This window comes from Kamptonema formosum PCC 10802, from assembly GCF_000332335.1.
Lineage (GTDB): Bacteria > Cyanobacteriota > Cyanobacteriia > Cyanobacteriales > Oscillatoriaceae > Oscillatoria.
In genome coordinates, this window is sequence record NZ_KB235948.1 from 4,944,709 (window position 1) to 5,002,379 (window position 57,671).

The following is a 57,671-nucleotide window of genomic DNA, read 5'->3' on the forward strand; positions in this document are numbered from 1 at the left end:
CCTTCCCCGCGTGCGGGGAGGGGGAGCAAGATTTGGTTCGCTGTTCCTTATAGCAAGTAACTCGTAGCGTTCCCTCGCGCGGGAACGCACCCTACCCCTATAGTCCAGAAACCCGGTTTCTTAAAGAAACCGGGTTTCTCAGTACCTCACTAATATGAGAAAAGCTATACATAAGGATTGCCGGCGCATGCATAAGGATTGCCGGTGCATGCATGAGGATTGCCGGCGCATGCATGAGGATTGCCGGTGCATGCATGAGGATTGCCGGCGCATGCATGAGGATTGCCGGTGCATGCATGAGGATTGCCGGTGCTTGCATGAGGATTGCCGGTGCATGCATGAGGATTGCCGGCGGAATGCCGGTGCTATAGCAGTTCTCAGTGAGGTACTGAGAAACCCGGTTTCTTTAAGAAACCGGGTTTCTAGACCCTAGTTCATCCAACTTATAACCTCTATAAAGTATTTTGCCGGCCCTCTCACATGCCGGCGCTTAATGTATAATTAATATAGGAAATTGCGGCACTCAATTTTGTGGCTTTTGGTGCCGGTTACGAACCGCGCTAACCCACCCTAAAGATAGATAGATAGAGGCTGTGCGTAAGTCCAATAGAGCCAAGCAAAAAGTTACATCCCTACTGGAATGACAAGATTCGTCCATGACCAATTTGCCAAGCAATATCTGAAAGAGCTACTAAGTCCTATGGGGCAAGTAGAAACCAGCCGGGATATGGCGGGATAAGTCCGGCAAATCGACGTGTGGTTTGCCCCCACATCCCGGCAGGCAGGCGTTGCAGAAACCCTGGGATTGCTGGGAAAAATTGCGGCCAAACCGGCAGTGTTTGAGCCTTTCCGCAATGCCGTTGCGCCGGCGCATATTTGCAGCTGCATCAGCAAGCTGTTCCAGTTTCATGCGGAATTAGAGCGCAACCGGGAGAGTGGCCTAATTGACGAGGCTGACTTACCGCAACTGTGGGTCCTGTCTCCTACCGTTTCTGCCTCAATCTTAGAAGACTGTGGCGCTAGACAGTATCCAGATACGTGGGTGAGAAGGGTTTATTTTATGGCCCCCATTTTAAAAACAGCAATTGTCGCCATTCACCAACTGCCGCGCACCCCAGAAACCCTGTGGCTGAGGGTTTTAGGGAAGGGAAACGTGCAAAAACAGGCTATTGCCGAGCTGAAAGCCCTCCCACAGGATAGCCCATTCCGGTTTAATGCGCTAGAATTGCTATATAACCTGCGAACAATTTTAGAAGTCCGTCAAGACTTAGATCAAGAAGACCGGGAGTTAATTATGGAACTGTCACCTCTCTATTTGCAAAGGCTGGAAGATGCCACGCAAGCCGGTGTCCAGCAGGGAATCCAGCAGGGCGTCCAGCAAGGAATCCAGCAGGGCGTCCAGCAAGGTCAGCGCCTGATGGTTGAGAGCATGCTTCAGGTTAAGTTTGGGGTTATCGATGAGGAACTGTCCCAAATTATTGAGCCTTTGATACAGCTTGAACCTCTGGAGCGCACCCAACTCATCATGCTGCTCAACCGGGAAGAACTCCTAGCTCGGTTCCGCCGGCAAAACTAACAACATGCACAGTTTGTAGAGGGGCAAAATGAATTCTGCCGTGCCAGCCGGTGGGGCTAAAGCCCAACTACAAACTTCCAATCGCCGGGATATCCCGCAATAAGCGATTTCATCCTCGCCGGCATATCTTGGCAATCAGTAACCCGCGCAGGCGGGTTTTGTCTGTGTAGCCGCGATTTCCAATCGCCGGGATGTCCGGCAACAAGCGATTGACAATCACCGGCATGTCTTTGCAAGAGTAGGGCAATTTTACCTCACTCAGTTTGCATCTTTTATAGGAGGCGGAGCCTCCTGTGGGGCGTTCCCAGGCTCCGCCTGGGAACGCGGTGTCAACTTCACTAGCCGGTGCAGCCCCTGAGATTAACCCCTACTTCGCACTCCCCCTCCCCGTGCGCGGGGAGCGGGTGGGGTGTCGGGTTCGCAAAGATGTCCCCCCCCTAAATCCCCTTCCAAACCCGAAGTTCAGCGTGACGCGAAGCGCCTCCCTGGCAAATCTAAAAAAACTGTAAAAACCTTGTGCCGGCGCAAGAGCTGTGCTTAAATAGAAAAAAACTGATAAAACAATGTTAGAGTTTAGGACTTAGGGGTCAGGGGCCAGGTCTTAGGTTGGCGGTCGCACTCCAACCCATCCCCCATCGCCGGTTCCCAATCCAAAATCCAAAATCTAAAATCCAAAATCCAAATGCTCGCTATTCCTGGCTACGAGACTCTCGCCCAAATCTATGAAAGTGTCAACTCCCTCGTCTATCGAGCTATCCGCTTGGACGACAGTCTCCCCGTCATCCTGAAAATTCTCAAAGAAGACTATCCCACGCCGGCTGAACTCACCCGATATAAGCTAGAATATGAAATAACCCGGCGGCTGAATATATCTGGGGCTGTCCGAGCCTACGGCTTGGTCAAGCACGAAAACAATCTAGTCATGGTGCTGGAGGATTTTGGCGGCGAATCCCTAAGAAAATGGAGGGAACATGCAAGGTTTGAACTGCCAGAGTTCCTGGCGGTTGCCATCAAGACCGCCGATAATTTGGGCCAAATTCACGCCGCCAATATCGCCCATAAGGACATCAACCCGTCCAATATTGTGCTCAACCGAGACATCGGCGAGGTCAAAATCATCGATTTTGGCATTTCCACCGACCTGAGCACAGAAAATCCGGCCTTTCGCAATCCCAATGTGCTGGAAGGCACCCTCGCCTATATCTCGCCGGAACAGACCGGCAGGATGAACCGCAGTCTGGATTACCGCACGGATTTTTACTCCCTCGGCGCAACTTTTTACGAGCTGCTCACCGGCACCCTGCCCTTTACCGCCACCGACGCAATGGAGCTGGTGCACTGCCACATTGCCAAGATGCCGGTGCCGCCCCATGCTGTTGGGATTCCCAAAGCCGTCTCAGACATTATAATGAAATTGCTCGCCAAAACGGCAGAGGAGCGATACCAGAGCGCTTGGGGGATTAAAGCTGATTTAGAAGAGTGCCAATCACAGCTGCAGGAAACCGGCAGCATTTCAGAGTTCCCACTAGGCCGGCACGACAGTTCAGACAGACTGCAAATCCCGCAAAAACTGTACGGCAGAGAGCGCGAAATAGAAATCTTGCTGGAGGCGTTTGCCCGGGTGAGCTTGGGGACCTCGGAGATGATGCTGGTTGCCGGCTATTCCGGCATCGGCAAATCAGCCCTCGTCCAGGAAATCTACAAACCGATTACCCGACAGCGCGGCTATTTTATTTCCGGCAAATTTGACCAGTACCAGCGGAATATCCCCTACTCCGCAGTCGTCAGCGCCTTTTCTGCCCTGATCCGGCAACTGCTCACGGAGAGCGAAGCCCAATTGAGCCGGTGGAAAGACAAACTCCTCGCTGCCTTTGGCCCAAACGGGCACATTATGATTGACGTGATTCCAGAAGTGGAGCTGATAGTCGGGAGACAGCCGGCTGTCGCAGAATTAGCCGCAGCGGAATCGCAAAACCGCTTCAACCTCGTCTTTCAAAACTTCATCCGCGTCTTCTGCCAAAAAGAGCACCCCTTAGCCATCTTCCTCGACGATTTGCAGTGGGCGGATTCCGCCACCCTGAAACTGATTGAACTGATGATGCGGGATGAAGAACTCGGCTATCTGTTGCTGATAGGAGCCTATCGCGACAACGAAGTCAGCCCGACACACCCCACCGCCACCACCATCGAGAAATTGCGGGAGGGAGGAGTGCCGGTGAGCGAGATTTCCCTAGCGCCCCTGAGCGCCAAACAGATATCGCAACTGATTGCCGAAAGTTTGCGCAGCGACGCGGAAACAGTCAAACCCCTGGCTAAACTGGTGCGGGGCAAAACCCAAGGCAACCCCTTCTTTGTCAGCCAGTTCCTCAAGACGCTAGCTCAGGAAAAACTGCTCGTGCGGGATGCCGGTGCGAGACAGTGGCGGTGGGATGTCGCTCAAATCAAAGCCACCGGCATCACCGACAATGTGGTCGAGCTGATGGTAGGCAAATTGAAAAAACTGCCAGAAGCCACCCAGCAAGTTTTGCGCTTAGCCGCGTGCGCCGGCAACCATTTTGATTTGCGCACCCTTTCTATTATACACGAAAAAACGCCAGCCGACACCTTTCAAGACATCGCGCCGGCCATTCAAGAAGGGCCGGTTGTCCCGCTTTCCGAACTCTCACTCACCGAAAGCGCGGACCCAATTAACTCCCCCCTGACTGTACTCGATTATAAATTCCTGCACGACCGCGTGCAGCAAGCCGCCTACGCCCTGATTGACGAGAACGCCAAACGGGCAGTCCACCTGAAAATTGGGCGGCTGCTGCTGCAGAACATCCCCAGAAGTGAGCTGGGGGCGAGAATCTTTGAAGTCGCCGACCACCTGAATTTGGGCCAGGAATTGATAGAAGAGCGCGGCGAAAGAGTGGAATTAGCCCGCTTGAATTTAGAAGCAGGTAAAAAAGCCAAAGACGCCACCGCTTACGCCGCCTCCCTGGAATATTTAAAAGCCGGCATCGCTTGCGTGCGCGGGGATTTTTGGGCCGAGGATTACTCGCTGGCTTTGGCCTCCTACAGGGAGCTGGCCGAGGTAGAATATTTAAACGGGAATTTCCAGGAGTCCGAAACCTTAATCGAGCTGATTTTGCAAAACCTCAAGTCGGATCTGGAGAGAGCGGAGATTTACAACCTGCTGCTCATGCAGTACACCCTGAGCGCCCGATACGAAGAGGCGATAGAAACCGGGCGAAAGGCGCTGGCGCTGTTAGGCGTTGACTTGCCAGAAAGCAATTTGCAGGAGGCGCTCGCCGCCGAAATCGCCCTAGGCAAAGAAAACTTAGGCGGGAGAGAAATTGCTTCCCTCATCGACTCGCCAGAAATCGCCAGTCCAGAAATGAAGCTGGCTGTACAATTATTAACAAATATAGACCCACCAGCCTTTTTTGGCAAACCAGAGCTGTACCCGATTATCGTCGCCAAAGGAACCAATATTTCTCTGAGATACGGCAATATTGCCGAGTCGGCAAAGGCGTTTGTCACTTACGGGATTGTCCTGGGTTCTATTTTGGGGTATTATCAAGAGGGGTATGAATTTGGCGTGCTGGCGGTGAAGGTGAGTGAAAAATTCCGCCACTTGGGCCAGAAGTGCAGCGCTTATTTGGTTTTGGGAGCCTACTTGAATCAGTGGGTCAAGCATATCAAATACGCCGAGGCGATTTTAAATGACTCCTATCATGCCGGTTTAGAAGTTGGAGAGTATCGCCACTCAGGATACGCCCTGGAATACCAGTTGCGCTACCTCTTCTATCAGGGGAAAAATCTGGAGGATATTGCGGCTAATGTTCCCAAGTTCTTGCATTTCAACCAAAAGATCAAAAATCAGTGGGCTATTGATGGCCTGCTGGGCTTGAAATTTCCCCTGTGGAATTTAACCGGCAGGACTGAGGGAAAATTTGTCTTCAAGACAGAGGAACTGAGCGAGACAGGCTTTTTGCAAAACTGTTTGGCGAAGAAAAGTTTTGCTTGGCTTTGCACCTACAATATTTTCAAATCCCAGATTCTATACCTGTACGGCCAGCTAGAGGATGCCCTAAACTGTTCCTTAGAAGCAGAAAAATACCTAGATTGGATTTTAGGTATTTTCCAGACCTCGGAATATATTTTTCACTCCGCTATCATCCTGGCCGGCCTCTATCCACAAGCCCCCGCAGAGCGGAGACAGGAATACTGGGAGAAATTAGAATCGCATCAAAAGCAGATGAAGATTTGGGCGGAGAATTGCCCCGATAATTTCGCGCACAAATATCTGCTGGTGGCAGCAGAAATGGCCCGCATTTCTGGGAGAGGGGAAGAGGCGATGGACTTGTACGATCGCGCCATTCTCTCGGCTCGCGAAAATGAATTTATCCAGAATGAAGCCTTAGGCAATGAACTGGCGGCGAAGTTCTGGCTGGCGAAAGACAAACCGGAGTTTGCCCAAATTTACCTGAGAAAGGCGCACTACGGCTACCAGCTGTGGGGTGCCAAACGCAAAGTTGAGGATTTGGAAGAACTTTACCCCAACTTGCTCGGCAAAAAGCCGGCGGGTGGCGTGCGAGACGCCGCCATCCCGACGACGATTACCTCCACGGGGCGCAGTGGCAGGGCGCTGGATTTCTCCACCGTCATGAAAGCGGCGCAAGCTATTTCTGGGGAGATCGTGCTGGAGAAGCTGCTGGCGAAATTGCTGGATCTCGCCATCGAGAATGCCGGCGCTCAAAAAGGTTTCCTTATTTTATCACAAAACGGGCAGCTTGTGATAGAAGCGGAAGGGGAAGTGGATGGGGAAGTGCGCGTGTTGCAATCCGTGCCGGTGGGCAGCTGTGCGAATCTGCCAGAAGCGATCGTCAATTATGTCGCCCGCACTCAGGAAAATCTGGTCTTAAATGACGCGGCACGCGAGGGAATTTTCACCACAGACTCTTATATTATCGCAAATCAGCCCAAATCCGTTTTGTGCGCCCCCATCCTCGACCGGGGGCAACTCACCGGCATCTTTTACTTGGAAAATAACCTGACTGCCGGTGCCTTCACCCCCGCCCGGCTGGAAGTGGTGAGAATTCTGTCTTCCCAAGCGGCGATTTCCATTGAAAACGCCCTCCTCTACCGCACTCTGGAGCAAAAAGTAGAGGAGCGCACCGCCCAACTCGCCGACGCCTACCAAGAAATTACGCTGCTCAACGAGCGGCTGAAAGCCGAGAACATGCGGATGGCGGCGGAGCTGGACATCACGCGCCGGTTGCAGCAGATGATTTTGCCGAAAGCCGAAGAACTCCGCGAAATTGCGGATCTGGACATTGCCGGCTTTATGGAGCCTGCTGACGAAGTGGGCGGCGACTACTACGACGTGCTGCAGCGCGACGGGCGGGTTAAAATTGGTATCGGGGACGTTACGGGGCACGGCTTAGAAAGTGGGGTGCTGATGATCATGGTGCAAACCGCAGTGCGCACCCTGCTGGAGGCGAACGAAACCGACCCCAGAAAATTATTGGACGCCGTTAACCGGACAATTTATAATAATGTACAGCGGATGAATTCCGACAAAAACCTCACCCTCACCTTGCTGGACTGCAGTCAGGGAACCCTGCGGTTGAGCGGACAGCACGAAGAGATGATTGTCGTGCGCTCTGGCGGGAAGGTAGAGCGAATTGATACAGTGGATTTAGGGTTCCCCATTGGACTGGAAGCGGATATTGGCGATTTCGTCGCCGGCACAGAGGTGCGGCTAAACCCGGGGGACGTGGCGGTACTCTACACCGATGGGATTACCGAAGCGGAAAATCCCGACGGGGTGCTTTACGGGCTAGACCGGCTCATTGAGGCGGTCAGCCGCAACTGGCAAAAGCCGGCGGAGGAAATTAAGCAGGCGGTTATTGAAGACCTGCGCCGGCACATCGGGGAACAAAAAGTTTTCGACGACATCACTCTGGTGGTGTTAAAACAGAAGTAACGAGGGAGAGCGGCAATGGGTAAATTTCCTGCAGGTCAATTTATCCTTAAATTTTTTTTAAATTTTCTTACCAACCCTTTAGAATTTTGGCACATGGGGAGCGATATGGCCCAGATATTCGGAGAGTTTGATAGCGACCTTCCTGCCACCCAGGAATACCTGATTATTGGATTTTCGCCCAGTTCCATCCCGCTGAAGCAGCGCTGGCGCAACAATGGGCTGTCGGCAGATTTTTTGGCCGACTACTTGACAACCTTCTTTCCGGGGGGTTCAGACAACTCCCCCTCAACCGAAAAGCAAGCGGAAGTCAAGTGTGCTGTCAGCTACATCGCCAACGAGCTGCTGGAGAACGCGATGAAATTTAGCGACGAAACATCGCAGCGCCCGATCAGCATTCAACTGCACTTGAGTCCGGAGAGGATTGTGTTTGTCACCACCAACACCGTCTCCCCGCAAGCCGTCGATAAGTTTCAGGGATATATCCGGGAGCTGACGGCTTCCGACCCGGCGGACCTGTATATCGGCCAGCTGGAAAAAAATGCTGAAGACGACACCAGCTACGCTTCTATGTTAGGCTATTTAACGATGATCAATGATTATCAGGCTAAAATCGGGTGGAAGTTCGAGACAGTCGAAACAGATCCAGAAGTCATCACTGTTACCACAATGGTGCAGCTGAGCGCCTAAACTGCGAGGAACAGCCCAACATCAGGAGCTAATAAAAACGATGGAGATCAAGAGCGAAGATTACAGCATCTGGTACGAGCCGGACAAGGCCACCGTCACCTGCCAGGGGGCACTCCGGCTGAGCGGAATGGACGAGTATGCGCCCATCGTGCAGTTGCTCAATGATGCGATCGACAAACACCCCCCCCAGCTAGTGCTGAACCTACAGGAGCTAGATTTTCTTAACAGTTCCGGCATAAACGTCCTGTCGAAGTTTGTGATCAAGGTGCGCCAGAACGGGAACGTTAATCTGGTGGTGCGGGGGTCTAAGAATATCCCCTGGCAGGGGAAATCCCTGAAAAACTTGCAGCGCCTCCTGCCTGCTTTGCAGCTGGAATTAGAATAGAACTCAGAGCGGTGTGTGGCCCGCACCGGCAGGGCTCTCGTGCGGGAGTGGGGCAAGTAAATATCCTCTGCCGCTCAGAGAGATTCTTTGCGAGCCCGCCCTCGCGAGCGGGAGAGCAAAGACTTTTGCCCTTTGAATCGCCTCGCTCCCCAGGGGCGCAGCCCGCCAGCGCCCCTACCGCCAGGAAATGCGCCACCAACTGCGGCCCGCCAAAGCGGCCCCGCGCTTCTGGCCTTTTGCTTGCCACCGCCAGCGGATGAAAAGCCCAATCGCTGAACACTAAGTAAATTTACCGAAATGCCGAGCTCGTCCGCGTCGCGCTTCCTGGACTTTTGCCGGCGATCTCGGTATATTTACAGAATCGGGACGCACGGCACCGGCCAAACACGCAAATGGGGTTTTCCAAGGGGCAATTGAGAAACAGTATGATGCAGCAAAAAAAACCGTCCACACAACAGCTCTTGCAGGAGATAGAAAGCCTGCGGCGGGAAGTCGAACAGCTGAAGCTGGAAAAAGCAGACTTGCAACTCTTGCTGGGAACTGCCACTGCCGATACCGGTGTTGCTCTCCGCCACCTGTACGAGTCGAACAAGCAGCTGCAAGCCGAACTGGCTGCGGCGATAGCGCTGCGCCAGTGCGAGTCAGCCGCCCTGCAGTCTAAGCTAGCAGAACTGCAGTCGCTGTTGGAAAAGGCCGCTACAGAAAAGGCCGACCTGGAAATCTTGCTGGAAACGACAATAGCGCACGCCGATACCGTCGAGCAGTTGCTGCACAGCCAGAATATTCGCGATCCGCTGACCGGTCTTTTCAACCGGCGCTACATGGACAGGTCCCTGCGGCGGGAGCTGCGCAACGCCGAGCGCCTCTCTCTGCCCCTGGGGCTGATTCTAATCGACATTGACCATTTCAAGCGCTTCAACGACACATTTGGCCATCTGGCGGGCGATGCCGTCCTCCGAGAAATGGGCCGGCTTTTGCAAGCCCTCCAGCGATCCTCAGATATTGCCTGTCGCTACGGAGGCGAGGAGCTGGTGCTAATAATGCCTGCCACTTCCTTGAAAGAAACCGCCGCCAGAGCCGAGCAAGTGCGCCTAGCCGTCAAGCTGCTAAATTTAGAGCATCACCGCCAGCCCCTCGGCAAGATTACCATCTCTCTGGGGGTGGCTTGCTTTCCGGAGCACGGCCAAAGCAGCTCCGCCCTGATCCGAGCTGCGGATGCGGCGCTCTACCGGGCGAAGGCCGAAGGGCGCGACCGTCTGGTGACAGCGGACTCCCTCAAGCCCCTGTAGCGGCAGATGCCCGATGGCCGGTGCTGTGACAATAAAAATTCTCAGAGAGTATATGCTGGATAGAGTCTAGGAGAGCGCGGTACTTTTGTCAAGGCGCACAACCAACGGGCAATGCAGGAAGAACAACCGTCAACAGAACAGCTATTGCTGGAGATAGAAAGGCTGCGCCAGGAAGTGGAACAGTTACAGCAGGAAAAGACTGACCTGGAAATCTTGCTGGAAATGACCGCCGAGCACTCCGATGTGGTAGAAGGTGAGCTGCACAACAAGGCGCTGGAGGCGGTGCGCGAAAGTGAGAAGCGGCTGGCCCAATTCCTGGAAGCGATGCCGGTGGGCGTGTTTGTCGCGGATGCCACCGGCAAGCCCCACTACGCCAATCGCGCCGCGCAGCAGCTGCTGGGCAGCAGTGTCCTGCCTAACGTTCAGCCGGCACAATTGCCAGATATTTATCAAGTCTATATAGCGGGAACCGACCGGCTCTACCCCGAAGAAAAATTGCCGCTGGTGCGGGCGCTGAGCGGCGAAAGTGCGCTCGTTGAAAATATGGAAGTCCGCCAGGGAGACAAAATTATCCCCCTAGAGGCTTGGGCAACCCCAATCTTTGATGAAAAGGGCAGTGTTGCTTATGGAATAGCCGTCTTTCAAGACATCACGCCGCGCAAACAGGCGGAAGCCGAGCGACTTCGCTTCACCTCGGAGCTGGAAGCGAAAAATTCCGCCCTCGAACAGCTCGACAAGCTCAAAGACGAGTTTCTCGCCAACACCTCCCACGAACTGCGCACCCCCCTCAACGGCATTATTGGCATTGCCGAGTCTCTGATCGATGGGGCGACCGGCTCCCTCCCAGAAACAACACTTTCCAACCTGGCAATGATTGTCTCCAGCGGCAAGAGATTGGCCTCTCTCGTCAACGACATCCTGGATTTTGCTAAACTCAAACACCACAATCTCGAACTGAAAAAGATGCCGGTGGGGATGCGAGAAATTGCTGATGTCGTTCTGGCGCTCAGCCGGCCCCTCGCCCGCAATAAACCTTTGCAGCTCGTCAACAGCATTAGCCCCGATTTGCCGCCGGCAGATGCTGATGAAAATCGGGTGCAGCAGATCATGCACAACCTCGTCGGAAATGCCATTAAGTTTAGTGATGCCGGCATTATAGAAGTGTCAGCTGAGGTGGCAGACAAGTGTCCGGGTGCGCGAGTGTGCGGGTGCGACCAGCAGAATAAAGAGTACCTCTGCCCCTCCCCGTGTCCCCCTCTCTCCCCCTCTTACTTATCCATTACCGTTTCCGACACCGGCACCGGCATCCCCACTGACAAGCTAGACCGAATTTTTGAATCGTTTGAGCAAGCAGACGGCTCTACCGCACGCCAGTACGGGGGCACCGGCTTGGGGCTGGCAATTACCAAAAAGCTAGTGGAGTTGCACGGCGGTGAAATTTGGGTGGAGTCAGCCGTGGGGCGAGGTTCGCGGTTTACATTTACCCTGCCGGTGGCAGAGGGAAAGAAGGCGCAAAAAGCAACAAGCAAAAAGCCAGAACAAATTGTCTCTTCTGCCGTCAATTCTCAAGCCCCTCTCACCGGCTCCGAAATTTTAACCCCTTCTGGCGGACAGTTCAAAATCCTGATTGTCGATGACGAGCCGGTGAATCTTCAGGTGCTGGTCAACTATCTCTCCCTGCACAAGTACACCACAGCCCGCGCCTCCAGCGGGCGGGAGGCGCTGAAAATAATACAGCAGGGGTTCCAGCCAGATCTCGTCCTGCTCGATGTGATGATGCCGCGCATGACCGGCTATGAAGCCTGCCGGAAAATCCGCCAGATGTTTTCCGCCTCAGAACTGCCGGTGGTGCTGCTCACCGCCAAAAATCAAGTCTCAGATTTGGTGGAGGGATTCCGCGCCGGTGCCAACGATTACCTGACCAAACCCATCTCCAAAGACGAACTGCTCGCCCGGATAAAAACCCACATCCAGCTGTCGAAAATCAACCAAGCATACGGGCGCTTCGTGCCACACAATTTCCTGCAATTTCTCAATCGAGAGAGCATTTTGGATGTCAAAATCGGCGACCAAGTTCAAAAAGACATGACCGTTCTATTTTCCGATATTCGCTCGTTTACGGCACTGTCGGAAGGGATGAGGCCAGAAGAAAACTTTAATTTTATCAACTCCTACTTGAGCCGGGTGAGCCCGGTGATTCGCACGCACAGCGGCTTTATTGATAAATACATCGGTGACGCCATCATGGCGCTGTTTCCCGAAACCCCCGAAGACGCAGTGAGAGCCGCCATCGAGATGCAAAAACAGGTGTCGGTTTACAACCAGCACCGGCAGAACAGTGGCTACCCTCCCATCGCCATCGGCATTGGGCTGCACACCGGCAGTTTAATGCTCGGCACTGTCGGAGAAGAGCAGCGAATGCAAACCACCGTCATTTCCGATGCCGTCAATCTGGCGTCGCGCCTGGAAGGTTTAACGAAGCTCTACGGTGCCGGCATCGCCCTCAGCGGGCAGACCTTAATCAGTCTCGACGACCTCACCCAATACAGTTACAGATTTTTAGGAAAAATTCAAGTCAAAGGCAAAAAAGAATCTGTTTCTGTCTTTGAAGTTTTCGACGCCGACCCCCCCCATATCCTGGCCCTAAAGCACCAAACACGCAGCCTGTTTGAGCTTGGCATTTTACTGTATCACGAAAAAAATTTACGCCAAGCATTTGAAATATTTCATGAAATTTTACAACTTAATAGCAGCGACAGAGCCGCTGCCTTCTACGTCAAGCGTTGCGAGCAGTTGCTAACTGGCAGCATGCCGGTGGAGTGGGAGGGGATGGAAATTGTGGGTGAAAAATTGTAGAATTCGCATTGGGCATCATCGCACGCTCGCATTGAGCATTGGGCGCTGGGCGCTGGGGATTTTGGATGCCCGGATTTGGGATGGATTGTTTTGCTCAATGCCCTATGCCCTATGCCCTATGCCCCATGCCCCATGCCCCATGCCCCATGCCCCATGCCCCATACCCTATGCCCCATGCCCTATGCCGGTTTTAGCCGCATTAGCCACCTGCTCCACCTCATCTTGCGCCAGCCTCTCCAAAGTCGGGCGGGCGTTTTCTCCGCCGAGGTGCGCTAGGGCTTGCGCCACCCGGTAGCGAATTTGCCAGTCCGCGTGTGCCGCGTGGGGCACCAGCAGCGGGACAGCCCGCAGATCGCCCAATTCCCCGAAAGAACTAATAGCCGCCATCCTAATCAGTTCCTCACCGGCACTCAGGGCATTTTCCAGCAGTTCAAACGAGCGCCGGTCGCCCAGCTCTCCTAGCGCCGCCACGATGCTGAACTTAACCAGCCACTCGGGAGTGGTTTCGTACAGGCGCTGCAAGTCTTCAAAAGCGTCTGTTAACTGCAACCCCCCCAAAGAATCCGCCGCTGCCGCCTGGACATCCGGTTCCGGATCGTTGAGCAAGCGGTCCCGAAGCAGGGTGAAAGTCGTCTGTAAATCTTGACGCCCCAGCGACGCCATTTGCGATACCGCTGCGTAGCGAACGCGGGGGCTGCTGTCAGAAATGGCAGTTTGGGCTAGCTCGAAAGCGCGCGCCGGTTCTAGCTGGCGCAATTGGTTAACCGCTCGGATGCGATCCCCCAAATCCTGCGAACTCAGCAGCTCCCTGACAGATTCAGGAGTAGTGCTCATTGTCTCTATAATTTCACCTAAGTTGCTAGTTCTAAGTATAAGCAATCGAGCTCCCCCTTTCCCCCTGAGAAACCGGGTTTCTGAATAAATCTCTCGGGGGAGATGCAAAAGTTTTTCCAGAAACCCGGTTTCTGGGAGCCTGAGAGCCCGGGTTTCTGAATAAATCTCTCGGGGGAGATGCAAAAGTTTTTCCAGAAACCCGGTTTCTGGGTAGGAGCCTGAGACACCGGGTTTCTGAATAAATCTCTCGGGGGAGATGCAAAAGTTTTTCCAGAAACCCGGTTTCTGGATGGGAGCATTATTCAGCTTCACCAGCCGCCATTGCTCGCACAATATCCCCACGGGTGAGGATACCAATCACATGGCCCGCGCTGTCAAGCACCGGCAAGCGGTTAATCCCGCGATCGTGCATCAGCTTGGCCGCCTCTCGCAGGGGTTTATCCGGTGTCGCTGTGATCGCCCCCGGGCTCATCACTTCCCCAACCGTTTGCCCGAGCGCCTTGTGCAGCTCTCGCTCGTAACGGGCTGGATTTTCCAGAAATATCAGGCTGTCGAGCAACATGATATAGGGCGGGGGAGTCGCCCCAGTTTCCCGCCACATCAAATCAGTCTCAGAAATAATGCCCACCAACTTGCCGCCACTGTCCACCACCGGCAAACCGCCAATGCGGCGTTCTGCCAGAATCTGGATCGCCTCCTGGAGAGGGGTCTCGGGCCGCACCACAATCGGATCGCGGGTCATCACATCGGCAACGGTCTTGGGCATGCTGAAGGCAATTTGCTACAGAAATCCACTGCCATCCCATCATACCTCTGTGCGGGCACCGGCACCGGCACATGGCAGGAGCGCCGGCTGGCAACCGTTACAATCAGAAATGTAAAGATTCATGTAGCCCCCACTCAATGGCACAAGCGGACAGCGACGAACAGCACCCAGAGCCGAAATACCGCTGCGTCACAGTTTGCCAGCACACTTCATGCCAGCGAAACGGATCGGCAGAGGTGCTGCAAGCTTTTCTCGCTCACAGACACCCCGGATTCTCTGTCAGCCCCAGCGGCTGCCTGGGCCAGTGCAGCTCCGGGCCCACGGTGCGGGTGAGTCCAGACGAGATTTGGTACTGCCGGATCGGACCGAGTGACGTGCCGGTGATTGTCCAGCAGCATTTGATTGGAGGAGAGCCGGTGGACGCCAAACTCCACCCCAGAATTCACCCCCGCTTTGACTGAGCCGGCAGAAACCCGGTTTCTGCAAGAAACCGGCTTTCTGGCCAAAGTGCGGGGGCTCCGCCCCTAGCCCCGCACCCCGGGCGTAACAGCTGACAGCACCCAAGAGCGGATCGCGGCATTCACCTGTTCTGGCACTTCGTCATGGGGGCAGTGACCGGCTTTCAGGTAGTATTCCGCCAGCTGCGGGTAATATTGCTTAAACTTAGCGCCCCGCTCTCTGGCATTCATCCACGGGTCCGCCTCGCCCCACAGCATCAAAAGCGGGCAAGTCAGCCGGTTGAGCAAGACATCTATTTTTTCCCCCTGCGGCGACTTGAAGACGGAGGCGAAAACCTTCGCCGCACCGGCATCGCAGGAGGGGCGATAGATGTCCTCCACCAGCTGGTCTGTCACCGCGCTCTTGTCAAGATAGACTTTTTCTAGCGTTTTGCGAATCACCGACCGGCGGCGCGCGTGCTCGAAGAGCAGGAAACTGGCCCACTCTTGCAGCAGTGCCGACTGAATGGCTTTTTTTAAAGCCGTCCGCCAGGGAGAGGGAGAGGCTGCCGGCCTGTCTGAGGTAAATGGGCCCGCACTGTTGAGCAGCACCAGACCGGCAGCATCATCCCGATACTGCGCCGCAACGCACAGCGAGACATAGCCTCCCAGGGAGTTGCCCGCCAGCACCGCCGGCTGGCCTATCGCGCCGGTGATGAAATCGCGCAGCTGCTCTCGCCAGAGCTCGCCACTGTACTGCCAGTCTGGCTTAGCCGAACGCCCAAACCCCAACAGGTCAATCGCCCACACCTCGAAATCGTCCTGCAGGCCGGCGAGATTTTTGCGCCAGTGGTCTGTAGATCCCCCAAAACCGTGAACCAGCAGCAACGGCGGGCGTTGCGGGTGCCGGCTGCCGGCACGCACGTAGTAGATAGACTGCTCGCGCCACGTCCAGTGTGCGCCAGAAATTGCAGCGGCTGTTACCTGCATGGTAAACATTCAATAAATTTTGTTAACTATGATAAAGCCTTGGGTTAGGGCTTAGGGGGTAGGGGTTGGGGGTGAGGTGTTAGGCATGAGGTGAGGTTTTAGGGGTGAGGGGTTAGAGGTCAGGGGTGAGGGTGAGGGCTCAGGGGTGAGGTTTTCGGAGAGAAGTGGATGGGGGTTTTTATATTTAATTTACACTATATCTTCATAGGTTATTCCTCCCATAATATGATTGTAAACGTCGGTATGGGGGAGCTATGTCCTGCCTATAACAAGCAGATTAAAAGCCTAAGCTCTGAATAGACCCCATGTCCCACACCCCATGCCCCCCCAAGCCGCTGCCCCATGCCCCATGCCCCACGCCCATTAATTTCAGGGCGCGAATCTGCCAAAATATTGTCTTAGCCCAAAGACGAGCCAACTCACCAGTCGTTTCCAGGGGAGCCGGTAGAAGCAGATGGCCAACCAGACACCCAAATCAGTTAAGCGCTATATGATCGTTTGTGGGACTTGTGGGAGCTACCCAAAACCGACTGCGGAGTCGGGCGATATTGAGGCTGGAATTCCTTTGGCGGCTGGCAGAGCGCACCGGCACGAGGCAGGTTGCGCTGCTATTCCCAAGAAGCAATTCCCCCTGCAGGGGGCAAACCGCCACCTCTTTCCAGACTGCACGTTTACAGGTGTTCAAGGTTGATATAATGACGCAACATAAAATAATGGAACTTGCTAAGCAAGGGAATCCCCAAGCCATCAAAGCCCTGCTCAACCAATCTCTCCAGCCTGAAGGCATCTCTGTCAGAGTCAGGTTAAAAAACAACTGTTTGACGGTGATTGCCGAATCGAGCGAGCCCCCGGAAAAATCACTCACGGTGAAATTTATCCGCGAGAAGATGGAGGATTTGCGCCCCCAATGGGCACACCGCGTGGTGGTGCATGGACGAGCCGCTGGCAATACCTCTACAGTCTGGCGTGTGGGGTTTGACTTGTATTCGGAGCCAGAGGCTCCCACAGCGGAGCCGCCGTTTGATGTTAGCGCTGACAACCCGTTTGGGCCGGTGGGAAGCGAGACGCTCAGCCCAGCCCCCACCGAGGAAACAGCCGGTCCTCCCAGCAGCCAGCCCCAGAGCGGACTTCGCCCCTTGAATCCCGCTCTGGAGTCGATTAAACTTCCCCTTATCATAGGAGTGTACGCTATCGTTACTGCTAGTTTGGTTGCTCTATCATTCAGTATCAAGTGGGTGGCCATTGAACTGGCAGAACTTTATATTTACAGCATTCAACTCGTGGGAGATATGTTGCGCGCTATTCAAATTGTGGAAGTTTTAAATATAATGGTATTTGCTATTTTTGGGATGGGGTTCGGCGCTGCTACCGCACTCTTGCCGCCGGGCCGCCCCCGCTATGCCAGCACTATTTTATTAATTATTTTAGTCCCCATAATCGCTAGCACTAGCGATATCTACGGGTACTATCATTGGATCGATCAGGTAGCCCTACAAGAAAAAATTTCTTACCAGCAAGCCACAGAAATCACGGACTCTTTTTTGATGAAACGTGCCGGAACTAAAGGATTTTTAGGTTTCTATTTACATACGGCAGATTACCCGCTGATCCCGACCCGTACCTCCCTGATGGAGAGTTCAGTCAATGAAAAAGAAGAAGTCGCATCAAGATTCGCTAGCTTAGCTCGGCTAACCCCAAAGAGAATGGGCGCGATATTTTCCATTGCCGGCTGGTTCGTCCGGGGATTCTATTTATTAGTAGCGGCGGTGGTCACTGCCGCCCATTACCGGGAAGGGATCGGGGAAGTTTCCAGAATAATTAGACAGGGCCGTTTTAACGGCTGAGTGCGCTAACCTCCCGCCAGCCGGTCGTGTCTCTTCAAGAGCGCCTTATTTTCACCGGCACAAAGGGCACCAGCGCCCCCTGCTGAAATCTGTTTCGCCATCCTGTCAGTCCGTTTCATATCCCATTTTTCATCTGGGTCAGGTGCCCAGAACCCGGCTTTCAAGGGAGGTGCCGGTGTTCGGGCACCGGCTGCCTGTGGCCTCTTTGACGAGCGCAAGGGAGCGGTTCGGGGATCGCCTCAGGCGATCGCTTCACTCTTTGCCTGCACCATACGCCACTTTCCCGACCTCTCGCGCCCGCCGAATGTGGGCTGCGAACCGTCAGGCACTGGGCCGACCGGCACGCCCTATACAGCAGTAGCCACTTAGGGAACGGACGTAGGACAGGCGTCCCGCCTGTCCCTATACTTACTATAGCAATATTCACTTAGGTTCGGACACGCTCGTCGAAATGATCGCCTATCCTAGGTGGTTCCGACGTAGGGCCGGCGTCTCGCCTGCCCTAACCAATATGACGGCTGCTATACTAAGTGAGAGGCCCTGCCGATACATTTTTGCTCTCAATTGCTGTCAGCATATGGTGGCAAATCGCTTGCTGCTGCCAGCCCTAAACTGACTGTCTATTGCTAGAATATTCAATCCGTTTAATTGCTCTTATATCCTAAAGAGGGGAGCAGCAGCTAAATCTTCGCGTCTGCCATTTCTCCGTCAGAGGCCCCCAAAAAATAATAAAAAGCAATCAACCGGATTTTCTGGCATAGCTTAACTGGCTGCCGCTGCCGCAGGCATTTCCGAAGCAGGGGGGGCTGCCTCGGAAAAGTGGGGCCTAGCGGAACATGCTGCTGACGGAAGAATCTTCGTGAACGCGCCAGATGGTTTCACCGAGCAAGTTAGCCACCGAGAGTACAGTCAGCTGTTTAAAGCGGTGTTCTTCCGGCACAGGAATGGTATTGGTCACGATGACTTCCTCAAAAACGCCGCTGGAGAGGCGCTCAACTGCCGGTGGGGAAAAAACCGCATGGGTGGCGCAGGCATAAACCTGGCGGGCACCCTCCCGGCGCAAAAGCCGGCCCCCTTCGGTCATGGTGCCCGCCGTGTCGATCATGTCATCCACAAGGACTGCTGTTTTGCCCTTCACGTCGCCAATCACATTCATGACTTCCGCCACATTGTGCGCTTGGCGGCGCTTGTCAATAATCGCCAGAGGCGCATCATTTAACTTTTTGGCAAACGCCCTCGCGCGCGCCACACCGCCCACATCCGGTGAGACCACCACCAAATCTGACAGCTGTTTCCTGTGCAGGTAATCGAGGATCACCGGCGAACCGTAGACGTGGTCGCAGGGAATGTCGAAGTATCCCTGTATCTGGGCGGAGTGCAAATCCATCGCCAGAATGCGATTCGCTCCCGCTTGGGTGATTAAGTTGGCCACCAGCTTGGCCGTAATAGACTCCCGCCCTGCCGTTTTGCGGTCAGCCCGGGCGTAGCCATAATAAGGAATAACTGCCGTAATTTGCCGAGCCGAAGCCCTGCGACAGGCATCGATGAGGATCAGCAACTCCATCAGGTGATCGTTGACCGGGTGGCAAGTCGGCTGGATCAGATAAACGTCACAGCCCCTGATGGATTCCTGAATTTGAACGTATATTTCTCCATCTGCAAACCGCTTTCGCACCATTGGCCCCAGGTCGAGACCCAGGTAACGAGCGATTTCCTGGGCCAGAGGAATATTGGCTGACCCAGAAAACAGCCGCAGCCGGTTCTGATCGGCAACAGATGGCAGAGCACTCTCAAGAGTTAAAGTAGCAGAACGGATCACAGCAGACCCTCGCAGCGCGTTCATTCACCGACATCTTATCATCCTTATTTCCAATTATTGTCTGAGATTTCACGGAAACAGACACCGGCACCGGCTGCAACATTTTTTTATAAAATCGACAATCTTGACTGACCGCACCCGCTCCCGGGCCACCCACTCAAAGGGCGGCTTGCGGGAACCCCGCTCCCCTCCCCGGTTCGCAGGGGCGGGTTTGCAAAGAATCTGGGCTTCCTACAGAGATCAGGGGTGAACCCGCCCCTACAAGGCAGGGGGCTCGCTCGGCGTGTCAGGAGGGAGTTCCTGCTGGTCTCAAGGCAAAAGCCCCCCAAGAGGAGGGAGCGTGTCAAATAAGTCTTGCCACCGGCACCCCTAGTGAGAAGCCAGGTTTCTTTTCGTGGCGAAACTGATACCTAATGGCCCACAGCCTCTGGGGTGCCGAGGCGTGGCCGGTGTCTGGCGGCTTCAGTTTTTCTCTGCAAACACACACCACAAGTCGCGGCGCACCCGCGCTGGGGAAAAATAAAAATAAAATGAAAACATGTCGGGAACGCCCCAGAGGCATTAACTTCTTAATACCTGTAAGGAAACTTTAAGATTTATGAGCTTGAAGGATCGGATTGGCGAAGACATCAAAGCCGCCATGAAATCTAAGGATAAACTCCGCCTGGAAACGGTGCGCAGCATCAAAAAAGTGCTGCTGGAAAAAGAAGTCAGCGTCCGCCCTGCAGGCCAGGAGCAGCTGACCGAAGCCCAAGAACTGGAAGTGCTGGCCGGGCTGGCCAAGCAGAGGCGGGAGTCCATCGAACAATACCGGCAAGCGGGACGGGAGGATCTGGCTTCCAAAGAAGCCCAGGAACTGGCGATCGTCGAGGAGTATCTGCCAAAACAGCTCTCCGATGAAGAACTGAGCGCCGCACTCGACGAGATTATCGCCCGAGTCGGTGCCACCACCGCCAAAGATATGGGCAAAGTCATCGGACCGGCCATGCAAGAATTTAAGGGTAAAGCAGACGGCAAAAAAGTGCGAGAGATCGTAAAAGCCAAGCTGAGCGGCTAGGCAAACCGCCCGGGCCACAACTAGACGCACAGCTGGCTGCTCGCAACCATTTCACCGCCCGCCAGATCCCCCGGTGGCGGGCGGGCGATCCGCCGCAGACCTCGCCACAGGCAAAAAATCCGGTTTCTCTCATCCGGTTGGCGGAACTCTACATTTGCCGCCCCTGCTAAGATTCCTGTTGGGCGAAAATTCCGCTCCGAAAGCTTTCCACCCCATCTCCCCTTTGAGCCTTTGAGCCATGCAACCACCCCTTGCCACCGGCACTGTCCTGCAAAACCGCTACCACCTGATCGATATTTTGGGTCAAGGGGGGTTTGGCCGCACCTATCTGGCAGAAGACCAAGGGCGCTTTAACGAACTGTGCGCCCTCAAAGAACTGATTCCCGCTCAGATGAGCGCCTACGCCCTGGAAAAGTCGCGGGAGATGTTCGGGAGGGAAGCCCAAGTTCTCTATCAAATCCAGCACCCGCAAATCCCCCAGTTTCGGGCCACCTTTGAAGAAAGCGACCGCCTGTTTTTGGTGCAGGACTATGTGGCAGGCAAAACCTACCGCACCCTGCTTTTGGAGCGCAAGGCCGCCGGAGGCACCTTCTCACAAGCCGAAGTGCTGCAATTGCTAAATCAGCTGCTGCCGGTGCTGGAATACATCCACGACCGCAGCATCATCCACCGGGACATCTCCCCGGAAAATATCATTCAGCGGGTGTCCGACCGCTTGCCGGTGCTGATTGACTTCGGCGTGGTCAAAGAACTGGCCACCCGCGTGCTGTCCCCCGACGGGCCACCCCCGGCCACCAGCGTGGGCAAAATGGGCTACGCCCCCAGCGAGCAAATGCTTTCCGGTCGCGCCTACCCCAGCAGCGATTTCTACGCTCTAGCCGCTACAGCGGTGGTGCTGCTCACCGGTCGAGAGCCCCTGGAACTGTTTGATGACGTGCAGCTGACTTGGAACTGGCAGCGGTGGGCCCAGGTTAGCCCCCAACTGGCGGCGGTGATCGATAAAATGCTCAGCTACAGGCCGGGCGATCGCTACCTGTCGGCTGGGGAAATCGCAGGTGCGCTCTCTCCCCTGCTCAACCCAACCCCCGCGCCCTCCCCCTCTCCGCCCCCACCCCCTGCTCCCAACCTCTCGCAAGTGCAAACGGTCGCCGTCGGACGCCCCAGTTACGCCCCCGGCGGCAACCAGCCCCCTTCTCCCACCCCGCCCCCTGATGATGAGGATCAGCCTGAGGGTGCGATCTGGGAAAATCCTGTGGGGGTGATACTGATTGGCACCGGCCTGGCAGTTATAACCGGCTTTGGCTCCTGGGCGCTAGTCAAATCCCTGATGCGCCGCCCGCCGGCACCCGAGCCCCCCCCGCCGGTCGTTTTTGCCACCCCGATACTGACACCGGCACCGTCGCCCACTCGCCCGCTCAGCCCAACCCCCACGCCACAGTCCAGCAAGCGCCTGGATGTGCTGCTCGGCAGCCCCACCACTGTTCGCGGCACCCTGCAAGCTGGCGAAACCGTCAGCTATGTGGTTCAGGCACTGTCAGGAGTGGAGTTGAGCGCTCAGATCAAAGGCAAAGATGTCCTGATGACCGTGTTGGGGCCCGACGGCCAGCCCCTGCCCGGACAGTCCCAAGGGGTGTCGGTGTGGCAGCTCACTGTCCCGTCTATCGGCGACTACACCCTCCAGCTCAAACCTGTCTCAGGACCGTCGAAAGCTGACTACGAGCTGGAGGTGAAGCTGCAGTTCGCACCCCTGCCTGCTCCCACTCCCACTCCGACTCCCGAACCGACTCAGACTCCTGAACCGACTCCCATTCCCACTCCCACTCCCAGTTTCACACCGGAACCGACTCCTGCTCCCACTCCCACTCCCAGTTTCACACCGGAACCGATTCCCACTTTCACTCCGACTCCGACCCCCACTCCGACTCCGACCCCGACTCCGACTCCGACTCCGACTCCGACTCCGACTCCGACTCCGACTCCGACTCCGACTCCGCAACCGGAACCCACACCGGCTCCGATTCCCACGCCCGCTCCCACTCCGCAACCGTTTCCGACTCCGACTCCGACTCCGACTCCGCAACCGTTTCCGGCTCCGACTCCGGCTCCGGAACCGTTTCCCGCGCCCGCGCCCGCTCCGGAACCCGCGCCCCTTCCCGCCCCGGCTCCCACACGAGAACCGGCTCTCCCTTCTTTTTAATTCAAAACTCAACCGTCAACTCGCACTCTCACACCCGCCCAATGAACGCACTCCTGATTTCTGGAACCGATACCAATGCCGGCAAAACTGTTCTGACAGCGGCTCTGGCTGCTTACTGGCAGACTTACTGCACTGGGAAAACTCTCGGCATTATGAAGCCGCTCCAGTCCGGTGCGGGGGACCGCGAGCTGTACTTGCGGCTGTTTTCTCTTCACCAGTCCCCAGAGGAAATGACGCCGCTCTATTTCCAAGCGCCCTTGGCTCCTCCCCTGGCGGCTGAGAGAGAGGGGCGTTCCGTGGACCTCGCGCCGGCCTGGCGGGCTTTTGCCGCGCTGCAGCGCCGGTGCGATCTGGTTTTGGTGGAAGGGCTCGGCGGACTGGGCTCCCCAGTCACCTGCGAGCTGACTGTGGCGGATTTGGCTCGCGATTGGCGGCTGCCGGCTGTTTTGGCCGTGCCGGTACGCCTGGGGGCCATCGGGCAGGCTGTGGCCAATGTCGCTCTGGCAAGGCAAGCCGGTGTCTCCCTGGCCGGCATTGTCCTCAACGGTGTCGCCCCTTGCTCTCAGGAGGAGATTGCCAGTTGGGCACCGGCATATTTAATCGAGTCTCTGACTCAGGTGCCGGTGCTCGGCTGCTTGCCCTATCTCGATGACCCAACTGACCTCGCCCAGCTGGCCAAAGCTGCCTCCGATTTGGATCTCGAACAGTTGCTCCCAACTGCCCTTTCGATCAGTCTTCAATCGTAATTTATGGAAATTTAAAAATTGCTATTCATGAAATTTAACTTTTACAGCTTATGAACTTTTATAACCTCCGTTTGATTGCTTAAGAAAATTGCCCTTTCGGGCGGGACCCAACCCCCCAACCCCCTTTTTGCGGAGAGTGGGGGCGGGGGGGAGTGCCCGCCACCTGTTCCTCACCCCTTAGCGAACAGGGAAGGTGCTGTCTTCGACTGGGGTAGCGCCTGTGATCTTGCTGGGGAATTTGCCGGTGAGGTCTGCAACTTGAAGTGCTGAACCTTCCACGCTGACATCATTTAATGGCCAATACCCGACTAAATTCGGCTCTTTGCCGGTGAGCTGTTTGGACATATCAGCCTGAATTTCTGCTTGGGTGCGGGATTTGTTCCAAATCCGAACTTCAGCCATCTTGCCGTGAAATTCACGCCACCCGTTTGCAGGTTTTCGGCGACTAACCCGTAAGGGGTGCTGTTGGGATACTTCATGTATTTGCCAAAATCTGGCCAGACGGCTTTAATCCCTTCTTGAATTTGCGGGTGGAGGCTGGAAAATCCCTCAGCAGTACAGGCTTGCAAATAGGGATTGCTTACATCGGACGTCCAGGTTACCGAGGCCGAAAATGTATAAGCAAGTTCCGCGATTTGTGTGTTGGTGAATCCCCCCTGTTTCGGGAATTTCTGGAACTTCAAATTGGCAGGTTAATATCATTATTAACCCTTGATTTTGCTTTGGCAGGCGTGAGGAACGTGCCACAAATATCCTGCTATTAAAGCAGAAGTTTTATGCGACTTCTTGGTTTTTACATTTTTTAATAAACTTTTGCAAGTCTTGCGTTCGCCGCACTAATGTGCTAAAATAGAGCAGAACCTTGTCTAGCGCCTCACACAGCGGCACAGCAGGCGTGGCGCAGCCGGTAAATGGCAAAGTAACGGAGTGGGTGGATTGTGGCAAGCGGCAGGACGGGGTGTGCGCTGCTGGCGAGCGGGAGGGATGAACACTGCACCGGCACTGGAAAGCCGCCGGCTCTTGCCCCTGCTTGCTTCGCTTTGAGCATACAATGCGGATGCAACCGGATTCTATATTGTTGCGAGGGCCGGCAAACCATTTCAGGGCACAGGCATTGCCCTCACGTTCAAGAAATTGCTGAATTTGTGGCCGGTTCAGACGCCAGATATTGAGAGCGAACTCAGCGGGGCGCGCTGTCTTTATTATTTTCGCTCAATTCGCCAGAGATACAGCGAAGCGCTCGGGTGCCGGCGCGCCCCTGCTGTGCTGGGGGATAATTTTATCAATCAGAAGGATATCCGTTGCTGCAGGCTGAAAGTCGAGCGAGTGGGGGCGAGGTGGGGGCGGGTTTATAGAGCATCATTGAGGGGGAAACCCGCGCCCAGCCACCAGCATATATTTCGGGCTTTCCCCGTCTCTACAAAGAGATAGATATTTCGGGCAGACCGGCCTGTACAAAAAGGCGGGGGACTGAACTCAAGTAGGGCTCGCCGCGCTTTTCCCCGGAAACACCGACTCTGGGGAAATCGGAGTGAAACACCTGCCGGTGTGTCGGGCCTGCAAGCGCCTGCCAAATTTTATTCCTGAATATATTAACACCTCTTTGACGGGCTACATGTTCCTTGGGGCATAAGTCATCACTCATATTTTTTGCAGTATAAGCTCGAAAACATGACTCTTTAAATCCCTGTTTTCGGACAAATTTAAAGCCATCTTTCCTCATAAATATAGAGACATTTAACCTGGATAGCCTATATAAAAAAACTGGGGGTTGCATCCTTACTTTTGGAGTCGCAGAGCGATTTTATGGGTTCAGCAGGCGCGGGTTTACTGACAATCTTTCCAGCTGATATCTCGGAAAAACTCGCCCCGACTCAATAAACAAAACAGGCTTCCTCTGGCAGGTCAAAACAGCTGAGTTTGACTGGGGCGTGCTTTGTGCTGAAACGAAGCAGTGGATAGCCTGGTTGCCAAAAGAAAGCGAGGCTGACCCGCCGGCTAGCTGACAGGCAAAAGTGAGGGTGCGCCGTTTGGATTGGTTGAATAGAAAGGTGCAAACATGGTAAAGATCAGCGGCACATCCGGCACCGATTTTCTGGAAGGAACGCCGGATAAAGACACCCTTCAAGGACTGGGCGGCAGCGACACGATATTAGGTCTGGAAGCCGATGAAAATGCCAGTGGCAACACCGGCGATGACTGGATTGATGGCAACCAGGGCAGCGATACCATACATGGCGGGCAGCACAATGACACAGTGCGGGGGGGCAAAGGCAGTGACCTCCTGTTTTGCGACCGGCACGGCGGACGCCCTCTTTGGCGATTTGGGGCACGACACCGGCCTTGGCGGAGAGGGCAGCGACTCCCTATTTGGCAACCAAGGCAATGACTGGCTAGACGGCAACGAGGGCAGCGACAGCATTGCCGCCGGTCAGGACAGTGACACCGTGCGGGGGGGCAAAGATAACGACTTCATCTGCGGAGACAGAGGCAGTGACGCCCTCTATGGCGACCTGGGTGACGACACCGCCTGCGGCGGCAGCGACAGCGACCTCGTGTTTGGCAACAGTGGGGATGACTGGATTGATGGCAACCAGGGCGAGGATACCGTTTATGGCGGAGAAGACAGTGACACAGTGCGGGGTGGCCAGGGCAATGACGTGCTCTATGGCAACGCCGGCAGTGACGCCCTCTATGGCGACCCACCGCGATACAATTGCCGGCGGCGATGGAAACGACACCTTTTTTATTGGCAGGCGCAGCGATGTCCCAGGCTATCGCAGCACCGGTGGCCCGACTCTGGCAGATGCCGACTGGCTCACTGATTTTGACGCCAACAGCGATAAAATCGAGTTAATCGGCGGTTTGACCTCTGACGAGCTCAACGTCTTTGCCGGCACCGGCCAGTACGCCGGTCACACGATAATTCAAGATGCCGTCCTCGGCGAATATTTGGCGATCTTGCCCGGTGCGGACACCGGCACCCTCATCCTCGGCGCTTTCACCCAGCTTCCGCCGGCACCAACACCCGCACCGGCACCAACACCCGCACCGGCACCGGCACCGGCACCGGAACTAACACTGCCACCCATTCTCTCACCAACGCCAACACCAACACCGGCACCAACACCGGCACCAACACCGGCACCGCAATCCGGCACAGAAGACAGCGACACCCTCAAGGGCACACCCGGAAATGACAGCCTCAGCGGCAATGGTGGCAGCGACTCACTGTTTGGCGATGCCGGCAGTGATATCCTGAATGGCGATACAGGCAACGACACCCTAACAGGCGGAAAAGGCAGTGACACCTTTATCGGCGGTGGTGGTGCCGACACTATCACAGATTTTGACACAGCAGAAGATGTCATACAGGTGCCACAAGGCGTTTCCACTGCTGACACTGTTCCGGCAGAAAATGGCGCAACTCAACTCAATATCAGCCCAACAGACCAGATTACAGTCATTTCTGACACTCCTCTAACTGGGGAAAATCTAGTCGAAACTCCAACACCAACACCAACAGCGGCACCAACACCGGCACCGGCACCAACTCCCGCACCGGCACCGGCACCAACTCCCGCACCAACTCCCGCACCAGCGGAGAACGACCTGCCGGTGCCGGTGACAGATACCGCCACCACTGATGAGGACACTCCAGTTTCTCTTTCTGTGCTGGAGAACGATACCGATATTGAGGGGGATGCGCTCACCCTCAGCGACTACACCGCACCGCAAAACGGCACGCTTAGCGAAAATGAAGACGGCACATTAACGTATACGCCGGCTGCTAATTTCAATGGCAGCGACAGCTTCAATTATACGGTAGCTGACAGCAATGGAGGCACAGCAATCGGCACCGTAAATCTTACCGTCAATCCCGTAAACGACATGCCGGTGCCGGTGACAGATACCGCCACCACTGATGAGGACACTCCAGTTTCTCTTTCTGTGCTGGAGAACGATACCGATATTGAGGGGGATGCGCTCACCCTCAGCGAATACACCGCACCGCAAAACGGCACGCTTAGCGAAAATGAAGACGGCACATTAACGTATACGCCGGCTGCTAATTTCAATGGCAGCGACAGCTTCAATTATACGGTAGCTGACAGCAATGGAGGCACAGCAACCGGCACCGTAAATCTGACCGTCAATCCCGTAAACGACATGCCGGTGCCGGTGACAGATACCGCCACCACTGATGAGGACACTCCAGTTTCTCTTTCTGTGCTGGAGAACGATACCGATATTGAGGGGGATGCGCTCACCCTCAGCGAATACACCGCACCGCAAAACGGCACGCTTAGCGAAAATGAAGACGGCACATTAACGTATACGCCGGCTGCTAATTTCAATGGCAGCGACAGCTTCAATTATACGGTAGCTGACAGCAATGGAGGCACAGCAACCGGCACCGTAAATCTGACCGTCAATCCCGTAAACGACATGCCGGTGCCGGTGACAGATACCGCCACCACTGATGAGGACACTCCAGTTTCTCTTTCTGTGCTGGAGAACGATACCGATATTGAGGGGGATGCGCTCACCCTCAGCGAATACACCGCACCGCAAAACGGCACGCTTAGCGAAAATGAAGACGGCACATTAACGTATACGCCGGCTGCTAATTTCAATGGCAGCGACAGCTTCAATTATACGGTAGCTGACAGCAATGGAGGCACAGCAACCGGCACCGTAAATCTTACCGTCAATCCCGTAAACGACATGCCGGCGATCGGCGAGATTCCCAACCTGACTGTTAATCAAGATACTGGCACCGGAGAGATTGCTTTCACTATAAACGATCCAGACAATGACCTTGGTAATTTAAGTGTTACAGCAAGTTCCTCAAATCCCTCGTTAGTGGGAGATGAGAGTATCTCTTTAGGGGGTAGCGGGACAGACCGAACTGTGAGTGTTACCCCAACTGCCGGTCAGTTTGGCACCGCCACGATTACGCTGAGTGTCAGCGACGGCACAGATACCATCAGCCAGACGTTTGATGTTACCGTCAACGGCTTGCCGGTGGCGAGTGATGACACGCTGGGGCCAGTGTTTTTGAGCAGCCCCCTGGAGATTGCGGTAGCGGATTTGATTGCCAACGATACCGATCCGGAAGGGGGTGCGCTGACGGTACAGGCGGTGTCGGACGCGGTGAATGGCAGCGTGTCGCTGGAGGGCGGCGTCGTTACTTTCCAAGCGCAAAAGGACTTTTCTGGAACCGCCTCGTTTGAGTATACGGTAGACGACGGCAGTGGCGGAACGGACACAGCAACAGTGACGCTAGCGGTGGCTTCAGTACTGGAGTTGAGCGAGATAGCAGCCGGCAGCGGCGTGCCGGCAGGCACTGGGGGCTTTGCCATGAGTGGCGAGGCGGAAGGAGATAATGCCGGTGGGGCGGTGTCGGGTGCGGGCGACCTGAACAGCGACGGTTTTGCTGATCTGCTTGTGGGCGCACGTCTGGCTGATGCCAGCGGGGCTGACTCCGGAAAAACCTATGTGGTGTTTGGCAAACCGGACTTTCAGGCGGTTTCCCTGGGCGAGGTAGCAGCTGGCACCGGCGGTTTTGTCATTAATGGCGAAGCGGCGGGGGACTGGTCGGGCCATGCGGTGTCGAGTCTGGGGGATATAGCATTATTCACTTAGGTTAAAACAGACGGACAGGCGAGACGCCTGTCCTACGCCTTTTATAGCAGCCGACAATTGGGCGCGAACATCAATCCTATGGCGCATGGCCTTTAAAACCCGCGCAGGCGGGTTTTGTCTGTATAGCTGCGGTTCCCCTGCGGTTGTAGCCGCCCTTGGCGGCTACAACCGCCCAGAGACTTTGGCCAATGCGATGATGCCCAATGCCCAATGCGATGATGCCCAATGCCCATGTACTAACCTAAGTACATACTGCTATATCAGCGGCGACGGCATTTCTGACCTGATTGTTGGGGCTCCCAATGCCGGCTCGAACGGGGATAATGCAGGGAAAGCCTATGTGGTTTTCGGCAAGGCAGATGGCACGCCGGTCAACTTAAGCGATGTAGCAAGCGGCACCGGCGGGTTTGCCATGATTGGCGAGACAGCAGGAGACGGTGCCGGCATGTCCGTCAATGCGGTTGGGGATGTGAGTGGCGATGGCATTGGGGACCTGATTGTCAGCGCTATTGGTGCCGATCCCAACGGGAGTAACTCCGGAAAATCGTATGTGGTGTTCGGCAAAGCGGACAGCGGGACAGTGAATCGAGCGCGACGTGGCAGCCGGCACTGGCGGGTTTGCCATCAATGGTGAGGCGGCAGGGGATAACTCCGGCACTTCTGTAGGCGCTGCCGGGGATCTCAACGGTGACGGGCTTGCTGACGTAATCGTTGGCTCGCCCGGTGCTGACGCCAGCGGGGTGGCTGACGCGGGGAAAGCCTATGTGGTTTTCGGCAAGGCAGACGGCACGCCGGTCAGCTTGAGCGAGGTGGCCAGCGGCAGCGGCGGGTTTGCCATTATTGGAGAAAAGGCCGGCAACCGCACCGGCGTTTCTGTCAGTGGCGGCGGGGATATCAACGGCGACGGGATTGGCGACCTGATTGTCGGCGCGCGCGGTGCCGACCCCAACGGGACCAACTCCGGGAGAACCTATGTGGTGTTTGGCAAGACAGACTCTCAGGCGGTTGACTTAAGCGATGTGGCAGCGGGGGCTGGGGGCTTTGTCATTGACGGCGAGTCGCCGCAAGACTATTCTGGACGTCCGGTGAGGATGGCGGGAGATATCAACGGCGACGGGTTAGATGACCTGCTTTTGGGCGTTGGCCAGGATGACCCGGTGGGGATTAACTCCGGGCGGTCTTATGTGGTGTTTGGCAAGGCAGACGGCGCAGCGCTGAATCTGAGCGATGTGGCGAGCGGTATTGGCGGCTTTGCCATCAATGGCGAGTCGCCAGACGATCGTGCCGGGAACGGATTGAAGGCGGCGGGGGATGTTAACGGCGACGGTTTCGCTGACCTGACTGTCGGGGCGAATCAGGCGGAAGGGAACGGGACTGACTCGGGGAAAGCCTATGTGGTTTTCGGAGGCGATTTCACCGGCGCAGTCACCGGCAGTGGGGGTGCCGGTGACGACACCCTCACCGGCACAGCAGACAGCGATGCCCTCGTCGGCGGTGCCGGGAATGACACCCTCACCGGCAGCGGTGGCCCTGACGTCCTGTACGGAGGTGCCGGTGATGATATACTCGCAGTCAGCGACCATGATTTCCGCCGCATCAGTGGCGGGGCGGGCACCGACACCCTGCGGCTGGATGGCAGCGGCCTCAGTCTCGACTTGACGGCCATTTCTGACCTGCGAATTGCTGGCATCGAAAGGATCGACCTCACCGGCAGCGCCAGCAACAGCCTCACCTTGGGCCTGAGCGACGTGTTCGCCCTGTCCGCTCCCGGCAACCAGCTCCTCGTTGAGGGGGTTGCCGGCAACCAGGTGTCTTTTGCGGGACAGGGCTGGACTGCTGCCGGCACCGCCACACTGGATGGCAACACTTACAGCCAGTACACCCTGGGCGGGGCAGCGGTGCTAGTAGATACCGACATCACCGCAACCCTGTAGGGGCCGGTTTGCCTTCAAGGAAGCCGGTGGCGTGCTACGGGCGGGCTTCCCACGAGATAGCTTCTCATAGGAAAAATTCTCTATAAACCCGCCCGTAGCTGAGAAATTGTCAAGATTTCCTCACAACCTGTGAGAGGGGGCAGCCCGAGCGGGGCTGCCTTTTTATGCGGCGGACCGTGGGGGGAAGCGCTGTCCGCCCCGAAAAGCGAATCGCAATGTTACTGGCTGTTAAGGCTACAACAGGAAGACTTAGCCGTAAAATTGTGAGATAGCCGAAGCTTCGCTAAATAAGATCCTATGAGTTCGCTACTGCAATCGTCAGATCAGGCCATTTCTATAACCCCATCCGATCTCTTTCTGCGACATCGCCTCAAAATCGTAGAAGACCTGTGGGAATCTGTGCTGCGATCCGAGTGCGGTCAGCAACTGGTAGACCTGCTCCAGAGACTGCGCGACCTGTGCTCGCCGGAAGGACAAGCGCCCAACTTCATGGGGTCAGAAGTCTTGCAGGTCGTGGAAAAGCTGGATATTAATGACGCCATTCGCTCCGCTCGCGCTTTTGCCCTGTACTTCCAGCTGATTAATATTCTCGAACAGCACTACGAGCAGCGGGAGCAGTTGCGAAGCGGCAAGAGCGGGCGGGCGAGCGCCTCGGGCAACGGGGTGGGGGCTCAGATATTCCCCAAACCAGAGGTAGAGCGGTTTAGTGGCGGACCGGAAGCGGACTTGCTGGAAAAAAGCTGGCAGGATTCCAACATGCCGCACCGGGAAGGGGGCAGCTTCGGGTCCCTGTTCCCCAAACTGCGCAGCCTCAACGTTCCGCCGAACAAGATCCAGAAATTGCTAGACGGGCTGGACGTGCGGCTGGTGTTTACCGCTCACCCGACGGAAATTGTCCGCCAGACGATTCGCGAAAAGCAGCGGCGCGTCGCCAGAATTTTGCAACAGCTGGACGCTCTCGAAGAAAGCGCCAGTCTGGAGACGGATTTCGGGGGATCGCAGGTGAGCCCCGCCTGGGAGTCTTCCCTGGAAGCCAAAGCCCTCACCGAACAGCTGACCGAGGAAATTCGCCTCTGGTGGCGGACTGACGAGCTGCACCAGTTCAAACCCACCGTCCTCGATGAGGTGGAATACACCCTGCACTACTTCAATGAGGTGCTGTTTGATGTGGTGCCGCAATTTTACCAGCGCCTGAAGCGCTGTTTGCAGGTGTCTTTCCCCCACCTGCAGGCTCCCAAGTACAACTTCTGCACCTTCGGCTCCTGGGTGGGCGCGGACCGGGATGGCAACCCGTCGTGCACGCCGGCGGTGACTTGGCAAACCGCCTGCTACCAGCGCCAGCAGGTTCTGGATAAGTACATTTACTCCGTGGGGTTCTTGACTCGGCAGCTGAGCGTGTCCCTGCACTGGAGCGATGTCCTGCCGGAACTGCTGGAATCCCTGGAACAGGACCGGCTGCAAATGCCAGAGGTGTACGAACAGCTGGCGATTCGCTACCGGCAGGAACCCTACCGCCTGAAGCTGGCTTATGTGTGCAAGCGCCTGGAGAACACCCGCGAGCGCAACCGGCGTCTGTACACCGGCGAAGAAGACTGGCAGCGCCGCAGCCCAGAAACGAACCCGGCCTCGATTTACCGCTCAGGAGCCGAATTTTTGGCAGAATTGCGGCTGGTTCAGCGCAATTTGGCCTCAACGGGACTGACCTGTCGCGAGCTGGAAACCCTGATCTGTCAGGTGGAAATTTTTGGCTTCTCGCTAGCAGGGCTGGATATCCGTCAGGAATCTTCCGTCCACTCAGACGCCCTGACGGAAATCGCTGAATACTTGCAAGTTTTGCACCTTCCTTACAGGGAACTGTCGGAAGTTCAGCGCTCCCTGTGGCTGGCCACTGAACTGCAAACCCGACGCCCCCTGATTCCCGGGGAACTGCCGTTTTCGGAAAAAACCCGCGAGACGGTGGAAACTTTCCGCATCGTGCGCGCCCTGCAGCAAGAGTTTGGCCAGGAAATATGCCAGACTTACATCATCAGCATGAGCCACGATGCCAGCGACTTGCTAGAAGTGCTGCTGCTGGCCAAAGAAGCCGGCCTCTACGACCCAGCGACGGGGGTTTGCAGCATTCAGGTGGTCCCGCTGTTTGAAACGGTGGAGGACCTGAAAAACGCACCGTCGGTGATGCAAAGTTTGTTTGAGCTGCCGTTCTACCGCGCTATGCTCGCCGGCGGCTATGCCAAGATGCAGGGGATCTCTTGCAATGTAGACCGCCACAGCAATGCCGGTCCGGCGCAGTCTTTGCAGGAAGTGATGCTGGGCTATTCCGACAGCAACAAGGATTCGGGTTTCCTCAGCAGCAACTGGGAAATCCACAAAGCTCAGAAAGCGCTGCAGAAAATGGCTGAGCAGTATGGGGTGCAGCTGCGCATCTTCCACGGGCGCGGGGGTTCTGTGGGGCGCGGGGGTGGCCCAGCCTATGAGGCGATCCTGGCTCAGCCTTCTGAGAGCGTCAACGGGCGGATTAAAATTACTGAACAGGGGGAAGTGCTGGCGTCGAAGTACACGCTGCCAGATTTGGCGATTTACAATCTGGAAAATATCGCCACGGCTGTGATTCAATCGAGTTTGCTCGGCACCGGCTTTGATGACATCGAGCCCTGGAAGGAAATTATGGAGGAGCTGGCGGACCGCTCCCGGGCTCACTACCGCGCCCTGATTTACGAGCAGCCGGATTTTATTGAATTTTTCCACCAAGTGACGCCGATTGATGAAATCAGCCAGCTGCAAATCTCTTCGCGACCGGCTCGCCGGCGCACCGGCAAGAAGGATTTGGGGACTCTGCGGGCGATTCCTTGGGTGTTCAGCTGGACGCAAACTCGCTTCCTGCTCCCGTCTTGGTACGGCGTGGGGACGGCTGTGCAAACCTTCTTGGACGAACAGCCCGAAGAGCACATGAAGCTGCTTCGCTATTTCTATTTCAAGTGGCCTTTCTTCAGGATGGTGATTTCTAAGGTGGAAATGACTCTGGCGAAAGTGGATATGGAGATCGCCCACCACTATGTGCGGGAATTGGCTAAACCGGCTGACAGGGCGCGCTTGGAGGCTCTGTTTGAGCAAATTGCCAGCGAATACAACCTGACGCGCGATTTGGTTCTGGCTATCACCGGCCACAAGCGCCTGCTGGATGGCGATCCTGTCCTGCAGCGCTCGGTGCAGCTCCGCAATGGCACGATTGTCCCTCTCGGGTTGCTGCAAGTCTCCCTGCTGAAACGCTTGCGCCAGCACGGCAGCAGTGCTGTGCCAGGAGTGATCCACTCGCGCTACAGCAAGGCGGAATTGCTGCGCGGGGCTCTGCTGACGATTAATGGCATCGCGGCTGGGATGCGAAATACCGGGTGATTGGTTTGTATTAGGAACCGCCAAGACGCAGAGGACGCCAAGGGAAGAGAGAGGAGGTAAGAAGAGGGATTAAGCGGATGCTGGGGAGGGGCGGTGAGGCGAATGCTGGTTTGCAGTTTGGTGGCGGTGGTGTCGGGACTGTCTGGGTCGTACCTGGGCGGGCAAATCAGCATGGCTTCTCGCACCGGCCAGTGCCAGGGGGTGCCGCCGGGATTTGAATCGGTCTGCACGGTTGTGGTGACGCCTGCGGCGCTGTGGCGAGGCAGCACGGCGGGGCTGTGGGTGGGAAGTATTTTGGGGGCGTTTGCGGGGGGGCTGGCCACCCGCAAGGGGGCGGGGGAGAGGGGAGATGTGACAGGGGAGGAGTGAGGGGAACTGCCGGCAACTTTTTGACGTTGAGCACAGCAGAGCGTCGCAGTAGAATTGTTTCAATCCCGTTGCCGGGATTGCTTGGCCTAAAAATATGCCTCTGCTGCCCCCTGCTGAAATGATTATCGCCTTGATTTCGGCAGATTTACACAACCCTTGATGCTCCCTTTAGTTGCACAGCCACTGGGCTTCTGTTATCCTTACTCCCAAGTTGATTTTTATGCTGAACGCGCACAACTGGCAGTCTGAATTTGTCTTGCCGGCAGCATGGCTGGTAGCCGCCGGCGCAGTTATGCCTTGGGCGCTGACACCACCGGCACTCGCTCAAGCAAAGTTTAACGACATGCAAGGCCACTGGGCGCAAGCCTGCGCCGAGCAGCTGGCTTCCAAACAGATTGTCAGCGGCTTCGAGGATGGAACTTTCCGCCCTGCCACACCGGTAAAGCGGGCAGAGTTTGCAGTGATGATTGACAGGGCTTTCCCTGATGCGGCACCGGTACGCGAGGCGATCAGATTTGCGGATATCCCCACCGATTATTCGGCGGCAGGGGCTATTGAGCGAAGCTATCGTGCGGGCTTTCTGTCAAGCTATTCTCTGGAAATATTCAACCCTAACAAACCTATCTCTCGCCTGCAAGTTGTGCAGAGTTTGGTGAGTGGGTTGAAGTATTCGCCTAGCAAGCCGGTCAGCGAAACGCTGCAGGCGACTTATGCGGATGCGGCTGGCATTCCCAGTGCAGCCGAGCAGGCCATAGCCGCCGCGACAGAAAAAGGTCTGGTGGTGAATTATCCCAATCCCAAACAGTTCAATGGCGGTCAAGCAGCGACTCGGGCAGAAGTGGCAGCATTTCTCTGTCAAGCGCTGCTCAAACCCGGACAGACGGCTTTGGTGCCGGTCCAGTATATTGCTGGGGTGAAGCCGCCAACTCCAGCGCCGGCAGCAGCAGCGCCGGCGACTAGAACGCCGGCAGCGCCGGCTCCCGCAACACCCGCTCCTGCAGCGCCGGCGACTAGAACGCCGGCAGCGCCGGCTCCCGCAACACCCGCTCCTGCAGCGCCGGCGGCGGCAACACCGGCACCGGCAGCGCCGGCGGCGGCAACACCGGCACCGGCAGCGCCGGCGGCGGCGAGGGCAACCAAGACTATTGAAACCGGCAGCGTGCGGGCAGAATTTTCTTACCAGATAAAAGAGGGCAGCGACACTGGCAGCAACTGGCGTTTGAAAATCCTCCGGGGGGGCAAAACGCTGACAGACGAGCCGGTGCTGGTGTCAGCGCGGGTACAGGGAGAGAGCAGCATTGGGGAGGCGCAGCGGGTGTCAGAAGGCCGGCTGTTAAATCTGGTGGTGAGGGATATCGATGCCGATCGGGAACCGGAAGTGATTCTGGATTTAGCGACAGGCAAAAGCGGCGATAGCTGCTGTTCCTATTCCTTAATTTATGACTACCTGCCCATCCTCAACAAATACACGTTCATCGAACAGTTTTGGGGGAATGTAGGCTACCAGGTCAAAGATGTGGAGGGGGATGGCATCCCAGAATTTGAAAGCCAGGATCAGCGATTTGCCCGCGTTTTGGATATCCCCGCTGAAGACGTTCGCTTGCCGAAGCGCATCTGGCACTACCGGCAGGGCGAGATGGTGGATGTGACCAGGCAATATCCCCAGTTAGTCTACGAGCAAGCCAAACAGCTGTGGCAGACTTTTTTGGAGCGTCGCAGCCAAAATAAAGAGGTGAGAGGAATTTTAGCAGCTTATTTGGCGAACAAACACTTGCTGGGTGAGGACGCCGAGGGCTGGCAGCTGGTGGGGCAAGTATACCAGGGCACAGATCGGGACTCGTACTTCGCACAGCTGCGGCAGCTGTTTGCCACCTTAGGCTATGTTACCGCCAGCGCCCAGGAGAAAAAGCCGGAACTGCTCAACACTTTCACGGGGGTGTCGAACCCGGCGTTTTCTGTGGCAGTCAGTCCGGATGGCAAAACTCTGGCGGTTGGGTCTAATAAAGATATCCAGCTGTGGGATCTCAGTGCCGGCCAGTTGAGAAGCACGCTGTCCGGACACGGGGGCAATGTTTGGTCTGTGGCGATTAGCTCGGACGGGCAGACTCTGGCCAGCTGCAGTGGCGACACGACGGTTAAGCTGTGGGATTTGGCTACCGGCAAGCAGACGCGCAGTTTGTCGCACGGCAGCTGGGTGAATTTTGTCGCCATCAGTCCGGACGGGCAGACGGTGGCCAGCGCTTACAGGACGCTGAAGCTGTGGAATAAAGCCAGCGGCGAACTGCGGCAGGCGGTAGACGGTTTCGGGCCGGTGATTTTTAGCCCGGATGGCAAGCAGCTGATCGGCAGCGACGGGCGCGGCAATGTCCAGCTGCTCGACCCAGCGACCGGCGCGGTGCAGCGCACTTTCTCCACTGCAGATCATTCGGGAGAGGGGATGAAGTTGATGGCCATCAGTCCGGACGGGCAAACCTTGGCCAGTCTCAGGAGCGGGTCAAATACGATTAAGCTGTGGAATCTGAACACCGGCGACATGCAGCGCACCCTCGACGGCAAGGTGGAGGGAATTAGCGCTATGGCGATTAGCCCGGATGGGAAGCTGCTGGCCACTGCTACTGGCACCGGCAAGATTCAGGTGTGGGATTTGGGTGCCGGTGAGCTGGCGCTGTCTTTCGAGAGCCACTCGCAACAGGTGAGCGGGCTGGCTTTCGGGCCCGACCGCCTGCTGGTTAGCGTCGGGGCTGACAGAGCCAATGACCGTCCGGAAGGCGCGATGAGCATCAAAACTTGGCGGCTGCCCTCTTGAGATGTCTTGCATCTAATTAGCAATATTGCGGGGTTTGCGGGAGAGGTGGGAGAGCGTTATGGAAATATAAATAAACTGCTCTCGCCCAGCTGCCAGCCCCTTTTATTCGGAAATTTAATTGTTACTATTTTGGAGGCGAGCAGGCCGGCATAAATAAACAGAACATCAACAGATCGGGTTTCTTAAAGAAACCCGGTTTCTGGTTCTGGTTCTCGCCGCACCGGTTTTGTGTGGGGGCGCGACGGGCGAGTTCTGCATACTGGGCTTGATACGCGCTGTGATACATTGCACAAGAGACTTTGCACGCAACCGCTTTACCGGCAGAGAAAAGCTCACAATGCCGGTGCTTGCGGAAGTCATGTTATAACTAGGCGAAAACAATTCAGGATAACGCAGTAAACCTGGGGGTTTTCAAGAAAGCAGGGTATATAGACGTAGGGCAGGCGTCCCGCCCCCCCTGAAGGTCTAATATTCTAATCTAAGTGGCTACTGCTATAAATGTGGTTTTTTCCGGCTTATTTTAGGGACAGTAAGCGATCGCGGGTGGGGCGATCGCAGCAAGAGACGCCGCCGCGCCGCTAGAGGTTCTTTTGTTGCAGTAAGGGCACCACTGCTGTGCGGGGCTGGATGGGTTCCCAGAACTCTTCAGCCCGATTTGGTGGTTGGACGCCGGCACCGGCGGCAGTTTCATCCAAACAGCCGGCTCCACTTTCAGCCCTGAGAGGGATTTCGTTTCCAGCTAGCAGAACAATCATAAATATAGAGGATGAGCGTCATATAGAACAGCGTTAAACCCTTTCTCGCTTCACTCGCTACAGGTCAGTTGCTGCATGCTTCCGCACGCGCAGGGGTCCTGCTGCCGGTGAGAGGGAAATTGCTATTAATACTCACGCCACCTTGACTCTGCAGAGCCTAAAAGCTTGACGAGGTAAATACCATCATGTTTCAGAACGCGGGAATGATGCCGCACAAGTGCGGCACGCAATTCTGGCTAGCCCAAATTCCAGCAGGTCAGCCGGCAACCTCCCCCGAAACAGCAGGGCTTATGTTTTTAAGCCCGCAGTTCTTCGTGGCATTAATCGCCGGCGTTATCATGGCCTTCGGCTTCCAATTCCTGCTGACAAACTTATCCGTAGCTGCCAAAATTTCCGACGGGGACGCCTTAGAGCTGTCCGATGATGATGACAGCTTCGGCGAGCGAGTCCGCCAGATTGGAGTGAGAGCCGGGTCTTGGATTTTCCTGACCGTCAACATAGCCATCTTCCTGGCTTGCTATCTAGCCGTAAAACTCACCTTTATTAGCAGCGTGACTGTAGGGGCAATTATTGGCATTGTCATCTGGTCAGCCTACTTCTTGCTGCTATTCTGGATGAGCTCTACTGCGGTCGGTGCCTTTATCGGTTCCCTCATGAAAGCGGCGACTGCCGGCTTTAAAGGAGTTGCGGACACAGCAGCCACAGCTGTGGCCGGCAGCGCTGCGAACCAGCAGATTGTCAGTACCGTAGAAGCCTCCTTCGCAGCAGTGCGCCGCGATCTCGGTTCGGCGCTTGACCCCACCGGCTTTCGCGAAACGGTAGAAGACTACCTGAAAAATTTGCAGCCGCCAAAGCTAGACCTGAAAAAGATTCGCAAGGACTTTGAAAACTTGCTCAGCGATGCGGATGTCAAATCCCTGGCGGGAAGTGACCTGCTCAGCGGAGTGAACCGGCAGACCTTTGCCGATTTAATTCGCAGCCGCACCGATTTGTCTAAATCAGACATTAACCGGCTCGCAGACCAGCTGCAAGAAGCTTGGCAGCAAGCCGCCGGTCAGCAACAGCAAAAAGACCGCAATGTCGGCTTAATTGACTTACTGCAATTTGCCGCACCCGAGCTGCGAGATAGGCTGCCTCAACTGAGTGAAAATCGCGAAGAAAAATCAGAAGGCGGTGGCGGCGTCCTGCAGCGAGTTGCGCAGGTGGGCGCAAACGCCGCAGCCGCCGCAGTGCTGGCGCGGACAGACATTTCCGATTTAAATGCCGAAAAACTTTCCGGTCAGCTGCAGCAGCTGAAAGAGCAAGCGACAGAGCAAGTTAAAACCATAGCCGGTCAGGTAGCAGACAAACTGCCGGCGCAACCCCAGCACACCATTAAAGCAGATGTAGAAGACTACCTGCTCAATTCCAAACCCTGGCACCTGAACCGAGAAACTCTCAAGTCGGAATTCCAAGAGGTCATTCACGACCCCGAAGCGGCTCCCGGAGAAATTCGCCGGCAGATAGAGCAGCTGAATCGGGACTTTTTCACCGGCGCGCTCAATCGCCGGGGCGATTTCACCCCGGAACGAGTCGCGGAAATTGCCGACCAGCTGGAAAGCATCCGCAACGAAGTGTTTGAAACAGTCCGGACCGGCGAGTCGCAAGAAGAGTCGCAAGCGCTGCGGAGTCTGGTAGAAGAGTATCTCGGCTCGACTCCCAAAGAACAGCTGACCCCAGAAAACATCGATCGCGATTTCAAGGGACTTCTAGAAGACGCCGATATCGATTTTGAGACACTGCAGCAGCGCCTGTCTCAATTTGACCGCGACACTTTAGCGCAAATGCTCAGCCAGCGTTCCGACTTCAGCCAAGAAGAAGCCCAGCAGCTTATCGGCCAGCTAGAAAGCGCCCGCGACCGCGTTTTGTCAGACGCTCGCGAACTCGGAGAGCGGATGAAATCCGAAGCGCAAAGCCTGCGGGAGAGAGTAGAAGCCTATCTGCGCGATACCAACCAAGAAGAGCTGAACCCCGACGCCATCAAGCGCGATTTCCAAACCCTGTTTGAAGATCCGAAAGCTGGGCTGAAAGCGCTGCGAGACCGGCTCTCTCAATTTGACCGCGACACCCTGGTGAAACTGCTCAGCCAGCGGGAAGACCTCAGCGAAGAGCGCGTCAATCAAATTATTGACCGCATTGAAGAAGTGCGGGACAGCATCATTAAAGTGCCGCAAACCGTTGCGGATAAAGCTAAGGAGCAGTACGGCAGCATCACCGGCAAGATTGGCGATTACCTGCGCCAGACGAATCTGGAAGAACTCGACCCAGAAGGCATCAAGCGGGATTTCGCAGAACTGTTCCAGCACCCGAAAGAAGGGGCTAAGGCGCTGCGAGAAAGACTCGCTCAGATAGATCGAGAAACTTTGGTGGCGCTGCTCAGCCAGCGGGAAGACTTGAGCGAGGAGAAAGTCAATCAGATTATCGACCGGGTGCAAGAGGCTATTGACAGCATTGTGAGAGCGCCGCGCCGGCTGGCAACTCGCACCCAAGAAACAGTGCGCGATTTCCAAGCGAATCTGGAAAACTACCTGCGCAACACGCACAAGGAAGAACTCAATCCCGAAGGCATCAAGCGAGATTTGCAGCTGCTGCTCAAAGATCCGCGAGCGGGAGTGGAGAGTCTCGGCGATCGCCTCTCGCAGTTCGACCGCTCTACTTTGGTGGCGCTCCTGTCGCAGCGTCAGGATATATCCGAAGAGGAAGCCAACCAGATTGCAGATCGAATTGTATCGGTTCGCGACCAGTTTGCGGAACAGGCTCACAAGGTTCAGGAGAAAATCCAATCGGCGGCTGACGCCATTTCTGCCCGCATCCGGGATTACCTGAATTCCCTGGAGCGCCCTGAACTGAACTATGAGGGCATCAAGCAAGACTTCCGCAAACTGTTTGAAGATCCGCAAGCGGGATTTGACGCGATCAAGGAGCGGCTCAGCCAATTCGACCGGGGGACTTTGGTGGCTATTCTCAGCTCTCGCGAGGATATTTCTGAGGAAGATGCGAACAGGATTGCCGACCAAATTGAATCCGTGCGGGACAGCGCGATAAAACGCGCTGATCGCCTGCAAGAGGCAGCGAAGAAACGCATCAAAGAGCTGAAGCATAAGGCTAAGGAGCAGGCGGAAAACACCCGCGAAGCCGCAGCAGTTGCTGCTTGGTGGCTGTTTGGTACGGCTCTCACCTCGGCGGTGGCGGCGGCGCTGGCAGGAGCTATCGCTGTAGCCGGTATCCCCGGAATAGTGGGTTAAAGATTTAAGGACTCTTAAGCGAAGATTCTTTAATAAGGGGCTGGCATGATGCCGGCCTTTTTTTTGGCCGGTGTGTTCTGGCAGCTTGACAGCATCTGACTAAAAGAGATATACTGTAATGTTGCCGCCGGCGCTTCTCGGGAGAGGGAGCGCCACAGGTCTCTCCGGCACAGCAACCGCTAAAGCTCTGGTATTTCTTTTGATGCCCTCACGCCTCAGTTTTTTGAAAAATTGTTAAATCTGATACAGCACGCCGGGAAATTTTACTACACTATAAAGAAGAGAGTTTTACTGCGGTCTGAGTCCTAAAAGGAGAGGTTTACCCATGTCAGAGCTTACCTTAACGGTTCCCACTCTCAGCACTTTGGAAGAACTGGAACAGGCCATTGCTCGCTACAAATCTGCTGACCTCAGCGGTGCTGAACTCCTCCGTCAGTGGCAGGCTATCCGCGACGCCTCTGTCAATCAGGACTTGTTCAAGTCTCAAACTGACGCTGTTCCCGGACAAGACAGCTACTGAGGGCAGTGGGCATCATCGAATTCGCCTTAGGCATTGAGGGCGGGCATCGCGCCTGACCTGCGGATATATACCCTGCAGGACAGGCCGAAAAGCCTGTCCGGATGTCCCTGAGGTTCGCAAAAGGCGTAGGACAGGCGTCTCGCCTGTCCAGGACGACTCATTTAAGTGAGCCGCGCTAGATCAGCCGGTGCGGCGCACCGGCTTTCAGGAACTATTGGGGTTCAGAGGGTTTTTTGCCCTTGACTATCAAATTGGCAGTTCCCAAGGTGCCAAATACAAACACGCCCAGCGGAACCGTGAAGTCAAAGGCAGAAACAGCGCCAGTTTCCGCAGCGGCTTGCAGCGCTGAAAAGGTTAATTTTACGAACAGCTTGTGGGCGGCGGTTGTGGGATGGATGCCGTCCCAGAAGAAATATTCGTTCGGGTTATCGCAAATACTCCCCGGGCTAATGCAGGGCTGGGTGACATTCTTGAAACCAAATTTTTCAGGAGCCTTGAGGACTTGATTAAAGATAGCATTGGCGTCCAGATAGGTTATCTTGATACCGGGGCCGGCCTTCTGGCGCAAATTGCTGATAGCTGTGGCCAATCGGGAGTTGTGCTTGTGGGTAACACGAGTGAGGCTGGCGGAGCGCTCACTCGTGCGCGTCTCTGGAAGCTTTCCTAAATCCGGCAAGTTGACCACCGCAATATTTTTAGCGCCAAGCGCCTCCAGCGACTGCACCGCCCGCGTTAGATTGCTCACCGGCACAGCTGGATCTGTCCCGCCACCCAAATAATCATTAGCGCCGGCCCATATCAGATAGAGCGCGTCGGGATCGGCGGAGGAACGGGTTGCTTTAAACCGCTCGATCTGGGCGAGCAATCCGGGGATTTCGTTTTTGAAAGTGCCGGTTGTCGCGCCACCAATGGCGAAGTTGGTGTCTGGATTTGAGGTTAATTTCAGCTGAGAGGCGAGATAGTCCACCCAAACTGGGCCATTGGAAAAGCGCCCGGAAAAGTAGGGGGGATTTGGGGGTTTCTTCCCTTGGGTCGCTTCAAATACCTTGCCGACATCGGAAAGGCTGTCGCCAAAGACATAAATCTCATCAATCTTTTGTGCGGAAGCCCCGCTCGAAACTCCTACAGCTGTTGCCAGTGCGAGGGCAGCGCCGGCGGAAACCATCGATATTTTCTTTAACGACATAGCTACTAATTTATGATAGCACCCTGACTTTCTAGGGGGCAGCCAATGTTGTGCGAGATGACCGGTTTGTCTCAGTTTCTTTTTCAGACAAATTAGTTTTTCTCGTTGTTCCCGGTATAGCAGTATTCACTTAGATTAGGACACAAAGGACAGGCGTCCCGCCTGTCCTACGCCTTATATTCGCAGGACAGGCGTAGGCCAGGAGTTCCCTTTAACCTCAAGTCTAATGTCCGTTCCCTTAGTGGCTAGCGCTGTATCTGCCTCAAAGGAAGTAGGGTGTGCAGGAAGTAGGGTGTGGAGCGCGAGCGGTGGGGCACCCCACAAGAAAAGAGCGTTAAGCCGGCTTGACTTGGGCTCCCTGAATCAACCGAATAATTTCATCTTTCCGCACGAGTCCCACAATCTCGCCATTGTCGCGAATCACCGGCAGCTCAGTCACCTTTTGGGTTTCCAGCAGCGCCACCACTTCCAGCAGCGACTGCTGGGGTTTGACTGTGGTGGAGAGTTCCACCGGCTGCGCCAGCTCTCGAACCTCAGTGTGTGGCCAAAAATTTGTCGGGACGGTTTTCAAGTCATCGACGGCAATCGCACCCGAAAGTTGCCCAAAGTCATTCGTTACCAAAAACTTTGACCGGCTGGGTTTGCCAATGATATAATCGTTGGCGAAGTCACGCAGAGAGAGACGCTCTGACACAATTGGGCTGTCCGGCGTCACGGCATCGGCGGCGGTCAAACCGGCTAGCTTGTCCTGCAGCGTGGCGTACTGGGCGGAGCGACCGGCATTGCCCAGCAAGAACCAGCCGATTAACACATTCCAGAAGCGACCGAAGACCAGCCCGGAGATGATGGCTATCCAGGCCAAAATCTGGCCGGCACGACTGGCAAACACGACGCCTTTATAAGGATTGCCGGTGATTTTCCAGACGATAGCTTTGAGGATGTTGCCGCCGTCGAGGGGCAATCCAGGAATGAGATTGAACAGCGCCAGCGCCAAGTTGATGGAGGCGACGAGCGTCAGAATCGCCGCCGGCGCGCCAGAGATGCCGGTGGTGACGCCAAGAGCTGCAAAGATCCCGAACAGCGCAAAGCTGACCAGGGGGCCGGCGATGGCCACCCAGAACGCCTCGGCGGGCGTTTTTGACTCCTGCTCCAGGTGGGCCAGACCCCCAAACAGGAACAGGGTGATGGATTTTACATTAATTCCCTGCCGCAGAGCCACAAAGCTGTGTCCCAGTTCATGCGCCAACACAGAGGCAAACAGCAGCAGCGCTGCCAGCAGTCCCAGCAGCCAGGGCAGCGCTCCGCCCAGCCCCGGAAACGCCCGCGCTAATTGACTCCCGTAGCTAAACGTCACCAGCCCCAGGATAAAAAACCAGGACGGATGGACGTAAAGCGGAATGCCAAACAGATTGCCAACGCGAAAGCCATTCATTTGGGCCACCTCTTGTTTTACCTTTGGGAGGCTGTTTTCGCCTCTCCACTTGCTTTCATTGTAACGAAATGTAAAAAACCGTTCAGTTTGCCGGCTGCCGTGGTATCCGTCCGTTGCGGTTCGGTTATGCGATTGAACCGCAGATATAGCAGAGAAACTAGCTGAGAAACCCGGTTTCTGTAAGCAACTAAGCTGTTAGGCTTTTAACCTGCTTTTCCGTTGAAAGGAGGCAGAGCCTCCAGATTGCGTTCCCAGCCTGAGGCTGGGAACGAGAGAAATCCAAAATCCAAAATCCAAAATCCAAAATCCGTCTCACAGCAGCATTCCCGCAATACAAGCCGTCATAAAATTAGCCAGCGCCCCCGCCACCATTGCTCGCACACCCAGCCGCGCCAAATCGTGCTGGCGCTCCGGAACCATCCCGCCAATTCCGCCAATGGTAATGCCAATCGAGCCAATATTGGCAAACCCGCACAGTGCGTAAGTCGCGATGATTGCAGCCCGTTCCGAAATCGCCTGAGCGTCAATCAGCTTCTTTAAATCCAGATAAGCAATAAACTCATTCAATATCGTCTTCTTCCCCAACAAAACCGCCACCTGTCCGCAGTCAGCGAAAGGAACGCCCATCAGCCAAGCCACAGGTGCCATCAAAAAAGATAGCAGCCACTCCAAAGACAGCTGCGGCAAACCGACTTGCGCTCCCGCCCAGCCCAGCAGCGCATTCACAAATGCCAGCAATCCCAAAAAAGCAATCAGCATTGCGGCAACATTGAGCGCCAGCCTCATTCCTTCCGACGCCCCTGCAGCGGCGGCGTCGATGGCGTTGCTGTAGGCTGTCTTCATTTCAACATCCATCTTGCCGGCTGTCAGCGGCTCTTCCGTTTCTGGGTAAAGCAGCTTTGAAATCGCCATAGATGCCGGTGCCGACATCACCGAAGCCGCAATCAGGTGACTGGCGGGCACTCCAAAAGAAAGATAAGCCGCCATCACCCCACCGGCAATCGTGCCAAATCCCGCTGTCATTACCGAGTGCAGTTCCGATTGCGTCATCGTCGCCACATACGGCTTAATCAGCAGTGGCGATTCCGTCGGTCCCAAAAAAATATTGGAGGCGCAAGAAAGCGTCTCAGCGCCGGATGTTTTCATCGTCTTCAGCATCACCCACGCCACACCCCGCACCGCCTGCTGCAAAATGCCGTAGTGGTACATCACGGTGATGAACGCCGAGAAAAAGATAATCGTCGGCAGCACCTTGAAAGCAATAAAATGCTCGGCAAAATTGTCGCCAAAAACGAACTTAGCACCTGCGTCAGAAAAATCCAAAAAACCCGTCATCACGTCGCCCAGGAACTTAAACGCCCTAAAACCGGCATCAGTCCTGATAATCAGCAGCGCCAAAATCAGCTGCAAAGCAATCCCCCACAGCACCGGCGGCCACCGCACAGCCCGCCGGTTGGCAGAAAAGGCGTAGGACAGCCCCACAAAAACTGCCAGCCCCAGCAACGAAATCGCCCGTTCCATAAACCCCCAATACCAATCCTTGAGAAAAATCCGGTTGATTGGGATTGATTATATAGCGGTTCTCAGAGTAGTAAGGTACTGAGAAACCCTTATTCTTTAAGAAACCGGGTTTCTGGGCCATCGTCCATCAAACTGAGAACCGCTATAAGCTGAGGGGCTAAAAGTTGAAACTCTGGCTCGCGCTCGGGTTTGACCCGTCAGCCCCCAATCCCAACTCTAAAATTTAACATTCCTGTCAGCCAGACTGCCATTAAATTTAGCTACAATAAAAGGTCGGAGCAAAAACAGGACTCTCGGTGAAAGCAACCCTTGAGCGCACTGCCAGCTTCCGTGGCGGCAGCATCCCAGTTTTGTGCGCCCCGATCCCCCACCCATCCCAAACAGGGAGAAAGAGAACCGGGTTTTTCCCCTTCTCCCCGCTCCGGAGAGGGGTTGCAGGGGGGTGAGGGCTCAAGCTCTCTGGTTTCAATCCCGTTTCCGGGATTCTGCTGGCCAAAAATCTTCTCCTCTTACCCCCTGCTGAAATCATTGTCGCATTGATATGGGCTTCTTTGCACAGCTGGGCTCCTCCCGTCCCGCTCATCACTCGCAACAAACTCCGTCAACTCTTCCCGCACTGAACACAGAACTATGTCCCTACCCATTGTTGCTATTATCGGACGCCCCAACGTGGGCAAATCCACCCTGGCCAACCGGCTCGCCGGCGTCCGAGATGCCATCGTGCACGACGAACCGGGAGTCACCCGCGACCGCACCTACCGGCAAGCCTTCTGGGGCGACCGGGAATTCCTGGTGGTAGACACCGGCGGCTTACTCTTTAACGACGACACGGAATTTCTGCCCCTGATCCGCGAACAGGCAATGGCCGCCTTAGCGGAAGCCACCGCCGCCATCTTCGTCACCGACGGACAGACCGGGCCCGCGCCGGCGGATGAAGAAATCGCCAACTGGCTGCGGGCCCAACCCGTGCCGGTGCTGCTCGCCGTCAACAAGTGCGAATCCCCCGACCAGGGACTGACCCAAGCCGCCCAGTTTTGGGAGCTCGGACTGGGGGAACCCTATCCGATTTCCAGCATTCACGGCAGCGGCACCGGCGACTTGCTCGACGCCGTGGTTGCCTACCTGCCGCCGGCGGGCGAAATCCCCGAACCCGAGGAAATTAAAGTGGCCATTGTCGGGCGTCCCAACGTCGGCAAATCCAGCTTGCTCAACGCCTTTGTCGGGGAAAATCGCGCCATTGTCAGCCCGATTTCCGGCACCACCCGCGACGCTATCGATACTGTCGTCGAGCGCAGCGGCCAAACCTACCGGCTGATAGACACCGCCGGCATCCGCAAAAAGAAAAACGTCGAGTACGGGCCAGAATTTTTTGGCATTAACCGCGCCTTCAAAGCCATCCGCCGGTCAGATGTCGTCTTGCTGCTCATTGACGCCCTCGATGGCGTTACCGAACAGGACCAAAAACTAGCAGGTCGCATCGCCGAAGAAGGGCGCGCCTGCGTGATAGTCGTTAACAAGTGGGATGCCGTAGAAAAAGACTCTTATACCATCTACGACTACCAAGAGCACGTTAAAGACCGTCTCGGTTTTTTCGAGTGGGCGGAAATCATCTTTGTCAGCGCCAAAAACGGCCAGCGTGTGGAAAAGATTCTGGAATTAGTCAACACCGCAGCCGAACAGCACAAACGCCGCGTCACAACCGCCGTGATTAATGAAGTGATAGAAGAAGCCGTCAGGTGGCACAGTCCGCCAACCAACCGGCAGGGGCGTCAGGGCAAAATCTATTACGGCACCCAAGTCAGCTCCCAACCGCCGGCGATTGCCCTGTTTGTCAACGATCCCAACCGCATTAACGACAATTACCGCCGCTATATGGAAAGTCAATTCCGCAAGCAGCTGGGTTTCACCGGCACCCCAATTCGCTTGCTGTGGCGGGGGAAGAAAACCCGCGAAGTAGAGCGCTCAAATAATCGCGCCGCCCGCGTGTAAAATAGTGGGTTGGGGATTGGGGATTGAGCTAGGAGTCAACAAGCGTACAGGGTGAACCGCCATAGACGCGCAAGCGGCTTCCCGCAGGGTAGACGCCAAGAGCGCCAAGGAAGAGGGAGGTAGAGTCAGGGGCAGTTTCACTAGAAACCCTAGCCCCTAACCCCTAACCCCTAACCCCTGACCCCTAACACCTGAGATAAAATCGCAACATGGATTTACTGAAATCGCTGCCCCTGGGGCTGTACCTGGAACAGCCTGTAACCTGGCTGCATCACCTCGACCCGCGCGTGAAAATCGCATGGCTGATGACCTTTCTGATTGCCCCCATTCTCGCCAATCCACTGTGGCGCATCGGGCTGGCGGTGCTGCTGATTGCGCTGACTTTGAGTGCGATGATTCCGCTGCGGGTGTGGCAAAAGCAGATGGGGTGGCTGCTGCTGTTCTGTTTTTTTCTGTTTATTTTGAGTGCGATCGCTCCCGACGGACTCGCCGTTAACCACCAGCCCCGCCTCCCTGCGGATGAGCTAGCCTTTGCCCAGCAGCCGGACACCCCGCCGGCACCGCCGCAGGACAAACCCTGGCCGTTTGGGTGGGGACAGAAGGCAGCAAAGCAGGAAAACACAAAAGCACAGGGTTCTGAGATCGTAAATCTGCCGCAGCCTACCGACTACAATTACGTCCTGTTGCGTCTGGGGCGGTTAAAAATTACGCGCCGCTCCCTGGATATGGCTATGGGTTTGAGCACGCTTTATTTTACCCTAATTTACAGCAGCAACCTGTACCTGCTCACGACAGCCCCAGAAGAAATTACCTCAGGGATCGAGAGCTTGATGCAGCCGCTGCGCCGGCTAAACTGGCCGGTGACAGAAATTTCCCTGACGCTGACTCTATCGCTGCGGTTTATCCCCCTCGTCCTCGAAGAAGTGCAGAACTTAGTTCGCTCTGTGTGGACGCGGGCAATTAACTGGAAAAAACTGGGGCTCAAAGGTGCGACTCAGGTTTGGCTGATCGTTGCCGAAAGGCTGCTGGAAAACTTGCTGCTGCGGGCTGAGCAAATGGCCAGCGCCATGCAGGTGCGCGGCTTTACCACTCCCCAGCAGCATCGAGTCCAGTGGCACCAGTTGCGCCTGAAAACCGGCGACTGGCTGGCCCTAGCAAGTTTGGCCATTCTCTGGGGCACTCGCTTGGTTTGGGGCTGGCAAGCTTAATCGATTTTAGAGTTTAGAGTTTAGAGTTTAGATTTCTTTATGATTCATCTAAAATCGGGACATCCATGCATGCGTTGCATATTCCACCGGATGAAGAACCCCACCCCCGAACCCCCGATTGCCGGCTGCGGGGAGGGGGAGTTAGAGTTGGGGGTTTTGGTGACATCATCTTTCTGGTCTGCAACGCCTATCCAAAATCCTGCATTCTTATGAAACCCCTACAGCCCTGGTATTGGCAACCGCTGCCCTTGCTCTGTCGCACCGGCTCGCAAGTATTTGACGCCCTATTTCGCCGTCACAACGAGATTGCCACATTGCTAGAAAGTCCTAGCACAAATCAAGCCGGCTGTCAACCCGAGGCGAGATATTCCATCTGTGCCGGCGCTCCCCGGATTGTAGATGGGCGGCAGAGACTGTGGGCACCGCCGGTAGGAGAAATTCTGCCATTTCTGCGAAGCTTGCTGCAATGCCCTCGGGCGGGGGATTTTGGTGGCGCTCGCTCTGGGAAGAATTTCGCCGCCTCCCCCCCGGAAAACCTGCCCTTCACCGGCGGCTGGCTGGGCTGGCTGGGCTACGACCTGGCCTGGGAAATTGAGCAGCTGCCCCGCCTGAACGACGATCCCCTGCCCTTTCCCGTCGCCTACTGGTACGAACCGGCATCCTTTGCTGTCCTCGACCGGCAGGAGGGGGTGCTGTGGATCGCCGCTAGCGATCCCGCCGAACTCGACCAGTTGCAGCGCCGGTGGGAGGAGAGAGCAGACGAGCCTGCTGAAGGGACGGGATTGCGCCGGTTTGGAGCTCACTCAAGGGGGAGTGCGGAGGAAACCGGGGACTTCCGAGCGCCCCATTTCCAGATGTCCCAAGGGGATTACGAAAACGCCGTCTTGCAAGCCAAAAAATATATCCGTGCCGGCGATATCTTTCAAGCCAACCTGTCCCTGCGGTTTGAAGCGCGCACTGCAGCGGACAGCTGGTCTATTTATCGCGCCTTGCAGCAGATCAATCCATCGCCCTTTGCCAGCTACTGGCAGACGCCGTGGGGCGACCTGATTAGCTGCTCTCCGGAAAGATTGGTGCAGCTTGTCGGGCGTCAAGCCCAGACGCGACCGATCGCCGGCACGCGACGCCGGGGAACCACCCCAGCTCAAGACGAGGAACTGGCGCAAGAGCTGCTCAGCAACACCAAAGAAAGAGCCGAACACATCATGCTCGTTGACCTAGAGCGCAATGACTTGGGGCGAGTTTGCCAGTGGGGATCGGTTCGCGTCAGTGAATTGCTCGCCATTGAGCGCTACAGTCACGTCATGCACCTGGTCAGCAACGTCGAAGGCACCTTGCGCCCCGAAGTTGACGCCGCTGACCTGATCCGCGCCATGTTCCCCGGCGGCACCATTACCGGCTGCCCGAAAGTGCGCTGCATGGAAATTATTGAAGAGCTAGAGCCGGTGCGCCGCAGCTTATTTTATGGCTCTTGTGGCTATCTGGACTGGCGCGGCAATCTGGACTTAAATATCCTGATCCGCACTCTCCTGCACACAGCTGAGGAACCCCGACTGAGTTCCCAGCCTCAAACCGCTGGCGATTTTACCGTTACAGGTCAAGTCGGTGCCGGCATTGTCGCCGACAGCGACCCAGAGAAAGAATGGTATGAGTCCCTGCACAAAGCTGAGGCTCAACTGGCTGCCCTCAGGGTTGCCCAGATGGGTCCTTACATTTAATTTTCCTAGAGCGGGAGCTCCCGCTCGCTCCGCGCGCCCGAGAGCCCGCTTGTGCCGCAAGGGCAGCCTTTCCGCCGCCAAAGAGTGCGTTTCCGGGGGCAGCGCACCCTGCTGCGCGGGGTCAGCAGCAACGCCAAAGTTGCCGTAAAAATCATTTAAATTGCTAATATTTGCCATTCATAAAAAAGCTGTTAATTTCTTCTGTATTGCAATAGCATTATGTCTCGTTGCAGGGACGCGCCGGCAGATCGGGAGTGCACTCAGCAAGTTAAATGCGTATATTTCCGCCCACAAACCGGTATGGCCGCGCCTGGAGCGAGCGATCCCGCCCAGTGGCAATCCACCCAGTGCCAAAGTCTCTTAATATCTAAGCTGGAGCTATCCTAGAGGCGAATCGGACACTGCATGGACAACGAAACTTACCTGAATCATCCCACTTTTGGCCTGCTTTACCGGGTATGTTTGCTTGGGGAACACCAGGAATTGTTCACGACACTGTACGCCCAGCGCTTGTTTTTTCTCGTGACCACAGGACCTGCCGGCCTCAAATTTGAGCCAATTAGCCGCACCGACGCTCGCCTGATGGTGGAAAACCGCTTGCGCTTGCTCCGCCGCACCGGCCAATCTCAGGAGCACGAGCAACTGCAAGCCATTCACCACCGCACATTTCAATAGGGGCTTGCGGTTATGAGCCTATCGATTGCCGAACGGATTGCCTTGATTCGCTCCGGACTGCCGGCTGGGGTCCGGCTGATTGCCGTCACCAAGCAGGTGCCCTCCGACGCCATCCGAGAAGCCTACGCAGCGGGAATCCGGGATTTTGCCGAAAGCCGAGTCCAAGAAGCCGAGCCCAAAACAATCCAGCTGCAGGATTTGCCAGATATCGCCTGGCACTTCATTGGCCACCTCCAGGCGAACAAAGCCCAAAAAGCTTTGCAGCTGTTTGAGTGGATTCACTCGGTGGATAGCTTAAAATTAGCTCAGCGCTTAGATCGACTTGCCGAGCAGCTGCAGCGAAAGCCAAACGTTTGCCTGCAGGTCAAAATACTCCGCGATCCCAACAAATACGGCTGGACGGTTCCGGACTTGCTCGCCGACCTGTGCGCCCTCAATCAGTGCCGGCACCTGCAAATTCAAGGTTTGATGACAATCCCCCCCTTGGGGCTCGACGAGTCGGAAACCCTTGCTGTGTTTGAGGGGGCGCGCGAACTGGCTGAGAAAATCAGGGAGCAAAATTGGCCAAATATCCGGATGCGGGAGCTGTCAATGGGAATGTCGGCAGACTACTCTGTGGCAGTCAAAGCCGGCGCAACCGCAGTGCGGCTGGGGACAGTCCTGTTTGGGGAGCGGCAGCTATCCTCTCCCCCTTGACACCAACCTAGCCGTTTGCGATATAGAATAAGCAAGTTGAACTGGGAAGCCTGGAGCGCAACAGAAGTTTACAGCACTCGCAGCGAGCGTCACCCAGAGCGGCCCAGAAACAGCTTTCAAGGTGCCACTGTCACCCTCAAAAGCGCAACTCAGCCCACAAATTCCTATTAAGGATATATAAAAATGTGGAAGCTTATCAATAACATCGGATTCAAAAGCTTAAACTGGGTGCTGTTCAGGTTCTGTGAGTTAAATCCCGGAGCTGTCCTGCAAGCTGTTCCGTTGACTGAAAGCTGTCTGCCAGACTTAACCCTAGTTGTAGTGGAGCGTTAACCGTGAACACGATTTTTTCCAAGCTCAGAGATTTTGTAGGTCTAAATCAGCCCGTGGATTACGATTACGATTACGACGAGATGGAAGCGGACCGGTATCAAGCTGCCTACCCCGAGCAAACTGCCCCGCCCCCGCCCGCAGAAGATCGCTCGAATCGCAATCGGTTGCGGACTCAAGGACTGCCCGGCTCGGGCAGCGGTATGATGGCGTCGGGATCGGGAATGGGGTCAACCATGAATAATGTGATCGGTATGCCGGGAGCGGCGAATGGCATTTCTGAAGTGGTGGTGATGGAGCCCCGCTCTTTTGAGGAAATGCCTCAGGCGATTCAAGCGCTACGCCAGCGCAAATCTGTGGTTCTCAATCTGACGCTGATGGACCCAGACCAGGCCCAGCGGGCTGTGGACTTTATCGCCGGCGGCACCTACGCCCTCGATGGCCACCAAGAGCGGATCGGTGAAAGCATTTTCCTGTTCACACCTAGCTGTGTTCAGGTCAGCACTCAATCTGGGGTGGTTCACGATGTCCTCCAGCCTCACTTGCGCCCGTCTCGCCCACCTGTGCCGGCACCGGGCGTCAACTGGTCGCCAGAACAAACTCGCATGGCTCAGTAAACTGGGGGTCAGCTTTCAGCAGTTAGCAGCAAGCACTTAATCGCTGATTGCTGACTGCTGGCAACTGATAAAAAACAAATGACTGTAAAGCTTGGCATTATTGGGGGCGGGGTCATGGGAGAAGCTCTCCTGTCCCGCCTTGTCGCTCAACAGATTTACCGGCACGAGGAAGTGCTCGTCAGCGAGCCGCAACCTCACCGGCGCAGCGTTCTGGCGCAGCAATACGGCGTTGCTGTCACCGCAGACAATCGAGCCGCCGCTTGCGCTACAGAAGTGCTGCTCTTGGCCATTAAACCGCAGGTGTTTGAGGCTGTGGCGGCTGATATCTCGGGTACGGTTGCCGGTCTGACCGGCATCGAACCGCCAGTGCTGGTTTCGATTTTAGCCGGCACCCCCCTGAGCAAGCTGCAGCCAGCTTTTCCCGGATGGCCAGTCATTCGGGCCATGCCCAACACGCCGGCGACCGTCGGTGCCGGCATCACCGCCATCGCACCCGGCACCGGCGTCACCCCCGCCCACCTGGAGCAGGCTGGCCGCATTCTTCAGTCTGTGGGCGAGGTCGTCGAAGTCCCGGAATCCCTCATCGATGCAGTCACCGGCCTGTCTGGCTCTGGCCCCGGTTATGTGGCCATTGTCATCGAAGCCTTGACAGATGGCGGCGTTTGTGCTGGGCTGCCGAGAGCGATCGCCGCCAAACTCGCCCTGCAAACCGTCCTAGGCACAGCCGAGCTGCTGCGCGACTCGGGAATGCACCCTGCGGAGCTCAAAGACAAAGTGACGAGTCCGGGGGGGACGACGATAGCCGGGATCGCTCAGCTGGAGCGTGCCGGTTTGCGCTCGGCGCTGATTGAGGCGGTGCGAGCGGCTAGCCAGCGCTCCAAGGAACTGGGGAGCTAGCCGGTGCTCTGTGAACCTGTCAGAGAAGGCGTAGGACAGGCGTCTCGCCTGTCCCAAAATTGGCTGCTTCTATAATGCCGGTGGCGGACAGTCCCCCTCGCAACCAGATATCTAGGGGGGACAATCGCACCCTTTATCGAAGCTGGTTAAACTCTTCCTCAGTAATCCCCAGCTGCTTGAGAATTTCATAGAAAAGCCAACTGCCGATTTCAGTATTGCTATGAATAGGAATGGTGGTGGCGCGTCCATCAGGGTGCAGCCAACGGGCGTGGCTTCCCTTCTGTCTCACTTTCTCAAACCCCAGTTTCCCAGCAACCCGTTGCAAGTCACTTGCTTTAGCTGGCATTGGCAACCACCAGTTCAACGTCTTGAGGTAGCTGACCCCCTTGCTCTTGACACTCTTGTTGAATCATCTCGAAGACATACGCGAGTTCGCTACGCGCTTCTTCTGGGGTTTGGCCCCAAGCGTGACAGCCGGCAATCGCAGGGATGTATGCGACAAAGGTGCCGTTGTCGTCAGGACGAATAACAATCGTGTAGTCTGTCATAGACTTCATAGGAATAGTCCCCAAACAAAGGGTGACATTTCCAGTTTAAACCAAGTTGCTACTGATCGTGGCTCTCAGTTGGATGAAGTAGGCTTCAGGAAGGCTTAAGAAACCCGGTTTCTTTAAGAAACCGGGTTTCTCAGTACCTCACTAATATGAGAGAGGCTATATATAGCAATAGACAGCTCAGTAATGGACAAGGCACCTCACTTGCTAGTAGGTACAGGGACAGGCGTAGCTGCTAGCGCAGCCGCTAACGCTAAAGCGTAGCGGCGCGTCAGCGCGACGCCTGTCCTACGTCCGCGCCCTAAGTGGCTAGTGCTATACCAATTCCTGTCCCTACTGCGAGGCGCTTGTTTCCGCCTCCTGCTGCTGCGACAATTTTTCTCCAATTCTGGGTTCCGCACCGGCAAGCAATCTCTCAATATTGCTGCGGTGGCGCACAATGACATACAGCCCGCCGGCAAGGGCAAACAAGCAGTAAGCCAAAGGCTGACCGGCAACTATCATCAGTACCGGACAGGCTATCGCCCCCGACATTGAACTGAGCGACACAATCCGCGAAATGGCTATAACGATCGCAAAAACGCCGAGAGTTGCCAACCCCACCGGCCAATATAATGCTAGCAAAATCCCCAGACTCGTCGCCACAGATTTGCCGCCGGTGAAGCCTAACCAGATAGATTTACTGTGACCGAGCACCGCTGCTAAACCGGCACCCGTTACCATCCAAGGCAGCCAGCTGTCAAGTACGGGCGGTGCAGCCAGCATATCCACCGCCTCTCGGGTGTAAGCCCAGCGAACCAGCACAATTGCCGCTACGCCTTTCAAAACGTCCAGCAACAACACGGCGATCGCCGGTCCTTTTCCCAGGGTTCGCAGCACGTTCGTCGCGCCGGTGGAGCCAGAGCCCACCTCCCGAATGTCAATGCCTTTGAGCAGTTTTGCGGCTGTGTAGCCGGTGGGAAGGGAGCCGAGCAGATAAGCTGCTAATAAGATGGCTATATTTAAACTTAACCAGAGAGCCATTGTTTTTGTTGGGTGTTGGGTGTTAGGAATGGGTGCCGGGATTTGGGGATTTGGGGATTGGGAAAAAGCGATTATTCTGTTAGTGGTGAGCGCCATATAGCGGCTCTCAGTTATATGAAGTAGGTTGCAGGAACCCGTTTTCTTTAAGAAATCGGCTTTGTCAGTACCTCACTAATATGAGAGACGCTATATAAAGGAGGCAGTCGCGACGATCTGCGCACTTTACTACCCCCAATGAAAATTGTCAAGGGGTCGGGGCGATCGCGGGGGCATCGCCCCTACAAGACTATTTTCAAGTTAGAGCCTCCTGCTCGGCATTCCCAGGCTCCGCCTGGGAACGAGATGGCAAGCAAGATCGCCAGATCAAATGAAAATTGTCTTGGAGGCGGGGCGAGCTTTTGGGCTAAAGCCCAACTACAAACCAGGGAATGGCGGCTCGTTGCTAGATTTCCCGAACAGCCATAGTCTGGGGGTCGGGTGCGAAAGCGAGCCACAGGGGAAATTGCAGCAGGGAGAGATTGATTTGGTCTTCGGTTTCGTCAATGACAATCAGGGGCATTAAACCGTCTTTGAGCAGCCGGTCGGCTTTTTGCACGAGGGGTTCGGCGGCTTCAAATAGGACTGCTCCCCGCTCTGGGCCAAAATCGGTGCGGGTGATGCCGAGGCAGTCTTGCAACCCGCGCCGCCACTCTCCGAGACGTTCTGGGGTGGCGGCGAGGACGAGGGTGCGCAGGCGATTGCCATAGATGCTGCGCAGCACGGAGATGGCGGCGGAGGAGATGAGGATATTTTGCAACCGGCTGCCCATCGTGCGCAAGGCTCCCCGCCCGCCTTGGGTGAAAAACCAGTTGGAGACTCGCTCGGCGTGAATGGGCTCGAAGGTGCGGCGCAGCTGCCAGGGGGGACCGTAGTAGTCGGGCATGTTGCGGTACTGATCGAGGAGCCGGCGAATTTGTTTGGTTTGCTCTTGGAAGCTCTGTTCGGCAAATCTGGGTGCGCTGGGCTTTTGCTCGGCTTTGGGTTCTTTTGCCGTCGCAGCTGTTTGCTTTTGCGGTGGCTGCGCCGGCGGGGCTAGTTCTAGCTGTTCTGTGGCGCTGACCAAATCTTGCAAGCTTCCGACTAGGTAGTCTTTAAAGCCTTGAACGCGAATGGCTAGGTCTTGGGATACGCCGGCGAATGTGGTTCGCATTTCTTGGCGGATGCGCTCCTGACGCCGTTCGAGTTGCTCTACGGATATCTGTAGCGCCTGCTTGCGCTGCTCCAGTTCGCTCAACCCTTCTTGCACCAGACGCCCCAGTGCGGCTTGGGTTTCTGCCTGAAGTTGCAGCAACTGGGCGCGTGAGGCTTGCAGTTGGGCTATCTGTTCTTTCAATTCCGCTTCTTGGCACAGCAAGGAGACGACTCGCTGCGCCAGCGCCGCGGCGTCACGCTCTGTTGCGTCCGCCGGCGGCTGCACCGGCACGGCTGGCTTTTCTGGCGGTGCCGGTGGGGCTGGCGGTGCGGAAAGCCCCACCGGCGCGCTTTGCTGTTCTGGGGGTGCCGGTGGGGTTGGCGGTGCGGAAAGCTCCACCGGCGCGCTTTGCTGTTCTGGGGGTGCCGGTGGGGTTGGCGGTGCGGAAAGCTCCACCGGCACGCTTTGCTTTTCTGGGGGTGCCGGTGGG

Annotated in this window: 45 protein-coding genes (1 of these 45 running past the window's edge); 31 read left to right on the plus strand and 14 right to left on the minus strand. The window is 55.9% G+C overall.

Going from position 1 to position 57,671, the window contains the following annotated elements; genetic code table 11:
* The first annotated feature begins 154 nt into the window (after positions 1–154).
* Together OSC10802_RS50535 and OSC10802_RS41150 are read left to right on the plus strand one after the other, a co-directional pair.
* Positions 155–433 (plus strand): hypothetical protein, encoded by a 279-nt coding sequence (locus OSC10802_RS50535; RefSeq protein ID WP_155968176.1) that lies wholly within the window; start codon positions 155–157, stop codon positions 431–433.
* A gap of 315 nt (positions 434–748) precedes the next feature.
* Positions 749–1,576: a hypothetical protein gene (locus OSC10802_RS41150; RefSeq protein WP_232731834.1), complete on the plus strand. Its 828-nt coding sequence runs from the start codon at positions 749–751 to the stop codon at positions 1,574–1,576.
* Positions 1,577–1,685: 109 nt separating this feature from the next.
* Here OSC10802_RS41150 and OSC10802_RS50540 read toward each other — a convergent pair whose 3' ends face one another.
* The gene (locus OSC10802_RS50540; protein ID WP_155968178.1) at positions 1,686–1,823 is read right to left on the minus strand and encodes a hypothetical protein; all 138 of its coding nucleotides are present in this window, start codon (positions 1,821–1,823) and stop codon (positions 1,686–1,688) included.
* A gap of 435 nt (positions 1,824–2,258) precedes the next feature.
* Between OSC10802_RS50540 and OSC10802_RS0121690 the strand changes: the two genes are divergently transcribed.
* The 5 genes from OSC10802_RS0121690 (at position 2,259) to OSC10802_RS41155 (ending at position 12,764) form a co-directional block, all read left to right on the plus strand.
* The gene (locus OSC10802_RS0121690; RefSeq protein WP_017718868.1) at positions 2,259–7,547 is read left to right on the plus strand and encodes an AAA family ATPase; all 5,289 of its coding nucleotides are present in this window, start codon (positions 2,259–2,261) and stop codon (positions 7,545–7,547) included.
* A 105-nt stretch (positions 7,548–7,652) separates the two neighbouring features.
* Entirely contained in the window at positions 7,653–8,234 is a 582-nt protein-coding gene (locus OSC10802_RS0121695) for a slr1658 family protein (protein WP_026098695.1), read from the plus strand.
* Between the two features lie 40 nt (positions 8,235–8,274).
* Positions 8,275–8,619, plus strand: coding sequence for a slr1659 superfamily regulator (locus OSC10802_RS0121700; protein WP_017718870.1), 345 nt, complete (start codon positions 8,275–8,277; stop codon positions 8,617–8,619).
* A 425-nt stretch (positions 8,620–9,044) separates the two neighbouring features.
* A complete protein-coding gene (locus tag OSC10802_RS0121705) occupies positions 9,045–9,908 on the plus strand; it encodes a diguanylate cyclase (RefSeq protein ID WP_017718871.1) in 864 nt (287 codons plus the stop codon).
* 111 nt (positions 9,909–10,019) lie between these two features.
* Entirely contained in the window at positions 10,020–12,764 is a 2,745-nt protein-coding gene (locus OSC10802_RS41155; protein ID WP_017718872.1) for a response regulator, read from the plus strand.
* 165 nt (positions 12,765–12,929) lie between these two features.
* Here the strand turns inward: OSC10802_RS41155 and nblB are convergent, their stop codons facing one another.
* Together nblB and OSC10802_RS0121720 are read right to left on the minus strand one after the other, a co-directional pair.
* Positions 12,930–13,598, minus strand: a complete 669-nt coding sequence (gene nblB, locus OSC10802_RS0121715; protein ID WP_026098696.1) for a phycobilisome degradation protein NblB — start codon at positions 13,596–13,598, stop codon at positions 12,930–12,932.
* 298 nt (positions 13,599–13,896) lie between these two features.
* Positions 13,897–14,364 (minus strand): CBS domain-containing protein, encoded by a 468-nt coding sequence (locus OSC10802_RS0121720; RefSeq protein WP_017718874.1) that lies wholly within the window; start codon positions 14,362–14,364, stop codon positions 13,897–13,899.
* Between the two features lie 137 nt (positions 14,365–14,501).
* Here OSC10802_RS0121720 and OSC10802_RS0121725 point away from each other — a divergent pair, with 137 nt between their 5' ends.
* The gene (locus OSC10802_RS0121725) at positions 14,502–14,825 is read left to right on the plus strand and encodes a (2Fe-2S) ferredoxin domain-containing protein (RefSeq protein ID WP_017718875.1); all 324 of its coding nucleotides are present in this window, start codon (positions 14,502–14,504) and stop codon (positions 14,823–14,825) included.
* Positions 14,826–14,888: 63 nt separating this feature from the next.
* Here OSC10802_RS0121725 and OSC10802_RS0121730 read toward each other — a convergent pair whose 3' ends face one another.
* On the minus strand, positions 14,889–15,791 hold the full coding sequence (locus OSC10802_RS0121730) for an alpha/beta fold hydrolase (RefSeq protein ID WP_155968840.1): 903 nt from the start codon (positions 15,789–15,791) through the stop codon (positions 14,889–14,891).
* A 454-nt stretch (positions 15,792–16,245) separates the two neighbouring features.
* Between OSC10802_RS0121730 and OSC10802_RS50545 the strand changes: the two genes are divergently transcribed.
* A complete protein-coding gene (locus OSC10802_RS50545; RefSeq protein ID WP_017718877.1) occupies positions 16,246–16,482 on the plus strand; it encodes a hypothetical protein in 237 nt (78 codons plus the stop codon).
* Between the two features lie 22 nt (positions 16,483–16,504).
* The gene (locus tag OSC10802_RS47815; protein ID WP_017718878.1) at positions 16,505–17,635 is read left to right on the plus strand and encodes a hypothetical protein; all 1,131 of its coding nucleotides are present in this window, start codon (positions 16,505–16,507) and stop codon (positions 17,633–17,635) included.
* 826 nt (positions 17,636–18,461) lie between these two features.
* Here OSC10802_RS47815 and OSC10802_RS0121750 read toward each other — a convergent pair.
* Positions 18,462–19,478 carry a ribose-phosphate pyrophosphokinase gene (locus OSC10802_RS0121750; protein WP_017718880.1) on the minus strand — a complete coding sequence of 339 codons (1,017 nt, stop codon included), beginning with the start codon at positions 19,476–19,478 and terminating at the stop codon, positions 18,462–18,464.
* A 574-nt stretch (positions 19,479–20,052) separates the two neighbouring features.
* On the opposite strand from OSC10802_RS0121750, the gene OSC10802_RS0121755 reads away from it, so the two are divergent.
* The 3 genes from OSC10802_RS0121755 to bioD all read left to right on the plus strand — a co-directional run bounded on the left by OSC10802_RS0121755 (position 20,053) and on the right by bioD (position 23,454).
* Positions 20,053–20,511: a GatB/YqeY domain-containing protein gene (locus tag OSC10802_RS0121755; protein WP_017718881.1), complete on the plus strand. Its 459-nt coding sequence runs from the start codon at positions 20,053–20,055 to the stop codon at positions 20,509–20,511.
* A gap of 238 nt (positions 20,512–20,749) precedes the next feature.
* Positions 20,750–22,708 carry a serine/threonine-protein kinase gene (locus OSC10802_RS41160; RefSeq protein ID WP_017718882.1) on the plus strand — a complete coding sequence of 653 codons (1,959 nt, stop codon included), beginning with the start codon at positions 20,750–20,752 and terminating at the stop codon, positions 22,706–22,708.
* A gap of 41 nt (positions 22,709–22,749) precedes the next feature.
* Positions 22,750–23,454 (plus strand): dethiobiotin synthase, encoded by a 705-nt coding sequence (gene bioD / locus OSC10802_RS0121765; protein ID WP_017718883.1) that lies wholly within the window; start codon positions 22,750–22,752, stop codon positions 23,452–23,454.
* Positions 23,455–23,631: 177 nt separating this feature from the next.
* On the opposite strand, the gene OSC10802_RS0121770 is transcribed toward bioD, so the two are convergent.
* Complete coding sequence (locus tag OSC10802_RS0121770) at positions 23,632–23,856, minus strand: hypothetical protein (RefSeq protein WP_017718884.1); 225 nt, start codon at positions 23,854–23,856, stop codon at positions 23,632–23,634.
* A gap of 460 nt (positions 23,857–24,316) precedes the next feature.
* On the opposite strand from OSC10802_RS0121770, the gene OSC10802_RS55775 reads away from it, so the two are divergent.
* The 9 genes from OSC10802_RS55775 to OSC10802_RS41185 all read left to right on the plus strand — a co-directional run bounded on the left by OSC10802_RS55775 (position 24,317) and on the right by OSC10802_RS41185 (position 37,605).
* Complete coding sequence (locus OSC10802_RS55775) at positions 24,317–24,442, plus strand: hypothetical protein (RefSeq protein ID WP_255349160.1); 126 nt, start codon at positions 24,317–24,319, stop codon at positions 24,440–24,442.
* 1,071 nt (positions 24,443–25,513) lie between these two features.
* Complete coding sequence (locus OSC10802_RS50565) at positions 25,514–25,843, plus strand: calcium-binding protein (protein ID WP_071593329.1); 330 nt, start codon at positions 25,514–25,516, stop codon at positions 25,841–25,843.
* Positions 25,731–26,279 (plus strand): calcium-binding protein, encoded by a 549-nt coding sequence (locus tag OSC10802_RS54710; RefSeq protein WP_232731722.1) that lies wholly within the window; start codon positions 25,731–25,733, stop codon positions 26,277–26,279. The genes OSC10802_RS50565 and OSC10802_RS54710 overlap by 113 nt, the downstream gene beginning before the upstream one ends.
* A gap of 136 nt (positions 26,280–26,415) precedes the next feature.
* Positions 26,416–29,103, plus strand: coding sequence for a tandem-95 repeat protein (locus OSC10802_RS53165; RefSeq protein WP_304412232.1), 2,688 nt, complete (start codon positions 26,416–26,418; stop codon positions 29,101–29,103).
* A gap of 85 nt (positions 29,104–29,188) precedes the next feature.
* Positions 29,189–29,737 (plus strand): integrin alpha, encoded by a 549-nt coding sequence (locus OSC10802_RS44650; protein ID WP_052334321.1) that lies wholly within the window; start codon positions 29,189–29,191, stop codon positions 29,735–29,737.
* Complete coding sequence (locus OSC10802_RS41180; RefSeq protein WP_017718887.1) at positions 29,700–31,037, plus strand: FG-GAP-like repeat-containing protein; 1,338 nt, start codon at positions 29,700–29,702, stop codon at positions 31,035–31,037. The genes OSC10802_RS44650 and OSC10802_RS41180 overlap by 38 nt, the downstream gene beginning before the upstream one ends.
* Positions 31,038–31,334: 297 nt before the next feature.
* Complete coding sequence (gene ppc / locus OSC10802_RS0121795) at positions 31,335–34,430, plus strand: phosphoenolpyruvate carboxylase (protein WP_017718888.1); 3,096 nt, start codon at positions 31,335–31,337, stop codon at positions 34,428–34,430.
* A 102-nt stretch (positions 34,431–34,532) separates the two neighbouring features.
* The gene (locus OSC10802_RS0121800) at positions 34,533–34,799 is read left to right on the plus strand and encodes a hypothetical protein (protein ID WP_017718889.1); all 267 of its coding nucleotides are present in this window, start codon (positions 34,533–34,535) and stop codon (positions 34,797–34,799) included.
* 220 nt (positions 34,800–35,019) lie between these two features.
* Entirely contained in the window at positions 35,020–37,605 is a 2,586-nt protein-coding gene (locus OSC10802_RS41185; protein ID WP_044171322.1) for an S-layer homology domain-containing protein, read from the plus strand.
* A gap of 520 nt (positions 37,606–38,125) precedes the next feature.
* On the opposite strand, the gene OSC10802_RS50600 is transcribed toward OSC10802_RS41185, so the two are convergent.
* Positions 38,126–38,314, minus strand: a complete 189-nt coding sequence (locus tag OSC10802_RS50600; protein ID WP_155968187.1) for a hypothetical protein — start codon at positions 38,312–38,314, stop codon at positions 38,126–38,128.
* A 231-nt stretch (positions 38,315–38,545) separates the two neighbouring features.
* Between OSC10802_RS50600 and OSC10802_RS0121820 the strand changes: the two genes are divergently transcribed.
* Entirely contained in the window at positions 38,546–41,644 is a 3,099-nt protein-coding gene (locus OSC10802_RS0121820) for a hypothetical protein (protein ID WP_017718891.1), read from the plus strand.
* A 325-nt stretch (positions 41,645–41,969) separates the two neighbouring features.
* Positions 41,970–42,164 (plus strand): hypothetical protein, encoded by a 195-nt coding sequence (locus OSC10802_RS0121825; RefSeq protein ID WP_017718892.1) that lies wholly within the window; start codon positions 41,970–41,972, stop codon positions 42,162–42,164.
* A gap of 211 nt (positions 42,165–42,375) precedes the next feature.
* Here OSC10802_RS0121825 and OSC10802_RS41190 read toward each other — a convergent pair whose 3' ends face one another.
* The 3 genes from OSC10802_RS41190 to OSC10802_RS0121840 all read right to left on the minus strand — a co-directional run bounded on the left by OSC10802_RS41190 (position 42,376) and on the right by OSC10802_RS0121840 (position 46,303).
* Entirely contained in the window at positions 42,376–43,350 is a 975-nt protein-coding gene (locus OSC10802_RS41190) for an SGNH/GDSL hydrolase family protein (protein WP_155968189.1), read from the minus strand.
* Positions 43,351–43,684: 334 nt separating this feature from the next.
* Positions 43,685–44,782: a site-2 protease family protein gene (locus OSC10802_RS0121835; protein ID WP_017718894.1), complete on the minus strand. Its 1,098-nt coding sequence runs from the start codon at positions 44,780–44,782 to the stop codon at positions 43,685–43,687.
* A gap of 312 nt (positions 44,783–45,094) precedes the next feature.
* Entirely contained in the window at positions 45,095–46,303 is a 1,209-nt protein-coding gene (locus tag OSC10802_RS0121840) for a NupC/NupG family nucleoside CNT transporter (RefSeq protein WP_017718895.1), read from the minus strand.
* A 630-nt stretch (positions 46,304–46,933) separates the two neighbouring features.
* Between OSC10802_RS0121840 and der the strand changes: the two genes are divergently transcribed.
* The 7 genes from der (at position 46,934) to proC (ending at position 54,433) form a co-directional block, all read left to right on the plus strand.
* Entirely contained in the window at positions 46,934–48,292 is a 1,359-nt protein-coding gene (gene der, locus OSC10802_RS0121850) for a ribosome biogenesis GTPase Der (protein WP_017718897.1), read from the plus strand.
* Between the two features lie 209 nt (positions 48,293–48,501).
* Positions 48,502–49,500, plus strand: coding sequence for an energy-coupling factor transporter transmembrane component T family protein (locus OSC10802_RS0121855; RefSeq protein ID WP_017718898.1), 999 nt, complete (start codon positions 48,502–48,504; stop codon positions 49,498–49,500).
* A 209-nt stretch (positions 49,501–49,709) separates the two neighbouring features.
* Positions 49,710–51,218, plus strand: coding sequence for an anthranilate synthase component I (locus OSC10802_RS0121860; RefSeq protein WP_044171326.1), 1,509 nt, complete (start codon positions 49,710–49,712; stop codon positions 51,216–51,218).
* Between the two features lie 405 nt (positions 51,219–51,623).
* Positions 51,624–51,893 (plus strand): transcriptional coactivator PipX, encoded by a 270-nt coding sequence (pipX, locus tag OSC10802_RS0121870; protein ID WP_017718901.1) that lies wholly within the window; start codon positions 51,624–51,626, stop codon positions 51,891–51,893.
* A 12-nt stretch (positions 51,894–51,905) separates the two neighbouring features.
* The gene (locus OSC10802_RS0121875; protein ID WP_017718902.1) at positions 51,906–52,589 is read left to right on the plus strand and encodes a YggS family pyridoxal phosphate-dependent enzyme; all 684 of its coding nucleotides are present in this window, start codon (positions 51,906–51,908) and stop codon (positions 52,587–52,589) included.
* 335 nt (positions 52,590–52,924) lie between these two features.
* Complete coding sequence (locus tag OSC10802_RS0121885; protein WP_017718905.1) at positions 52,925–53,536, plus strand: cell division protein SepF; 612 nt, start codon at positions 52,925–52,927, stop codon at positions 53,534–53,536.
* 78 nt (positions 53,537–53,614) lie between these two features.
* Complete coding sequence (gene proC, locus OSC10802_RS0121890) at positions 53,615–54,433, plus strand: pyrroline-5-carboxylate reductase (RefSeq protein ID WP_017718906.1); 819 nt, start codon at positions 53,615–53,617, stop codon at positions 54,431–54,433.
* 133 nt (positions 54,434–54,566) lie between these two features.
* On the opposite strand, the gene OSC10802_RS0121895 is transcribed toward proC, so the two are convergent.
* The 4 genes from OSC10802_RS0121895 to OSC10802_RS0121910 all read right to left on the minus strand — a co-directional run.
* Positions 54,567–54,779 carry a type II toxin-antitoxin system HicA family toxin gene (locus OSC10802_RS0121895; protein WP_017718907.1) on the minus strand — a complete coding sequence of 71 codons (213 nt, stop codon included), beginning with the start codon at positions 54,777–54,779 and terminating at the stop codon, positions 54,567–54,569.
* Positions 54,769–54,990, minus strand: a complete 222-nt coding sequence (locus OSC10802_RS0121900) for a type II toxin-antitoxin system HicB family antitoxin (RefSeq protein WP_017718908.1) — start codon at positions 54,988–54,990, stop codon at positions 54,769–54,771. The genes OSC10802_RS0121895 and OSC10802_RS0121900 overlap by 11 nt, the downstream gene beginning before the upstream one ends.
* A 330-nt stretch (positions 54,991–55,320) precedes the next feature.
* A complete protein-coding gene (gene plsY / locus OSC10802_RS0121905; RefSeq protein ID WP_017718909.1) occupies positions 55,321–56,010 on the minus strand; it encodes a glycerol-3-phosphate 1-O-acyltransferase PlsY in 690 nt (229 codons plus the stop codon).
* Positions 56,011–56,452: 442 nt separating this feature from the next.
* Positions 56,453–57,671 carry the 3' portion of a DUF3086 domain-containing protein gene (locus OSC10802_RS0121910; RefSeq protein WP_026098700.1) on the minus strand. The gene runs 98 nt beyond the window's last position, so 1,219 of the gene's 1,317 nt are visible here — the last part of the coding sequence; its start codon lies beyond the right edge, outside the window; the stop codon is at positions 56,453–56,455.

Excerpts from the sequence above, each read along its gene's own strand:
- OSC10802_RS41155 (WP_017718872.1), top strand. The coding sequence starts at position 10,020 with ATGCAGGAAGAACAACCGTCAACAGAACAGCTATTGCTGGAGATAGAA.
- OSC10802_RS0121695 (WP_026098695.1), top strand. The coding sequence starts at position 7,653 with ATGGCCCAGATATTCGGAGAGTTTGATAGCGACCTTCCTGCCACCCAG.
- OSC10802_RS41190 (WP_155968189.1), bottom strand. The coding sequence starts at position 43,350 with ATGTCGTTAAAGAAAATATCGATGGTTTCCGCCGGCGCTGCCCTCGCA.
- OSC10802_RS0121730 (WP_155968840.1), bottom strand. The coding sequence starts at position 15,791 with ATGCAGGTAACAGCCGCTGCAATTTCTGGCGCACACTGGACGTGGCGC.
- plsY (WP_017718909.1), bottom strand. The coding sequence starts at position 56,010 with ATGGCTCTCTGGTTAAGTTTAAATATAGCCATCTTATTAGCAGCTTAT.
- OSC10802_RS50565 (WP_071593329.1), top strand. The coding sequence starts at position 25,514 with ATGGTAAAGATCAGCGGCACATCCGGCACCGATTTTCTGGAAGGAACG.
- OSC10802_RS0121825 (WP_017718892.1), top strand. The coding sequence starts at position 41,970 with ATGTCAGAGCTTACCTTAACGGTTCCCACTCTCAGCACTTTGGAAGAA.
- bioD (WP_017718883.1), top strand. The coding sequence starts at position 22,750 with ATGAACGCACTCCTGATTTCTGGAACCGATACCAATGCCGGCAAAACT.
- OSC10802_RS0121855 (WP_017718898.1), top strand. The coding sequence starts at position 48,502 with ATGGATTTACTGAAATCGCTGCCCCTGGGGCTGTACCTGGAACAGCCT.
- OSC10802_RS0121840 (WP_017718895.1), bottom strand. The coding sequence starts at position 46,303 with ATGGAACGGGCGATTTCGTTGCTGGGGCTGGCAGTTTTTGTGGGGCTG.
- OSC10802_RS0121720 (WP_017718874.1), bottom strand. The coding sequence starts at position 14,364 with ATGCCCAAGACCGTTGCCGATGTGATGACCCGCGATCCGATTGTGGTG.
- OSC10802_RS0121820 (WP_017718891.1), top strand. The coding sequence starts at position 38,546 with ATGTTTCAGAACGCGGGAATGATGCCGCACAAGTGCGGCACGCAATTC.
- OSC10802_RS0121835 (WP_017718894.1), bottom strand. The coding sequence starts at position 44,782 with ATGAATGGCTTTCGCGTTGGCAATCTGTTTGGCATTCCGCTTTACGTC.
- OSC10802_RS47815 (WP_017718878.1), top strand. The coding sequence starts at position 16,505 with ATGGAACTTGCTAAGCAAGGGAATCCCCAAGCCATCAAAGCCCTGCTC.
- OSC10802_RS50545 (WP_017718877.1), top strand. The coding sequence starts at position 16,246 with ATGGCCAACCAGACACCCAAATCAGTTAAGCGCTATATGATCGTTTGT.
- OSC10802_RS0121755 (WP_017718881.1), top strand. The coding sequence starts at position 20,053 with ATGAGCTTGAAGGATCGGATTGGCGAAGACATCAAAGCCGCCATGAAA.
- OSC10802_RS0121800 (WP_017718889.1), top strand. The coding sequence starts at position 34,533 with ATGCTGGTTTGCAGTTTGGTGGCGGTGGTGTCGGGACTGTCTGGGTCG.
- OSC10802_RS0121895 (WP_017718907.1), bottom strand. The coding sequence starts at position 54,779 with ATGCCAGCTAAAGCAAGTGACTTGCAACGGGTTGCTGGGAAACTGGGG.
- nblB (WP_026098696.1), bottom strand. The coding sequence starts at position 13,598 with ATGAGCACTACTCCTGAATCTGTCAGGGAGCTGCTGAGTTCGCAGGAT.
- OSC10802_RS50535 (WP_155968176.1), top strand. The coding sequence starts at position 155 with ATGAGAAAAGCTATACATAAGGATTGCCGGCGCATGCATAAGGATTGC.
- OSC10802_RS0121690 (WP_017718868.1), top strand. The coding sequence starts at position 2,259 with ATGCTCGCTATTCCTGGCTACGAGACTCTCGCCCAAATCTATGAAAGT.
- OSC10802_RS44650 (WP_052334321.1), top strand. The coding sequence starts at position 29,189 with ATGGCCTTTAAAACCCGCGCAGGCGGGTTTTGTCTGTATAGCTGCGGT.
- OSC10802_RS0121700 (WP_017718870.1), top strand. The coding sequence starts at position 8,275 with ATGGAGATCAAGAGCGAAGATTACAGCATCTGGTACGAGCCGGACAAG.
- der (WP_017718897.1), top strand. The coding sequence starts at position 46,934 with ATGTCCCTACCCATTGTTGCTATTATCGGACGCCCCAACGTGGGCAAA.
- OSC10802_RS0121875 (WP_017718902.1), top strand. The coding sequence starts at position 51,906 with ATGAGCCTATCGATTGCCGAACGGATTGCCTTGATTCGCTCCGGACTG.
- OSC10802_RS0121725 (WP_017718875.1), top strand. The coding sequence starts at position 14,502 with ATGGCACAAGCGGACAGCGACGAACAGCACCCAGAGCCGAAATACCGC.
- proC (WP_017718906.1), top strand. The coding sequence starts at position 53,615 with ATGACTGTAAAGCTTGGCATTATTGGGGGCGGGGTCATGGGAGAAGCT.
- OSC10802_RS0121900 (WP_017718908.1), bottom strand. The coding sequence starts at position 54,990 with ATGAAGTCTATGACAGACTACACGATTGTTATTCGTCCTGACGACAAC.
- OSC10802_RS0121705 (WP_017718871.1), top strand. The coding sequence starts at position 9,045 with ATGATGCAGCAAAAAAAACCGTCCACACAACAGCTCTTGCAGGAGATA.
- pipX (WP_017718901.1), top strand. The coding sequence starts at position 51,624 with ATGGACAACGAAACTTACCTGAATCATCCCACTTTTGGCCTGCTTTAC.
- OSC10802_RS0121860 (WP_044171326.1), top strand. The coding sequence starts at position 49,710 with ATGAAACCCCTACAGCCCTGGTATTGGCAACCGCTGCCCTTGCTCTGT.
- ppc (WP_017718888.1), top strand. The coding sequence starts at position 31,335 with ATGAGTTCGCTACTGCAATCGTCAGATCAGGCCATTTCTATAACCCCA.
- OSC10802_RS41185 (WP_044171322.1), top strand. The coding sequence starts at position 35,020 with ATGCTGAACGCGCACAACTGGCAGTCTGAATTTGTCTTGCCGGCAGCA.
- OSC10802_RS41160 (WP_017718882.1), top strand. The coding sequence starts at position 20,750 with ATGCAACCACCCCTTGCCACCGGCACTGTCCTGCAAAACCGCTACCAC.
- OSC10802_RS0121770 (WP_017718884.1), bottom strand. The coding sequence starts at position 23,856 with ATGGCTGAAGTTCGGATTTGGAACAAATCCCGCACCCAAGCAGAAATT.
- OSC10802_RS0121750 (WP_017718880.1), bottom strand. The coding sequence starts at position 19,478 with ATGAACGCGCTGCGAGGGTCTGCTGTGATCCGTTCTGCTACTTTAACT.